This window comes from Caldimonas sp. KR1-144 (assembly GCF_049446155.1).
In the GTDB taxonomy this organism is placed as follows: domain Bacteria; phylum Pseudomonadota; class Gammaproteobacteria; order Burkholderiales; family Burkholderiaceae_C; genus Rivibacter.
This window is the reverse complement of record NZ_JBMSEE010000002.1, coordinates 383,539-436,483: the sequence shown is the minus strand read 5'-3', so window position 1 is coordinate 436,483 and position 52,945 is coordinate 383,539. Positions and strand designations below refer to the sequence as shown.

The 52,945-nt window shown below is 70.3% G+C and carries 63 protein-coding genes and 1 tRNA gene (2 of these 64 running past the window's edge); 25 read left to right on the top strand and 39 right to left on the bottom strand.

Annotated features, from left to right (window positions below):
- The 5 genes in view from hutU to ACO2TI_RS06100 are tightly spaced (at most 33 nt apart) and all read left to right on the top strand, a layout consistent with a single transcriptional unit that may run on beyond the window.
- A protein-coding gene (gene hutU, locus ACO2TI_RS06120) for a urocanate hydratase (protein WP_423282782.1) crosses the window boundary here: on the top strand, positions 1-726 show its end. The gene continues 1,008 nt to the left of window position 1, outside the view; the window shows 726 of its 1,734 coding nt (coding positions 1,009-1,734); the start codon falls outside the window, past its left edge; its stop codon occupies positions 724-726.
- A gap of 19 nt (positions 727-745) precedes the next feature.
- Positions 746-2,353, top strand: a complete 1,608-nt coding sequence (gene hutH / locus ACO2TI_RS06115) for a histidine ammonia-lyase (RefSeq protein WP_423282781.1) — start codon at positions 746-748, stop codon at positions 2,351-2,353.
- Between the two features lie 33 nt (positions 2,354-2,386).
- Entirely contained in the window at positions 2,387-3,340 is a 954-nt protein-coding gene (locus ACO2TI_RS06110) for an ABC transporter substrate-binding protein (RefSeq protein ID WP_423282780.1), read from the top strand.
- Complete coding sequence (locus ACO2TI_RS06105; protein WP_423282778.1) at positions 3,337-4,116, top strand: ABC transporter permease; 780 nt, start codon at positions 3,337-3,339, stop codon at positions 4,114-4,116. Before ACO2TI_RS06110 ends, ACO2TI_RS06105 begins: the two co-directional genes overlap by 4 nt.
- The gene (locus ACO2TI_RS06100; RefSeq protein ID WP_423282777.1) at positions 4,113-4,895 is read left to right on the top strand and encodes an ABC transporter ATP-binding protein; all 783 of its coding nucleotides are present in this window, start codon (positions 4,113-4,115) and stop codon (positions 4,893-4,895) included. The genes ACO2TI_RS06105 and ACO2TI_RS06100 overlap by 4 nt, the downstream gene beginning before the upstream one ends.
- Before the next feature lie 6 nt (positions 4,896-4,901).
- On the opposite strand, the gene ACO2TI_RS06095 is transcribed toward ACO2TI_RS06100, so the two are convergent.
- The 5 genes from ACO2TI_RS06095 to ACO2TI_RS06075 all read right to left on the bottom strand — a co-directional run bounded on the left by ACO2TI_RS06095 (position 4,902) and on the right by ACO2TI_RS06075 (position 12,432).
- Positions 4,902-5,492 (bottom strand): GNAT family N-acetyltransferase, encoded by a 591-nt coding sequence (locus tag ACO2TI_RS06095; protein ID WP_423282776.1) that lies wholly within the window; start codon positions 5,490-5,492, stop codon positions 4,902-4,904.
- Entirely contained in the window at positions 5,489-6,880 is a 1,392-nt protein-coding gene (locus ACO2TI_RS06090) for an MFS transporter (protein ID WP_423282774.1), read from the bottom strand. Before ACO2TI_RS06090 ends, ACO2TI_RS06095 begins: the two co-directional genes overlap by 4 nt.
- A 370-nt stretch (positions 6,881-7,250) precedes the next feature.
- The gene (argJ, locus tag ACO2TI_RS06085; RefSeq protein ID WP_423282773.1) at positions 7,251-8,504 is read right to left on the bottom strand and encodes a bifunctional glutamate N-acetyltransferase/amino-acid acetyltransferase ArgJ; all 1,254 of its coding nucleotides are present in this window, start codon (positions 8,502-8,504) and stop codon (positions 7,251-7,253) included.
- A 22-nt stretch (positions 8,505-8,526) separates the two neighbouring features.
- Complete coding sequence (secA, locus tag ACO2TI_RS06080; RefSeq protein ID WP_423282772.1) at positions 8,527-11,286, bottom strand: preprotein translocase subunit SecA; 2,760 nt, start codon at positions 11,284-11,286, stop codon at positions 8,527-8,529.
- A gap of 165 nt (positions 11,287-11,451) precedes the next feature.
- Positions 11,452-12,432: a M23 family metallopeptidase gene (locus ACO2TI_RS06075; protein ID WP_423282771.1), complete on the bottom strand. Its 981-nt coding sequence runs from the start codon at positions 12,430-12,432 to the stop codon at positions 11,452-11,454.
- A 71-nt stretch (positions 12,433-12,503) separates the two neighbouring features.
- Between ACO2TI_RS06075 and ACO2TI_RS06070 the strand changes: the two genes are divergently transcribed.
- Positions 12,504-12,782 (top strand): DciA family protein, encoded by a 279-nt coding sequence (locus tag ACO2TI_RS06070; RefSeq protein ID WP_423282770.1) that lies wholly within the window; start codon positions 12,504-12,506, stop codon positions 12,780-12,782.
- A gap of 63 nt (positions 12,783-12,845) precedes the next feature.
- Here the strand turns inward: ACO2TI_RS06070 and ACO2TI_RS06065 are convergent.
- The 6 genes from ACO2TI_RS06065 to petA form a co-directional block, all read right to left on the bottom strand.
- A tRNA-Thr gene (locus ACO2TI_RS06065) sits at positions 12,846-12,921 on the bottom strand.
- 34 nt (positions 12,922-12,955) lie between these two features.
- Positions 12,956-13,495 (bottom strand): ClpXP protease specificity-enhancing factor, encoded by a 540-nt coding sequence (locus ACO2TI_RS06060; protein ID WP_423282768.1) that lies wholly within the window; start codon positions 13,493-13,495, stop codon positions 12,956-12,958.
- 24 nt (positions 13,496-13,519) lie between these two features.
- A complete protein-coding gene (locus tag ACO2TI_RS06055) occupies positions 13,520-14,131 on the bottom strand; it encodes a glutathione S-transferase N-terminal domain-containing protein (RefSeq protein ID WP_130433362.1) in 612 nt (203 codons plus the stop codon).
- 104 nt (positions 14,132-14,235) lie between these two features.
- Positions 14,236-15,006 carry a cytochrome c1 gene (locus ACO2TI_RS06050; RefSeq protein ID WP_423282767.1) on the bottom strand — a complete coding sequence of 257 codons (771 nt, stop codon included), beginning with the start codon at positions 15,004-15,006 and terminating at the stop codon, positions 14,236-14,238.
- Positions 15,007-15,028: 22 nt separating this feature from the next.
- Positions 15,029-16,429: a cytochrome b gene (locus tag ACO2TI_RS06045; RefSeq protein WP_423282765.1), complete on the bottom strand. Its 1,401-nt coding sequence runs from the start codon at positions 16,427-16,429 to the stop codon at positions 15,029-15,031.
- A 22-nt stretch (positions 16,430-16,451) separates the two neighbouring features.
- Positions 16,452-17,054, bottom strand: a complete 603-nt coding sequence (gene petA, locus ACO2TI_RS06040; RefSeq protein ID WP_423282763.1) for a ubiquinol-cytochrome c reductase iron-sulfur subunit — start codon at positions 17,052-17,054, stop codon at positions 16,452-16,454.
- A 213-nt stretch (positions 17,055-17,267) separates the two neighbouring features.
- Here petA and mscL point away from each other — a divergent pair, with 213 nt between their 5' ends.
- Together mscL and ACO2TI_RS06030 are read left to right on the top strand one after the other, a co-directional pair.
- Positions 17,268-17,678, top strand: a complete 411-nt coding sequence (gene mscL / locus ACO2TI_RS06035) for a large conductance mechanosensitive channel protein MscL (protein WP_423283322.1) — start codon at positions 17,268-17,270, stop codon at positions 17,676-17,678.
- Positions 17,679-17,745: 67 nt separating this feature from the next.
- Positions 17,746-20,199, top strand: coding sequence for a DUF1631 family protein (locus ACO2TI_RS06030; RefSeq protein ID WP_423282761.1), 2,454 nt, complete (start codon positions 17,746-17,748; stop codon positions 20,197-20,199).
- Between the two features lie 9 nt (positions 20,200-20,208).
- On the opposite strand, the gene ACO2TI_RS06025 is transcribed toward ACO2TI_RS06030, so the two are convergent.
- Positions 20,209-21,183, bottom strand: a complete 975-nt coding sequence (locus tag ACO2TI_RS06025; RefSeq protein ID WP_423282758.1) for a helix-turn-helix domain-containing protein — start codon at positions 21,181-21,183, stop codon at positions 20,209-20,211.
- Positions 21,184-21,298: 115 nt separating this feature from the next.
- On the opposite strand from ACO2TI_RS06025, the gene ACO2TI_RS06020 reads away from it, so the two are divergent.
- The 6 genes from ACO2TI_RS06020 to ACO2TI_RS05995 are packed head-to-tail and all read left to right on the top strand — an operon-like array spanning position 21,299 to position 26,499.
- Positions 21,299-22,321, top strand: a complete 1,023-nt coding sequence (locus tag ACO2TI_RS06020; protein ID WP_423282756.1) for an AAA family ATPase — start codon at positions 21,299-21,301, stop codon at positions 22,319-22,321.
- Positions 22,318-23,217 (top strand): DUF58 domain-containing protein, encoded by a 900-nt coding sequence (locus ACO2TI_RS06015; RefSeq protein WP_423282753.1) that lies wholly within the window; start codon positions 22,318-22,320, stop codon positions 23,215-23,217. Before ACO2TI_RS06020 ends, ACO2TI_RS06015 begins: the two co-directional genes overlap by 4 nt.
- Positions 23,214-24,062, top strand: a complete 849-nt coding sequence (locus tag ACO2TI_RS06010; RefSeq protein WP_423282750.1) for a calcium incorporation protein MxaA — start codon at positions 23,214-23,216, stop codon at positions 24,060-24,062. The genes ACO2TI_RS06015 and ACO2TI_RS06010 overlap by 4 nt, the downstream gene beginning before the upstream one ends.
- Entirely contained in the window at positions 24,059-25,069 is a 1,011-nt protein-coding gene (locus ACO2TI_RS06005; RefSeq protein ID WP_423282748.1) for a vWA domain-containing protein, read from the top strand. The genes ACO2TI_RS06010 and ACO2TI_RS06005 overlap by 4 nt, the downstream gene beginning before the upstream one ends.
- Positions 25,070-25,075: 6 nt before the next feature.
- Positions 25,076-25,621, top strand: a complete 546-nt coding sequence (locus ACO2TI_RS06000; RefSeq protein WP_423282746.1) for an MxaK protein — start codon at positions 25,076-25,078, stop codon at positions 25,619-25,621.
- On the top strand, positions 25,618-26,499 hold the full coding sequence (locus tag ACO2TI_RS05995; RefSeq protein ID WP_423282744.1) for an MxaL protein: 882 nt from the start codon (positions 25,618-25,620) through the stop codon (positions 26,497-26,499). Before ACO2TI_RS06000 ends, ACO2TI_RS05995 begins: the two co-directional genes overlap by 4 nt.
- On the opposite strand, the gene pdxA is transcribed toward ACO2TI_RS05995, so the two are convergent.
- Complete coding sequence (gene pdxA / locus ACO2TI_RS05990; protein ID WP_423282741.1) at positions 26,496-27,506, bottom strand: 4-hydroxythreonine-4-phosphate dehydrogenase PdxA; 1,011 nt, start codon at positions 27,504-27,506, stop codon at positions 26,496-26,498. The genes ACO2TI_RS05995 and pdxA overlap by 4 nt on opposite strands.
- The gene (locus ACO2TI_RS05985; protein ID WP_423282739.1) at positions 27,503-28,276 is read right to left on the bottom strand and encodes a Nif3-like dinuclear metal center hexameric protein; all 774 of its coding nucleotides are present in this window, start codon (positions 28,274-28,276) and stop codon (positions 27,503-27,505) included. The genes pdxA and ACO2TI_RS05985 overlap by 4 nt, the downstream gene beginning before the upstream one ends.
- On the opposite strand from ACO2TI_RS05985, the gene ACO2TI_RS05980 reads away from it, so the two are divergent.
- Positions 28,275-29,432, top strand: a complete 1,158-nt coding sequence (locus ACO2TI_RS05980) for a S1C family serine protease (protein WP_423282737.1) — start codon at positions 28,275-28,277, stop codon at positions 29,430-29,432. The genes ACO2TI_RS05985 and ACO2TI_RS05980 overlap by 2 nt on opposite strands.
- A 26-nt stretch (positions 29,433-29,458) precedes the next feature.
- On the opposite strand, the gene tatC is transcribed toward ACO2TI_RS05980, so the two are convergent.
- From tatC to ACO2TI_RS05890, 18 genes are all read right to left on the bottom strand, one after another.
- A complete protein-coding gene (gene tatC / locus ACO2TI_RS05975; protein ID WP_423282734.1) occupies positions 29,459-30,241 on the bottom strand; it encodes a twin-arginine translocase subunit TatC in 783 nt (260 codons plus the stop codon).
- A gap of 49 nt (positions 30,242-30,290) precedes the next feature.
- Positions 30,291-30,779 carry a Sec-independent protein translocase protein TatB gene (gene tatB / locus ACO2TI_RS05970; protein ID WP_423282731.1) on the bottom strand — a complete coding sequence of 163 codons (489 nt, stop codon included), beginning with the start codon at positions 30,777-30,779 and terminating at the stop codon, positions 30,291-30,293.
- 31 nt (positions 30,780-30,810) lie between these two features.
- Positions 30,811-31,050, bottom strand: a complete 240-nt coding sequence (gene tatA / locus ACO2TI_RS05965) for a Sec-independent protein translocase subunit TatA (protein WP_423282729.1) — start codon at positions 31,048-31,050, stop codon at positions 30,811-30,813.
- A 122-nt stretch (positions 31,051-31,172) separates the two neighbouring features.
- Positions 31,173-31,520 (bottom strand): histidine triad nucleotide-binding protein, encoded by a 348-nt coding sequence (locus ACO2TI_RS05960; protein ID WP_423282727.1) that lies wholly within the window; start codon positions 31,518-31,520, stop codon positions 31,173-31,175.
- A gap of 16 nt (positions 31,521-31,536) precedes the next feature.
- Complete coding sequence (locus ACO2TI_RS05955) at positions 31,537-31,902, bottom strand: DUF4870 family protein (RefSeq protein WP_423282724.1); 366 nt, start codon at positions 31,900-31,902, stop codon at positions 31,537-31,539.
- Positions 31,899-32,258, bottom strand: coding sequence for a phosphoribosyl-ATP diphosphatase (locus ACO2TI_RS05950; RefSeq protein ID WP_423282722.1), 360 nt, complete (start codon positions 32,256-32,258; stop codon positions 31,899-31,901). The genes ACO2TI_RS05955 and ACO2TI_RS05950 overlap by 4 nt, the downstream gene beginning before the upstream one ends.
- On the bottom strand, positions 32,255-32,665 hold the full coding sequence (gene hisI, locus ACO2TI_RS05945) for a phosphoribosyl-AMP cyclohydrolase (protein ID WP_423282720.1): 411 nt from the start codon (positions 32,663-32,665) through the stop codon (positions 32,255-32,257). Before hisI ends, ACO2TI_RS05950 begins: the two co-directional genes overlap by 4 nt.
- Positions 32,666-32,694: 29 nt before the next feature.
- Positions 32,695-33,456, bottom strand: coding sequence for an imidazole glycerol phosphate synthase subunit HisF (gene hisF / locus ACO2TI_RS05940; RefSeq protein WP_423282718.1), 762 nt, complete (start codon positions 33,454-33,456; stop codon positions 32,695-32,697).
- A gap of 5 nt (positions 33,457-33,461) precedes the next feature.
- Positions 33,462-34,208 (bottom strand): 1-(5-phosphoribosyl)-5-[(5-phosphoribosylamino)methylideneamino]imidazole-4-carboxamide isomerase, encoded by a 747-nt coding sequence (gene hisA, locus ACO2TI_RS05935; protein WP_423282716.1) that lies wholly within the window; start codon positions 34,206-34,208, stop codon positions 33,462-33,464.
- A gap of 40 nt (positions 34,209-34,248) precedes the next feature.
- Entirely contained in the window at positions 34,249-34,917 is a 669-nt protein-coding gene (gene hisH, locus ACO2TI_RS05930) for an imidazole glycerol phosphate synthase subunit HisH (protein WP_423282713.1), read from the bottom strand.
- A 1-nt stretch (position 34,918) separates the two neighbouring features.
- Positions 34,919-35,518, bottom strand: a complete 600-nt coding sequence (hisB, locus tag ACO2TI_RS05925; RefSeq protein ID WP_423282711.1) for an imidazoleglycerol-phosphate dehydratase HisB — start codon at positions 35,516-35,518, stop codon at positions 34,919-34,921.
- Positions 35,515-36,603, bottom strand: coding sequence for a histidinol-phosphate transaminase (hisC, locus tag ACO2TI_RS05920; protein WP_423282708.1), 1,089 nt, complete (start codon positions 36,601-36,603; stop codon positions 35,515-35,517). The genes hisB and hisC overlap by 4 nt, the downstream gene beginning before the upstream one ends.
- On the bottom strand, positions 36,600-37,931 hold the full coding sequence (gene hisD / locus ACO2TI_RS05915) for a histidinol dehydrogenase (protein WP_423282705.1): 1,332 nt from the start codon (positions 37,929-37,931) through the stop codon (positions 36,600-36,602). Before hisD ends, hisC begins: the two co-directional genes overlap by 4 nt.
- Positions 37,932-37,939: 8 nt before the next feature.
- Entirely contained in the window at positions 37,940-38,593 is a 654-nt protein-coding gene (hisG, locus tag ACO2TI_RS05910; protein ID WP_423282703.1) for an ATP phosphoribosyltransferase, read from the bottom strand.
- Positions 38,590-39,882 carry a UDP-N-acetylglucosamine 1-carboxyvinyltransferase gene (gene murA, locus ACO2TI_RS05905; protein ID WP_423282701.1) on the bottom strand — a complete coding sequence of 431 codons (1,293 nt, stop codon included), beginning with the start codon at positions 39,880-39,882 and terminating at the stop codon, positions 38,590-38,592. Before murA ends, hisG begins: the two co-directional genes overlap by 4 nt.
- A 97-nt stretch (positions 39,883-39,979) precedes the next feature.
- Positions 39,980-40,252 carry a BolA family protein gene (locus ACO2TI_RS05900; RefSeq protein WP_423282699.1) on the bottom strand — a complete coding sequence of 91 codons (273 nt, stop codon included), beginning with the start codon at positions 40,250-40,252 and terminating at the stop codon, positions 39,980-39,982.
- Between the two features lie 209 nt (positions 40,253-40,461).
- Complete coding sequence (locus ACO2TI_RS05895; protein WP_423282697.1) at positions 40,462-41,223, bottom strand: ABC transporter permease; 762 nt, start codon at positions 41,221-41,223, stop codon at positions 40,462-40,464.
- A complete protein-coding gene (locus tag ACO2TI_RS05890; protein WP_423282695.1) occupies positions 41,220-42,185 on the bottom strand; it encodes an ABC transporter ATP-binding protein in 966 nt (321 codons plus the stop codon). Before ACO2TI_RS05890 ends, ACO2TI_RS05895 begins: the two co-directional genes overlap by 4 nt.
- 132 nt (positions 42,186-42,317) lie before the next feature.
- Here ACO2TI_RS05890 and ACO2TI_RS05885 point away from each other — a divergent pair, with 132 nt between their 5' ends.
- Positions 42,318-43,010, top strand: coding sequence for a TetR/AcrR family transcriptional regulator (locus ACO2TI_RS05885; protein ID WP_423282692.1), 693 nt, complete (start codon positions 42,318-42,320; stop codon positions 43,008-43,010).
- Between the two features lie 44 nt (positions 43,011-43,054).
- Positions 43,055-43,828: a hypothetical protein gene (locus ACO2TI_RS05880; RefSeq protein ID WP_423282690.1), complete on the top strand. Its 774-nt coding sequence runs from the start codon at positions 43,055-43,057 to the stop codon at positions 43,826-43,828.
- On the opposite strand, the gene ACO2TI_RS05875 is transcribed toward ACO2TI_RS05880, so the two are convergent.
- The 5 genes from ACO2TI_RS05875 to ACO2TI_RS05855 are packed head-to-tail and all read right to left on the bottom strand — an operon-like array spanning position 43,829 to position 47,774.
- Positions 43,829-44,149, bottom strand: coding sequence for a hypothetical protein (locus tag ACO2TI_RS05875; protein WP_423282688.1), 321 nt, complete (start codon positions 44,147-44,149; stop codon positions 43,829-43,831).
- Entirely contained in the window at positions 44,146-44,751 is a 606-nt protein-coding gene (locus ACO2TI_RS05870; RefSeq protein ID WP_423282685.1) for an RNA polymerase sigma factor, read from the bottom strand. Before ACO2TI_RS05870 ends, ACO2TI_RS05875 begins: the two co-directional genes overlap by 4 nt.
- A 13-nt stretch (positions 44,752-44,764) precedes the next feature.
- A complete protein-coding gene (locus ACO2TI_RS05865; protein ID WP_423282683.1) occupies positions 44,765-45,202 on the bottom strand; it encodes a DUF3106 domain-containing protein in 438 nt (145 codons plus the stop codon).
- A 47-nt stretch (positions 45,203-45,249) separates the two neighbouring features.
- Positions 45,250-46,419 (bottom strand): DUF1501 domain-containing protein, encoded by a 1,170-nt coding sequence (locus ACO2TI_RS05860; RefSeq protein ID WP_423282681.1) that lies wholly within the window; start codon positions 46,417-46,419, stop codon positions 45,250-45,252.
- 5 nt (positions 46,420-46,424) lie between these two features.
- Positions 46,425-47,774 (bottom strand): DUF1800 domain-containing protein, encoded by a 1,350-nt coding sequence (locus ACO2TI_RS05855; RefSeq protein ID WP_423282679.1) that lies wholly within the window; start codon positions 47,772-47,774, stop codon positions 46,425-46,427.
- Positions 47,775-47,948: 174 nt separating this feature from the next.
- Here ACO2TI_RS05855 and ACO2TI_RS05850 point away from each other — a divergent pair, with 174 nt between their 5' ends.
- The 8 genes from ACO2TI_RS05850 to ACO2TI_RS05815 all read left to right on the top strand — a co-directional run bounded on the left by ACO2TI_RS05850 (position 47,949) and on the right by ACO2TI_RS05815 (position 52,086).
- Positions 47,949-48,293: a hypothetical protein gene (locus ACO2TI_RS05850; RefSeq protein WP_423282676.1), complete on the top strand. Its 345-nt coding sequence runs from the start codon at positions 47,949-47,951 to the stop codon at positions 48,291-48,293.
- A 118-nt stretch (positions 48,294-48,411) separates the two neighbouring features.
- Positions 48,412-48,768, top strand: coding sequence for a YciI family protein (locus ACO2TI_RS05845; RefSeq protein WP_423282673.1), 357 nt, complete (start codon positions 48,412-48,414; stop codon positions 48,766-48,768).
- Between the two features lie 92 nt (positions 48,769-48,860).
- Positions 48,861-49,280 (top strand): YciI family protein, encoded by a 420-nt coding sequence (locus ACO2TI_RS05840; RefSeq protein ID WP_423282670.1) that lies wholly within the window; start codon positions 48,861-48,863, stop codon positions 49,278-49,280.
- A gap of 27 nt (positions 49,281-49,307) precedes the next feature.
- Positions 49,308-49,838, top strand: a complete 531-nt coding sequence (locus ACO2TI_RS05835) for an SRPBCC family protein (protein ID WP_423282668.1) — start codon at positions 49,308-49,310, stop codon at positions 49,836-49,838.
- Positions 49,839-49,870: 32 nt separating this feature from the next.
- Positions 49,871-50,278 carry a VOC family protein gene (locus tag ACO2TI_RS05830; protein ID WP_423282666.1) on the top strand — a complete coding sequence of 136 codons (408 nt, stop codon included), beginning with the start codon at positions 49,871-49,873 and terminating at the stop codon, positions 50,276-50,278.
- A gap of 79 nt (positions 50,279-50,357) precedes the next feature.
- Positions 50,358-51,626 (top strand): RNA polymerase sigma factor, encoded by a 1,269-nt coding sequence (locus ACO2TI_RS05825; protein WP_423282664.1) that lies wholly within the window; start codon positions 50,358-50,360, stop codon positions 51,624-51,626.
- A gap of 36 nt (positions 51,627-51,662) precedes the next feature.
- Positions 51,663-51,902 carry a hypothetical protein gene (locus ACO2TI_RS05820; RefSeq protein WP_423282662.1) on the top strand — a complete coding sequence of 80 codons (240 nt, stop codon included), beginning with the start codon at positions 51,663-51,665 and terminating at the stop codon, positions 51,900-51,902.
- Complete coding sequence (locus tag ACO2TI_RS05815; protein WP_423282660.1) at positions 51,895-52,086, top strand: DUF3606 domain-containing protein; 192 nt, start codon at positions 51,895-51,897, stop codon at positions 52,084-52,086. The genes ACO2TI_RS05820 and ACO2TI_RS05815 overlap by 8 nt, the downstream gene beginning before the upstream one ends.
- A gap of 129 nt (positions 52,087-52,215) precedes the next feature.
- On the opposite strand, the gene ACO2TI_RS05810 is transcribed toward ACO2TI_RS05815, so the two are convergent.
- Positions 52,216-52,764, bottom strand: a complete 549-nt coding sequence (locus tag ACO2TI_RS05810) for a DUF4142 domain-containing protein (RefSeq protein WP_423282658.1) — start codon at positions 52,762-52,764, stop codon at positions 52,216-52,218.
- A gap of 92 nt (positions 52,765-52,856) precedes the next feature.
- Positions 52,857-52,945, bottom strand: partial view of a hypothetical protein gene (locus ACO2TI_RS05805; RefSeq protein WP_423282656.1) — the 3' portion only. It continues 46 nt past the right edge of the window; only the last 89 of its 135 coding nucleotides appear in the window; its start codon lies beyond the right edge, outside the window; its stop codon occupies positions 52,857-52,859.

Below are 52,945 nucleotides of genomic sequence, written 5' to 3'. Positions count from 1 at the left end.
ATCCGCCAGGTCGCGTTCGACCAGGGCGTGAAGAACGCCTTCGACTTCCCCGGCTTCGTGCCGGCCTACATCCGCCCGCTGTTCTGCCGCGGCAAGGGGCCGTTCCGCTGGGTCGCGCTGTCGGGCGATCCGGAAGACATCCGCAGGACGGACGCGAAGATGAAGGAGTTGTTCCCGCAGGATGCCCACCTGCACCGCTGGCTCGACATGGCCGGCGAGCGCATTGCCTTCCAGGGCCTGCCGGCGCGCATCTGCTGGATCGGCCTGGGCGAGCGCCACCGCGCGGGCCTCGCGTTCAACGAAATGGTGAAGAACGGCGAGCTGAAGGCGCCGATCGTGATCGGCCGCGACCACCTCGACTCCGGTTCGGTCGCGAGCCCGAACCGCGAGACCGAATCGATGAAGGACGGCAGCGACGCCGTCTCCGACTGGCCGCTGCTCAACGCCTTGCTCAACACCGCCGGCGGCGCGACCTGGGTCTCGCTGCACCACGGCGGTGGCGTCGGCATGGGCTACTCGCAGCATGCCGGCGTGGTGATCGTGTGCGACGGCACGGACGCCGCCGCCAAGCGCATCGAACGCGTGCTCTGGAACGATCCCGCCACCGGCGTGATGCGCCATGCCGACGCCGGCTACAAGGACGCGATTGCCTGTGCCCGTGAAAACAGCCTGAACCTGCCGATGCTGAAGACCCCCTCTCCCGCGAGCGGGAGAGGGCAGGGGTGAGGGCCAAGCGATGACTTCGATGAGCAGCACCCACCCCTCACCCCAACCCTCTCCCCGGCGGGGAGAGGGAGCGGTCCTGACCCTCACGCCCGGCTCGCTCTCGCTCGAGCAACTGCTCGCCATCCATGCCGGCGGCACGCACGTCGAGCTCGATCCCGCCTGCCGCGAAGGCATCCGCGCCAGCGCCGCGCTGGTGCAGCGCGCCGCCGCCGGCGACGCCGCCGTCTACGGCGTCAACACCGGCTTCGGCAAGCTCGCCAACCAGCGCATCGGCAACGCCGAGCTCGACCTGCTGCAGCTCAACCTGATCCGCTCGCACAGCGTCGGCGTCGGCGCGCCGCTGCAGCCGCCGGTCGTGCGGCTGATGCTGGCGATGAAGGCCGCGAGCCTCGCGCGCGGCGCCTCGGGCGTGCGCGAGTCGGTGATCGACACGCTGCTCGCGGTGCTCAACGCCGGACTCGTGCCCTACGTGCCATCGCAGGGCTCGGTCGGCGCCTCGGGCGACCTGGCGCCGCTGTCGCACATGACGCTGGCGCTGCTCGGCGAGGGCGAGTTCCTGGTCGACGGCGAGCGCCGCGCGGCGGCAGCGGTTCTGCAAGAAGCCGGCATCGCGCCGCTGACGCTGGCCGCGAAGGAAGGCCTCGCGCTGATCAACGGCACGCAGACCTCGACCGCGCTGGCGTTGCACGCCTTCCTCGCGTTCGAGCCGGTGCTGGAGTCAGCGCTGGTGATCGGCGCGCTGACGGTGGACGCCGCACGCGGCAGCGACGGCCCCTTCGATCCGCGCATCCACGCGCTGCGCGGTCAGCCGGGCCAGATCGATGTCGCGCAGTACTACCGCGCGCTGCTCGCGGGCAGCGAGATCCGCCGCTCCCACCTCGAGGGCGACGACCGCGTGCAGGACCCCTACTGCCTGCGTTGCCAGCCGCAGGTCGTGGGCGCCTGCCTGGATCAGCTGCGCCACGCCGCGCTGGTGCTGCTGCGCGAAGCGAATGCGGTGACCGATAACCCGCTGGTGTTCGCCGACGGTCCCGACGGCGAAGGCAGCATGATTTCGGGCGGCAACTTCCACGCGGAGCCGGTCGCACTGGCGGCCGACGCGATGGCGGTCGCGATCGCCGAAGTCGGCGCGATCGCCGAGCGCCGCATCGCGATGCTGATCGACGCCAGCGTCTCGCGCCTGCCGCCCTTCCTCACCCCCGACGCGGGCCTCAACAGCGGCTTCATGATCGCCCACGTCACCGCCGCGTCGCTGGCGTCCGAGAACAAGTCGCTCGCGCATCCGGCCAGCGTCGACTCGCTGCCGACCTCGGCCAACCAGGAGGACCATGTCTCGATGGCCACCTTTGCGGCACGACGCTTGCAAGCGATGATCGACAACACCGCGCACATCCTCGGCATCGAGCTGCTCGCGGCCGCACAGGGCATCGAGTTCCTGCGCCCGCTGGCCAGCTCGAAGGCGCTGGAGCAGGCGCATGCGCTGCTGCGCGCGCAGTGCCCCACGGTCGACCGCGACCGCTATCTCGCGCCCGACATCGAGCGCGCGACGGCCCTGGTCACCGACGGCGCGCTGTCGCGCGTGTTCCGTGCGCTGCCGGGGCTGCCGGCGCTGTGGATTCCGGTCTGATCGTCATCAACCACCGCGAGGAGTGAACGCTCGATGAAGTCCCTCAAGTTCTCGATCGCCGCCATGGCAGCCGCGCTGCTCGTGCTGCCGGCCGCCGCACAGGAGACCAAGGTCGCGATCGGCATCTCCGGCTGGACCGGCTTCGCGCCGCTCACGCTGGCCAAGGAAGCGGGTCTGTTCAAGAAGCGCGGCCTCGACGTCACGCTGCGCAAGATCCCGCAGAAGGACCGTCATCTGGCGATCGCCTCGGGCGACATCCAGTGCGCCGCGACCACGGTCGAGACCTGGATCGTCTGGAACGCCAACGGCGTGGCCACGACGCAGATCTTCCAGCTCGACAAGAGCTACGGCGCCGACGGCATGGTGGTCAAGCCCGGCATCCAGAAGATCGCCGACCTGAAGGGCAAGACCGTGGCGGCCAGCGCGCCGGGCACCGCGCCCTACTTCACGCTGGCGTGGATGCTCAAGAAGAACGGCCTGACGCTCAAGGACGTGAAGGTCGTGAACCTCGAGCCGCAGGCCGCGGCCAATGCCTTCCTGGCCGGCAACGCCGACCTCGACGCCGGCATGACCTACGAGCCCTATCTCTCCAGCGTGCGCGCCAAGCCCGAGGCCGGCAAGATCATCGCGACCACGCTCGACTACCCGATGGTGATGGACACCTTCGGCTGCACGCCCAAGTTCCTGGCCGAGAACCCCAAGGCCGCGAAGGCGCTGGCCGACGCCTACTTCGAGGCGCTCGACCTGATCAAGGCCGAGCCGGCGAAGAGCTTCGCGACCATGGGCGCCGACGTGAAGCAGACGCCCGAGGCCTTCGAGGCGAGCCAGAAGAACCTGCGCTGGCAGGACCGCGCGGCGAACCAGAAGTTCTTCGCCGGCGAGCACGCGGCGTTCAGCAAGGAGGCCGCCGAGCTGCTGCTCGAGGCCGGCATCATCCGGCAGGTGCCCGATCTGTCGAAGCTCGCGGACACGCGCTTCATCCAGTGAAGCCGCTCACGCCGGTCAGCCCGGGCGCGCGCGTCGCGCTCGGCGCGAGCTTCTTCGTGCTCTTTGTCGCCCTGTGGGCCGCCGCCACGTTCGGCGGCCTGGTCGGCAAGACCTTTCTGGCCGATCCGCTGACCATGATGCGCTCGGGCTGGACGCTCGTCGCCGAGATGGGATTCGCGCACGACATCGGCATGACCGTGTGGCGCGTGGTCGGCGGCTTCCTGATCGCCACCGCGCTCGCGCTGCCGCTGGGCGTCGCGATGGGCGCCTACAAGCCGATCGAGGCCTTCTTCGAGCCCTTCGTCTCGTTTGCGCGCTACCTGCCGGCCTCGGCCTTCATCCCGCTCTTGATCCTGTGGGCCGGCATCGGCGAGGCGCAAAAGCTCGCAGTGATCTTCATCGGCAGCTTCTTCCAGCTCACGCTGATGATTGCGGTGGCGGTGGGCAACACGCGGCGCGATCTCGTCGAGGCCGCCTACACGCTGGGCGTGAACGACCGCGGGCTGATCCGCCGCGTGCTGATCCCCGGCGCCGCACCCGAGATCGCCGAGATCCTGCGCATGGTGCTGGGCTGGGCCTGGACCTACGTGATCGTCGCCGAGCTGATCGGCGCGTCGAGCGGCATCGGCCACATGATCACCGACAGCCAGGCGCTGCTGGCGACCGACCAGATCATCTTCGGGATCATCGTGATCGGCCTGATCGGCCTGGTCAGCGACTTCGCGTTCAAGGCGCTCAACCGCCGCCTCTTTCCCTGGGCACAGCTGGGACGATGAGCATCCTCCAGGTTCGCGGCGTCTCGCGCCGCTTCAGTTCGACCCACGGCGAGACGCTGGCGCTGCAGGCCACCGACCTCGATGTCGCCGAGAACGACTTCATCACCCTGCTCGGCCCTTCGGGCTGCGGCAAGAGCACGCTGCTGCGCATCGTCGCGGGGCTGGACCATCCGTCGTCCGGCGAGGTGCTGCTCGACGGGCGGTGCGTCGAAGGCCCGGGCGCCGACCGCGGCATGGTGTTCCAGAGCTACACGCTGTTCCCCTGGCTCACGGTGCTGGACAACGTGTGCTTCGGGCTGCGCGAGCGCGGCATGCCGCGTGCGCAGCAGGTGGAGATCGCGCAGGATTTCATCGCCAAGGTGGGCCTGAAGGGTTTCGAGCGCCACTACCCCAAGCAGCTTTCCGGCGGGATGCAGCAGCGCACCGCGCTCGCGCGGGCGCTGGCCAACCAGCCGCGCATGCTGCTGATGGACGAGCCCTTCGGCGCGCTCGACCACCAGACGCGCGAGCTGATGCAGGAGCTGCTGTTGGGCATCTGGGAGCAGCAGCGCAAGACGGTGATCTTCGTGACCCACGACATCGACGAGGCGGTCTTCCTCGGCAGCCGCGTCGTCGTGATGAGCGCGCGGCCCGGGCGCATCAAGCTCGACCGCAAGGTCGAGCTGCCGCATCCGCGCCACTACGGCATGAAGACGACGCCGGCCTTCGCCGAGCTGAAGGCGGAGCTGACGGAACAGGTACGTGCCGAGGTGCTGGCGGCGCAGCGGCAGGTGGCCTGAGTCGGCTCAGCTTGGCGCGATGCGGGCGAAGACGCGCGTGTCGCGCGGCTGGCCCTGCACGTCCAGGGCGTCGCGGCGCAACGTGCCCTCGAGTTCGAATCCGCAGCGCTCCGCGACGCGCGCACTGCGCTCGTTGCGCACGTCGCAGCGGATCTCGACGCGGCGCGCCTGGAGCGTCTCGAATGCCATGCCGGCGAGCGACTGCACGGCCTCGCTGACGAGGCCTCGGCCGAGGTGGCTGCTGCGGATCCAGTAGCCGATCTCGAAGCGCCGCAGTTGCCAGTCGATCCGATGCAGGCCGCTGCCGCCGAGCAGCCGGCCCTCGCGCCCGTCGGCGCCGCGCTTGAACAGCGCGAAGACCAGGTCGGTGCGCGCGATGAACATCGCGTGGAACTTGCGCGACTGCGCCTCGCTGACCTCCACACTCTGCGCATCGTTGGCCCACGGCAGCCAGGGCTTGAGCGTCTCGATCGAGTCGGTGATGGCCTCGTGATACGCCGCGCCGTCGCCGGCGCGCGGGCAGCGGATCACGAGCCGCTCGGTCTCGATGCGCTCGGGCACGTCGATCAACAGCGTCGATCGGGGTTCGAACCTCATGCCGCCTCCTTCAGCGCGGGCTCGGGCACGCGCACGTTCGCCTCGGCGCCGAGCAGGTCGGACTCGGCCTCCGGCACCGGGAGCTCGCGCGTGCGGCGGATCACCGGATGCCGCCATGCAAACCAGGCCAGCAACAGCGCGCTGCCGCCGGCGAAGCCCAGCGCCGCGCGCAGGCCGATGTGCTCGCCCAGCCAGCCGCCGATCAGCGCGCCGGGACCGGCAGGGATCAGGATCAGCCAGCGCATCGAGCTCGTCATGCGGCCCAGCAGCGGCGCCGGCGTCACCGCCTGGCGCAGCGCGAGGAAGTTGATGAAGATCAGCACCGCACCGGCGCTGAAGGCGAACAGCATCGCGGCAAAGGTCGCGACGCCGAAGGCATTGGCCGGCGCGAGCGCGAGCGCGCTCCAGCCGATGCCGCACACCGCGAAGCCCAGCACCAGGCAAGGCCCCGGCCCGATGCGGCTGGAGATGCGGTTGCCCAGCGTGCTGGCGATCACCGTGCCGAAGCCCATGCCCACGTAGCACAGCCCGACCTGCGACTCGTTCAGGCCCAGCGTGCGGGTCGCGAACAGGATCTGCACGACCAGCGCCGCGTGATGGCACATCTGCCACAGGCCCACCGCGACGGCGAGCGAGATCAGCAGCGGCGTGCCGGCGACGAAGCGCAGGCCCGCCTTCAGGTCTCGCCAGAAATGCGCGTCGGCACGCTCATGCACGCGCTCGTGGATCGTGATGCCGCGCAGGATGGTCACCGAGACCACCAGCAGCACCGCGTCGACAACCAGCGCGAGCGGCGCACCGACGATCTTGATCAGCGCACCGGCGACCCCCGGGCCGGCAACCTCGGCGCCCGAGGTCGCCAGCGCGTTCTTCGCATGCGCTTCGACCAGGCGTTCGCGCGCGACCACCTGGGTCAGCACGATCTGCGCCGCCGAGCCGGCCGTCACGTAGATGCAGCCCATCACGAAGGCGGCCGCATACATCCATGGCATGCCGAGCCAGCCCAGCCACCACGCGATCGGCACGGACAGCACGACGACCGCGATGCTGGCCTCGCCGGCGATGTAGACCGGCAGCTTGCGCACACGGTCCAGCCACACGCCGGCCGGCAGCGACAGCAGCACGAAGGGCACGATCTCCATCGCGGTGAGCAGGCCCATCTGCGTGGGCGTTGCGTGCAGCAGCACGGCCGCGGTGAGCGGCAGCGCGAGCATCGTCACCTGTCCGCCGAACGAGCTGATCAGGATCGAGGTCCACAGCCGGCGGTAGACGGCGTCTCGCAGCAGGTCGTTCGGCGCCAGTTGCAGCCGCTCGCGCAACGCGGCGACGAGCGTCGTCCATCGGTCGGCGCCGGCTTTCGATGGCCTTGTCGTTGTCCTGTTGGACATAAATCCTCTCCTGCAGGGATCCGGGTGGGATCCGTTCGGGCCGATAAGCCCTGATGACGATTGGCAAGCGGTGGACGCCAATGCGGCAGCCCGTCTTGCCGACCCTCGTCGGCAAGTCCGCGGTGGACGCGGGAGACCGGGAGGGGAGCGCTAGCGCGAAAGCGCCGGCTCAGCCACGACCGCTGCGATCACGGCGCACGACGCCGCGACTCGCCACGCGTGGGCGTGCGAGGGGCATCGGTCCTGGTCGAGCAGCTTGGTCATGGGAGGACTCGCAAGTGAGTGCGGCGATCCTAACAGCCGAGCCCCGCCGCCGCCAAGTGCGGCGCGGGCGAATGTTGCGTCTGTCATCGGCCGCGGCGGCGCCGCCTCAGCTGCGGTAGTCCGCGTTGATGCTGACGTAGTCGTGCGAGAGGTCGCAGGTCCACACCGTGGCGTGCGGACGGTTCGCGCCGGAGGCAGCGCCGTTGGCGCGATGCAGGTCGACCTTCACCGTGATCTCGCTTTGCTTCATCACGCGCTGCCCGTCGGCTTCCTGGTAGGCCGGGTGGCGACCGCCCTTGGTGGCGACGTGAACGTCGTCGAGCCACAGGTCGATCAGCGACTGGTCGAGGTCGTCGATGCCGGCATAGCCCACCGCCGCGAGGATGCGCCCGAGGTTCGGGTCGCTGGCGAAGAAGGCCGTCTTGACCAGCGGCGAGTGCGCGATCGCGTAGGCGACCCGGCGGCACTCTTCCTTGTTGCGCCCGCCGTCGACGCGGATCGTGATGAACTTGGTCGCGCCTTCGCCGTCTCGCACGATGGCCTGCGCGAGCTGCTGGGCCACCGCGATCACCGCGTCGCGCAGGATCACGCCATCGGGCGAGTCGAGCTGGGTGATTTCGGCATGCTGCGCCTGGCGCGTGGCAATGACGACGAAGCTGTCGTTGGTGGAGGTGTCGCCGTCGATCGTGATGCGGTTGAACGAGCGGTCGGCCGCCTCGCGCGCCAGCTCGCCGAGCAGGCGCGGCGCGAGCTTCGCGTCGGTGGCGACGAAGCCGAGCATCGTGGCCATGTTGGGCCGGATCATGCCGGCGCCCTTGGCGATGCCGCTGATGGTGACCACCTGGCCGCCGATGGTGACCTGCCTGGACACGGCCTTGGGCAGCGTGTCGGTGGTCATGATGGCCTCGGCCGCGAGCGCCCAGTTGGCCGGCTTCAGGTCGGCCAGCGCGGCCGGCAGCGCGGCCTCGATGCGATCGTTCGGCAGCGTTTCCATGATGACGCCGGTCGAGAACGGCAGCACCTGCTCGGGCGCGATCTCGAGGTGGCGCGCCAGCGCGATGCAGGTCGAGCGTGCGCGCACCAGGCCGTCTTCGCCGGTGCCGGCGTTGGCGTTGCCGGTGTTGATCACCAGCGCGCGAATGCCGGCGCCGGCCGCGAGGTGCTCGCGGCAGACCTGCACCGGCGCCGCGCAGAAGCGGTTTTGCGTGAACACGCCCGAGACCGCCGAGCCCTCGACCAGCGTCACGACGGTCAGATCGCGCCGGTTGGCCTTGCGCACGCCGGCCATCGCGATGCCGAGCTCGACGCCGGGCACGGGCAGCAGGTCGGAAGGATTCGGGGCGACGAGATTGACCGGCATGTCCAGGCTCCGCGAAATCGGCTCAGGCCAGCTTGCCGTGGCAGAGCTTGTACTTCTTGCCGCTGCCACAGGGGCAGGGATCGTTGCGACCCACGCGCGGCACCGCGTCGGCCATCGCCTGGGCGACCCGCGTGGCGGCGTCGGTCTCGGCGGACACCGAACCATCCTCGTTGGGATGCGTGTAGGTGACGTTGGCGATGTGCTCGGCCTTCTCCTCGATGGCCTCGGCCGCCATGGCCACCTCTTCCTGGGTCTGCACGCGCACTGTCATCAGCACGCGCGTGACCTGCATCTTCACGGTGTCCAGCAGCTGCGAGAAGAGCTCGAAAGCCTCGCGCTTGTATTCCTGCTTCGGGTTCTTCTGCGCATAGCCGCGCAAGTGGATGCCCTGGCGCAGGTAGTCCAGCGAGGCGAGGTGCTCGCGCCACTGCACGTCGATGGTCTGCAGCAGGATCATGCGCTCGAAGCTCTCGAACTGCTCGTGGCCGACGCTCTCGACCTTGGCCGCGTAGCTGCGGTCGGCTGCCGCGACGACCTGCTCGACGATGTCTTCGTCGCTCACCGCGTCGCTCTTCTCGACCTGCGCCTTGAGCGCCACGTCGAGCTGCCATTCGTCGCGCAGCGTTTTCTCGAGGTTGCCGAGGTCCCACTGCTCCTCGACGCTCTCCTCGGGCACGAAGGTGCGCACCACGTCGGTCATCGCGCCGCGACGCAGGTGGCGGATCGACTCGCCGATGGCCTTGGCCTCGAGGATCTCGTTGCGCTGTGCGTAGATGACCTTGCGCTGGTCGTTGCTGACGTCGTCGTACTCGAGCAGCTGCTTGCGGATGTCGAAGTTGCGCGCCTCGACCTTGCGCTGCGCGCTCTCGATGCTGCGCGTCACGATGCCGGCCTCGATCGCCTCGCCGTCGGGCATCTTGAGGCGGTCCATGATGGCCTTGACGCGGTCGCCCGCGAAGATGCGCATCAGCGGGTCTTCCAGCGACAGGTAGAAGCGCGACGAGCCCGGGTCGCCCTGGCGGCCCGAGCGGCCGCGCAGCTGGTTGTCGATGCGCCGGCTCTCGTGGCGCTCGGTGGCGATGATGCGCAGGCCGCCGACGGCCTTGACCTGCTCGTTCAGGCCGGCCCACTCGCCCTGCAGCTTGGCGATGCGCGCCGCCTTGTCGGCCGGATCGATGCTTTCGTCGGCCTCGATGAACTGGACCTGCTTCTCGACGTTGCCGCCGAGCACGATGTCGGTGCCGCGGCCGGCCATGTTGGTGGCGATCGTGATCACGCCCGGGCGGCCCGCCTGCGCGATGATCTCGGCCTCCTTGGCGTGCTGCTTGGCGTTGAGCACCTGGTGCGGCAGTTTCGCCTGCTCGAGCAGCTTGGCGATCAGCTCCGAGTTCTCGATCGAGGTCGTGCCCACCAGCACCGGCTGGCCGCGCTCGTGGCAGGCGCGGATGTCGGCCACCACCGCCTCGTACTTCTCGCGCGAGGTCTTGTAGACGAGGTCGAGTTCGTCCTTGCGGATGGTCGGCTTGTTGGGCGGGATCACCACGGTCTCGAGGCCGTAGATCTCCTGGAATTCGTAGGCCTCGGTGTCGGCCGTGCCGGTCATGCCGGCGAGCTTGCCGTACATGCGGAAGTAGTTCTGGAAGGTGATCGAGGCCAGCGTCTGGTTCTCGGCCTGGATCTGCACGCCTTCCTTGGCCTCGGTGGCCTGGTGCAGGCCGTCGCTCCAGCGGCGGCCCGTCATCAGGCGGCCGGTGAACTCGTCGACGATGATCACCTCGCCGTTTTGCACTACATAGTGCTGGTCGCGGTGGTAGAGGTGGTGTGCGCGCAGCGCGGCGTAGAGGTGGTGGACCAGCGTGATGTTGGCCGCGTCGTAGAGCGACGCGCCCTCGGCCAGCAGACCGGCGCGCGAGAGCAGCGCCTCGGCGTTCTCGTGGCCGGCCTCGGTGAGGAAGACCTGGTGGCTCTTCTCGTCGGCGGTGAAGTCGCCCGGCTCGATCACGCCTTCGCCGGTGCGCGGATCGGCCTCGCCGATCTGGCGCTTGAGGTGCGGCACGACCGCGTTGATCTTCAGATAGAGCTCGGTCTGGTCTTCGGCCTGGCCGCTGATGATCAGCGGCGTGCGCGCCTCGTCGATGAGGATGGAGTCCACTTCGTCGACGATCGCGTAGGCGAGCGGTCGCTGCACGCGGTCCTGCACCTCGTAGACCATGTTGTCGCGCAGGTAGTCGAAGCCGAACTCGTTGTTGGTGCCGTAGGTGATGTCGGCGGCGTAGGCGGCCTGCTTCTCCTCGCGCCCCATACCGGGCACGTTGACGCCCACCGTCATGCCGAGGAAGCCGTACAGGCGGCCCATCCACTCGGCGTCGCGGCGCGCGAGGTAGTCGTTGACCGTCACGACGTGCACGCCCTTGCCGGCGAGCGCGTTCAGGTAGACCGGCAGCGTGGCCATCAGGGTCTTGCCCTCGCCGGTGCGCATCTCGGCGATCTTGCCCTGATGCAGCGTGATCCCGCCGATCAGCTGCACATCGAAGTGGCGCATCTTCAGCGAGCGCTTGCCGGCCTCGCGCACCGCGGCGAAGGCCTCGGGCAGCAGCGCGTCGAGCGTCTCGCCCTGGGCCAGCCGGCCCTTGAATTCCTGGGTCTTGCCGCGCAGCGCTTCGTCGGACAGCGCCTCGAACTGTTGCTCGAGCGCGTTGACGCGCGCGACGATGCCGCGGTACTGCTTGAGCAGGCGGTCGTTGCGGCTACCGAAGATCGAGGTGAGAAGCTTGGGCAACATGCGGGGGTGCCGGTGAGGCGCGAAAGCCCGCGGCCGCGAGGCCGCCAGGGACGCATTCGTGTCGGTGGGAAGCAGCCGCGCGCCAAGGGGCGCGCGAGGCCGATCAAAGCCCCGCAGTCTATCGCAGCGCCCGAGCCGGCACGGCCCGCGGGGCCTGGCCCGCCGTCAGCGCCGCGTGCGCAGGCCGGCCGTGTTGCGCGCCTCGCTGCCCTGGGCCAGGAACTTGGCCGGATCCTGCGGCACGCCCTCGACCAGCACCTCGAAGTGCAGGTGCGGGCCGGTCGAGCGGCCGGTGTTGCCCACTTCGGCGATGGGCTGTCCGCGGCGCACGAGGTCGCCGGACTTCACGGCGAGTTTGGAGGCATGCGCATAGCGCGTGACCAAGCCGTTGCCGTGGTCGAGTTCGACCATGAGGCCGTAGGCCGGATGGCGCTCGGCGGTCACGACCATGCCACCCGCGGCGGCCATGATCGGCGTGCCCGGATCGGCCGGGAAGTCCAGGCCGGTGTGCAGCGCCGAGTGGCCGGTGAAAGGGTCGGCGCGAAAACCGAAACCGGAGCCGATGGGCCCGTCGACCGGCGCGATGCTCGGGACGGTGAGCGCGCGCAAGCGGCTTTCGAGCAGGCGCGACTCGATCAGCGTCCACAGATCGCCTTGCCGGTCGGCCTGGCGATCCAGCGCTGCCAGTGCCTGGTCGATCGCCTCGACCGACGGCGAGGCGACCGGAATATAGGGGCCACCGCGGCCGCCCGTTGCCACCGTCGGCGCGGAGGCCGCCGGCGCCGGGGCATCGAGGCCGCGCAAGTCCTCGGGCTTGAGCCCCGCCATGCCCGCGGTGCGCTCGCCGACGGCCTCGAGCTTGACCAGCTTGGCCTGCATCTCGCCGACGCGGCGCGCCATCGCGTCGAGGTTCTCGCGCAGGAAGCGGTCGCGCTGGGCGATCTCGTCGCGAACGACCAGGCGCACGATCTGGCTCACGACCGGCCAGCCTTCGCGCGCCGCCTTGAGGAAGACGAAGTGGTAGACGGCGCCCGAAACCGCCATCAGCAGCAGCGCCAGCGCCAGCAGCAGCGCCGCCAGCTGCCACGCGGCCAGCTGCACGATGCGCGGGCGGGCGCTATGGCCGTGGGTCACAATGAGTTGCATCAGCCGCCGTCCTTTCGTGACTTCATCCCATGCCCGCGCCGCAGCGTCCCGCCGTACCCGACCCGCTCACGATGAGCGAGGCGATGCGGCGCAGTGCGCCCCTTGCGCACCTCAGAGCGATGCTCGAGGCCTCGCGCGAGTGCATGGAGGCCGTTCGGCCGCTCCTGCCGCCGGCCCTGGCGGCGCAGATGCGCCCGGGGCCGATCGACGAAAGCGGCGCCTTCGTGATCCTGGTGTCCAGCCCCGCCGTCGCGGCCAAGCTGCGACAGTTGCAGCCGCGGCTCGAAAAAGCCCTGGCCGAGCGGGGCCGCCAGTCTGGCGCGATACGGGTGCGGGTTCAAGCCGGGTGAGCCCGGCGAGTGCAACCGGCGGTGACGCCCGGGTCAGCGGGCCGCTGAAGCGCGTGTGGGTGCTGGTGCCGGCTATCCGAATCGAACGGATGACCTACTGTTTACAAGACAGTTGCTCTACCGACTGAGCTAAGCCGGCCCGGGATCGGTGATTGTAGGTGCCGCCTCGCGTTCTACTTGACGCGCTTGAGCGAGGGCCGGCCACCGCTCGGTGCGGGCGGCTCCGGCTCCTCATCGGGCGGCGGCGGCGCCGAAACGTCGGCGGGCGGTTTGGCCAGGCGAAGACCCGCTGCGCGGCCAGCGCCCGAGGCGGCCGGCCCGCTCGCCTCGGCCACTGACTGCATGCCGGCGGGCGGCGTCCCCACCGGCGCGGGGAAGGCCATGCCCTGGCCGTTCTCGCGCGCGTAGATCGCAATGACGTGGTCGACCGGCACGACGATCTCGCGCGCGACGCCGCCGAAGCGGGCCTTGAATGAGATCGTCTCGTTGCCCAGCTGCAGGCCGCTCGTGGCCTCGAAGCTGGCGTTGAGCACGATCTCGTTGTTCTTCACGTATTCGGCCGGCACCTGCACGCCGGCATCGACGTAGACCGCCAGGTAGGGCGTGAAGCCGTTGTCGGTGCACCAGTCGTGCAGTGCCCGGATCAGGTACGGACGCGTGGACGTGCCCTGCCCCTCGGGCGCGGCGGGCGGCGGCGTGGCGCTGCTGCTCATGGACCGATGCGACCGACGCTGCGCTTACTTGCGCATCACCTTCTCGGACGGCGTCAGCGCCTCGATGTAGGCCGGGCGCGAGAAGATGCGCTCGGCGTACTTCAGCAGCGGCAGCGCGTTCTTCGACAGGTCGATGCCGTAGTAGTCGAGGCGCCACAGCAGCGGCGCGATCGCGACGTCGAGCATCGAGAAGTCGTCGCCGAGCATGTACTTGTTCTTCAGGAAGATCGGCGCGAGCTGCGTGAGGCGGTCGCGGATCTGGCTGCGCGCCTTCTCGAGCAGCTTGTCCGTGGCCTTGATGCCGCGGCCCTCGAGCACGTTGACGTGCGCGAACAGCTCCTTCTCGAAGTTGAACAGGAACAGGCGCACGCGGGCGCGGGCCACCGGATCGCCCGGCATCAGCTGCGGGTGCGGAAAGCGCTCGTCGATGTACTCGTTGATGATGTGCGACTCGTACAGGATGAGGTCGCGTTCGACGAGGATGGGCACCTCGTTGTACGGGTTCATCAGCGCAATGTCTTCGGGCTTCGCGAACAGGTCGACGTCGCGGATTTCGAAGTCCATGCCCTTCTCGAACAGCACGAAACGGCAGCGGTGCGAGTAGGGGTCGGTGGTTCCGGAGTAAAGCACCATCATGGCGGCGGCTCCCGTGATTTCTATCGATCTACAAAACACAAACGGAGCGGGTGCCTGGCAGCCCGCTCCGCGTCACGCCGGATTCGGGGTCCGGCGCGCTTCGGTCACTTGATGTCTTTCCAGTACGCGGCGTTCAGGCGCCAGGCGATCACCGTGAAGAAGGCCAGCGCGATCAGCACCCACACGCCCACGCGCACGCGGTGGTTCTGCGACGGCTCGCTCATCCAGGTGAGATACGCCACCAGGTCCGAGACGGCTTCGTCGTAGGCCTGCGGCGTGAGCTTGCCCGGTGCGATCTGCTCGAAGCCGTCGAACTTGTGGAGCTTCTTCTCCGGGTTGTGCGGATCGGCCACCTCGACGTACTTGGCGACGCGCTGGCCCTGCAGCTCCCACAGCGCGTGCGGCATGCCGACGTTCGGGAACACGAGATTGTCCCAGCCGGTGGCCTTGGTTTCGTCGCGGTAGTAGGAACGCAGGTAGGTGTAGAGGTAGTCGGCACCCGAGCCCTTGCCCTGCGCGGCGCGCGAACGCGCGATCACGGTCAGGTCGGGCGGGTTGGCGCCGAACCATTCCTTGGCCTGCTTGGGATCGAGGCTGACCTTCATCGTCTCGCCGACCTTGTCGGTCGCGAACATCAGGTTGCCCTTGATCTGCTCTTCCGTCAGGCCGATGTCGGCGAGCCGGTTGTAGCGCATGAAGCCCGCGGCGTGGCAGTTCAGGCAGTAGTTGACGAACAGCTTCGCGCCGTTCTGCAGTGCGGCCATGTCGGTCAGCTTCCTGGTCGGGAAGCGGTCCCACTCGATGCCGCCTTCGGAGGCGCGGGCGGTGCCGGCCAGCGCGAGCAGGGCCAGCAGGGCTGCGATGAGTTTCTTCATTGTGTTGCTCCTGCGGCTGGGCTCAATGCGCGGCGAAGGTCACGCGGTCCGGCACGGGCTTGAACTCGCCCAGGCGCGTCCACCACGGCATCAGCAGGAAGAAGCCGAAGTACACGATCGTGCCGACCTGCGACACCAGTTCGCCGGTGGGCGACGGCGGCTGGATACCCAGGTAGCCGAGCACCAGGAAGAACAGGACGAACACCGCGTACACGTACTTGTGCCAGCTCGGGCGGTAGCGGATCGACTTGACCGGGCTGCGGTCCAGCCAGGGCAGGAAGAACAGGATGATCACGGCGCCGCCCATCACGACCACGCCCCAGAACTTGGCCTCGAAGGTCTTGAGCAGCGCGATCGCGACCACGGTGCCCACGGCCACGATGAGCTTGCCCTTGCCCGACAGGCCGCCGCGCAGGATCGCGAGCACCGCGCCGATCGCGGCGATCACCGCGAGCACGTTGACCATCACGTCGGTCGTCGCACGCAGCATCGAGTAGAACGGCGTGAAGTACCACACCGGTGCGATGTGCGCCGGCGTCTTCAGCGGGTCGGCCGGGATGAAGTTGTTGTACTCGAGGAAGTAGCCGCCGAGCTCGGGCGCGAAGAAGATGATCGCGGTGAAGACCATCAGGAACACGCTCACGCCCAGGATGTCGTGGATCGTGTAGTACGGATGCATCGGCACGCCGTCGAGCGGGCGGCCCTGCGCGTCCTTCTTGGCCTTGATCTCGATGCCGTCCGGGTTGTTGGAGCCCACCTCGTGCAGCGCGATCAGGTGTGCGACCACCAGGCCCAGCAGGACCAGCGGCACGGCGATCACGTGGAAGCTGAAGAAGCGATTGAGTGTGGCGTCCGAGACGACGAAATCGCCGCGGATCAGGATCGCGAGGTCCGGACCGACGAAGGGCACGGCGGCGAACAGGTTCACGATCACCTGAGCACCCCAGTACGACATCTGGCCCCACGGCAGCAGGTAGCCCATGAAGGCTTCCGCCATCAGGCACAGGAAGATCGCGCAGCCGAAGATCCACACCAGCTCGCGCGGCTTGCGGTACGAGCCGTACAGCAGGCCGCGGAACATGTGCAGGTAGACGACGATGAAGAAGGCCGACGCGCCGGTCGAGTGCATGTAGCGGATCAGCCAGCCCCAGGGCACGTCGCGCATGATGTACTCGACCGAAGCGAAAGCGAGGCTCGCGTCGGGCTTGTAGTTCATCACCAGGAAGATGCCGGTGACGATCTGGATCACCAGCACCAGCAGCGCCAGCGAGCCGAAGAAGTACCAGAAGTTGAAGTTCTTCGGCGCGTAGTACTCGCTCATGTGCTCTTTCCAGAGCGCGGTGAGCGGAAAGCGGTTGTCGACCCAGCCCAGCAGCTTCTGGCCGAGCGGCGCGTTCGCAGGGACTTCCTTGAATTCAGCCATGATGGTCCTCGTACTCCTGCGCTCAGGCCGACTTGGCTTCGCCGATCAGCAGCTTGCTGTCCGACAGATAGGTGTACGGCGGGACCTCGAGGTTGTCCGGCGCCGGCTTGTTCTTGTAGACGCGACCCGCCATGTCGAAGGTCGAGCCGTGGCAGGGGCACAGGAAGCCGCCCGCCCAGTCGTCCGGCAGCGAGGGCTGCGGACCCGGCACGAACTTGTCGCTCGGCGAGCAGCCCAGGTGCGAGCAGATGCCCACGACGACCAGGATCTCGGGCTTGATCGAGCGGTACTCGTTGCGGGTGGACTCCATCGGCGTCACTTCCGCGGCCTTGCGCTCGGACTTCGGGTCTGCGACCAGGGCGTCGGTCTTCTTCAGCGACTCGAGCATCTCGGGCGTGCGGCGCACGATCCACACCGGCTTGCCGCGCCATTCGACCGTGATCTTCTCGCCCGGCTTCAGGCCGCTGATGTCGACCTCCACCGGGGCTCCGGCCGCGCGCGCGCGCTCCGAGGGCTGGAAGGTGGCAACGAAGGGCACCGCGGTGGCCACGCCGCCGGCAACGCCGGCGCAGGTGGACGCGATCAGCCACGTGCGCTTGCCTTGGTCGACTTGCTGCTCGCTCATGGAGATCCTCAGAGTCTGGACGGGTTCGAAAAGCAACCTGCGATTCTAAGGCACCCAAAGCGGCCCCGGCTTTCACGTCGCGCAGGGCGCGCACGGGCACGCACCGCGCTTGACTTGGCAACTTGCTCGGGAATACTCGGCCGACGGGCCGATCAAGCGCCCGCGCGGCCCCGCGCCCCGACAACGCACACAGGAGAAGCCACCGTGGGAGTCATGACCGAGTTCAAGGAGTTCGCCGTCAAGGGCAACGTCATCGACCTGGCGGTCGGCGTCATCATCGGCGGCGCGTTCGGCAAGATCGTCGATTCGATGGTCGCCGACGTGATCATGCCCCTGGTCAGCAAGATCTTCGGCGGCCTCGACTTCTCGAACTACTATGTCGCGCTCGCGGGGCAGGCCGCCGGCCTGCCGCTCGCCGAGGCCAAGAAGGCCGGCGCCGTGTTCGCCTATGGCAACTTCATCACGGTTGCGCTGAATTTCGTGATCCTGGCGTTCATCATCTTCATGATGGTCAAGCAGATCAATCGCCTCAAGCGCAGCGAGCCCGAAGCCGCACCGGCGCCGACCGCCGAACCCGAAGATGTCGTCTTGCTGCGCGAGATCCGCGACGCCCTGAAGAAGTAAGCTCGGCGGAAGCGCCGCCCGCGATCCTTGCAGCAGGCGGCGCCGGTGCCCACCGCCTGTCGATTCCGTGAACTCGCTGATCGCCCATCACACGCTGCAGGCGGCCGTCCAGCAGATCGAAGCCACCGTGGTGGCGGCTGCGCAGCGGCTGCTCGACCACCTGGCGCAACCGAGCGCCGCCTTGCTCGCGCAGGCGCCGCGCGCGGTGATCTCGCGCGCGCAGTTCGACCTGCGTCTTCAGCTGGGCGCCTTCAGCCAGCAGTTCGGCCTGACGTTGCGCGAGTCGGTCGGCCAGGAGTCGCTGCCGACGCGCACCAGCACGCGCTCGCTGGCCAGCACTACATTCGAGTCGCTGTCGCTGGTCGACGACCACGCCGAGGACGAGCGCGTTTCGGCGCACCGGCTGTCGACCGACATCGAGCACGACTGCGAATGGGAGCTTCGCGAGCTCGACAGCCTCGTCGGCAGCCTGCTCGGCCTCGGTCGCCCCGACCATGAGCGCAACCCGCTGCGGCCCGAAGCGATCGGCCGCGCGCTGTTTCGGGCCACCGAGACCGTCACCGATGACCCCATCGAGCGCAAGCTGCTCGCGCGCGAACTCGGCCGCGCGCTCGCGCCCGTCATGCGCGACTGCTACCGCGCCATCATTGCCGACCTGAAGACGCGCGGCGTGCAGGCCGCCGGCCTGGCGGTCAAGACGGTCCAGGGGCCCGGCAACGAGCTGCCGCGCGAGATGCTGCGCGAAGCCTCGGGCTACCAGACCTCGGGCTATGCGGTTTCGGCGCGCGACACGCAGCAGGCCTTGCATGCGCTGCAATCGATCTTCGGCATCGTGTCGGTGCCGGCGGCGCTCGGCAGCGCGCTCGGTGCCGGCCTGGGCGGCGGCGCGGCCGGCTCGGCGAGCGCCCCCGGCGCGCTGCGCGGCCATGGCGGCGGCACCGAGGCCCACTTCAATGACATGATCCGCCGCTTGGCGGTGATCGGCAGCGCCGCGATGGAAGCCGGCGCGGCGCGCGGCGCGGCCACTGGCTCGGGCGGCGCAACGCCGAGCAGCGCCGGAGCCTTCGGCCAGGCCAGCGCTGCGGGATCGCTGGGTGCGATCAACATGATCCGCGCCCACCGCGACGAGCTGATGCGCGCCTCGACCGGCGCGCTCGACAACCTCGTCATCGACATCGTCGCGACAATGTTCGATCAGGTGCTGTCGGACAACAAGGTGCCGCCGCAAATGGCGCGCCAGATCGCGCGGCTGCAGATGCCGGTGCTGCGTGCAGCGCTCAAGGACGTCGGCTTCTTCAGCTCGCGCAAGCACCCGGTGCGGCGCTTCATCAACCGCATCGCGACGCTGGCCGCGGCCTACGAGGACTTCGACGAAGGCCAGGGCAAGGAATTCCTCGAGCGCGTTCGCGAGCTGGTGCAGGAGATCATCGAGGGCGAGTTCGACCAGATGGACTTGTATGAGTCCAAGCTGCACGCCCTCGAAGCCCTGGTCGGCAAGCACACGGCCAGGGACGCCGGCCCGCACGCCGCCGCGGCGGCGGTGCTCGACGACAAGGAGACCCAGCTGCGCATCCAGCAGCGCTACATGCGCGAGCTGAAGCAGCGCTTGCAGCCGGTGGCCGCGCCCGACTTCGTGCGCGACTTCCTCGCGCAGGTCTGGAGCCAGGTGCTGGTGATGGCCACGGGCCCACGCGGCACGCAGGCGCTGGCCGACCGCATGGCGCGCGTGCCCAGCGAGCTCGTGCTGAGCGTGCAGCCCAAGGGCGAGCCGGCGCGGCGCAAGGCCTTCCTGCTCGCGCTGCCGCAGCTGATGAAGGACCTCAACGAGGGCTTCGCGCTGATCGGCTGGCCCGAAGCCGCGCGCAAGGACTTCTTTGCCAAGCTGCTGCCGGCACACGCCGAGTCGCTCAAGCTCGCACCGCCCACCGAAGAGGCGATGGAGTCGCTGCAGCTGCAGCTCAATGACGTCGCCTCGGTGCCGATCCCCACGCCGCTGGACCTGGCCCCGGCGTCCGCGCCGAGCGAGCTGCCGGCGCCCGAGGAGCACGCGGCGCCGCTGCAGTTCACGCCGGAGGAGGCGCAGCAGATCGGCCTGGTCGAGGAAAGCGCGATCGACTGGGACGGCACGGTCGACATCGACCTCAGCGAACCCGGCGGGCCCGACAGCGCCGAAGTCGACATCCTGCTCGAGGAGACCGCCGCCGCCGAGGGCCTGCCGCCGACGCGCGGCATCGGCCTGCTCGAGCATGTGCAGCCGGGCGTCGCCTACCGCATGCACCTGGACGGCAAGTGGCAGCGCGTGCGGCTGTCCTGGGTGAGCCCGGGGCGCGCCTTCTTCGTCTTCACGCACGGCAAGGCCAACCAGAAGACCGTGTCGATGACCGCGCGCATGCTCGCGCGCATGTGCGAGACCGAGCGCTTCCGCGCCTACGAACAGGCCGAGCTGATCGAGCGCGCCACAGCGCGTGCGCGTCGCCAGCTCGCGCAGCTCGCGCGCCCGGCCGGCTCGTCGACGCACTGATCCGCGGCGTCAGGGCCGCGCCGCGTCGCGCCGGCACGCGCTCGGCGTCACGCCGAAGCGCGCCCGAAAGCTGCGGCTGAAGTGCGCGGCATCGCTGAAGCCGAGCTCGAACGCGATCTCGGTGATGCTGCGCCCGGCCTGCCGCGCATCGCGCAACAGCTCGCGCGCACACTGCAGCCGCTCTTGCCACAGCCAGCGCATCGGCGAGCTGCCCTCGCCGCGAAACAGCAGGTGCAGGTACGACGGCGACAGCGCCAGCAGCTTGGCCATGTCCTCGACGCCCAGATGCGGTTCGTGAAGATGCGGCCGCAGCAGCGCCTTCACGCGCTGCAGCCGCCGCGCCGCGTCCGGCGCGATGTCGTCGTCGGGCCGGCGCAGCCCGGCACTGAGCAGGGCCAGCACCGCGTCGCCGAGATCGAGCGCTTCGGCGCCGCGCGGCGCGGGCGCGGCGCCGATCGCCGACAGCGTCTGGCACAGGCCGAGCGCGGCGACGCTTGCCGGGTCGACCGGCGTGGCGACCCGCTCGGCCGCATGCGGCGCGCGTCGGTCGAAAGCCTGCGCGGGTATGCGCAGCACGGCCTGGCGGTAGTCGCAGGCCATGTGCAGCTCGTACGAGCGCCGCGTGTCGACCATCGCCAGGCTGCCGGGCTGCAGTTCGGCAATGCGCCCGTCCTGCTCGACCGTGGAGGTCCCCGTCAGCTGCACGCAGACGATGTAGAAGTCCTCGCGCGCAGTCGACGCCTGCCGCTGCGAATGCAGCACACGCTTGACGCCGTGACCGCTGGAATCGAAGTGCGTCAGCGCCAACGCGCCGAGGTCGTGATGGCGCATCGACGCGACGAACTGCTCGGGCTCGCGCACGCAAAACGAGCTTTCGACGAAGCGGTCCGAGACCGCGCGCGTCCAGCCCTCGACGCGCCGGTCCGGCGCCAGCGGGCCCGTGCTATAGCCGCCGATCGGCGCGAAGAAGTGATCGTCCGACATCCTGGAGCCAGCCTTTCCGGTCCGGGTTCGAGGGCACGGCGACTGTAGTCACAGGCAGGCGCCGCTGCACGGCGTGGCAAGACGCATGCCGCCGCCGCTGCAAGACTGCCTGCCCATGCACGAGCCCCAAGCCGCCCTCGCCGACTGGCACGCCCGCGCACTGGCGCTGGAGCAATCTGTCACGGCCGTGGTGATCGGCCAGCCCGAACTGATCCGCCTGCTGCTGGTGGCGCTGTTCGCGCGCGGCCACGTGCTGCTCGAAGGCGATGTCGGCGTCGGCAAGACCACCGTGCTGCGCGCGCTGGCGCGCGCGGTCGGCGGCGAGTTCGAGCGCGTCGAGGGCACGGTGGACCTGATGCCCGGCGACCTCGTCTATCACACCTTCGTCGACGCCGAGGGGCGCCCGCGCATCGAGCCCGGCCCGCTGCTGCGCCGCGGCGAAGCCTTGACGACCTTCTTCTTCAACGAGATCAATCGCGCGCGGCCGCAGGTGCAGTCACTGCTGCTGCGCGCGATGGCCGAGCGCACCGTGTCGGCCTTCGGGCGCGACTGGCTGTTCCCGCAGATGACGGTGTTCGCCGACCGCAACCGCGTCGAGCGCGAAGAGACCTTCGAGCTGGCCAGCGCCGCGCGCGACCGCTTCATGTTCGAGCTGACGATGCGTCGTCCGGCCGACCGCGCCGTGCGCCGCGCCCTGCTCGCCGACGCGCGCTTCCACGATATCGACGCGCTGATCGATGCGGTGCCCTCGGCGCAGCTCGACTGGCGCAGGCTCGGCGAGATCGGCGCCCTGATCCAGCGGCACATCCACCTCAGCGAGGCGATCGAGGACTACGCGCTGGCGCTTTGGGAGGCGACCGAGGCACCGCAGCGCCTGGGCATCGCGCTGCCGGGCGTCGACATGGATCGCCTCGTGCTGGCCGGTGCCAGCCCGCGCGGCATGAGCGCGCTGCTACGCGCGGCGCGCGTGGTCGCCTGGCTGCGCGGGCGCGGCCATGTCGAGCCGGACGACGTGCGCGAGGTGCTGCAGCCGGTGCTCGCGCATCGCATCTTCTTCGCGCCGGCCTACGAGCTGCGGCGTGCCGAGCTGGCGGGGCCGCTGATCGATCGCATCGCTGCCGCGGTGGCCGCGCCGTGAACGCGAGCGCGGATCCCGACGAGTTCTTCTACCGATGGCCGCAGCGCTTCGCCGGCCATCGGCCCGGCGCGCATCACGGCATCGCGCTGGGCAGCGGCCAGCAAGCCGTCGCGCACCGGCGCCTGTTCGACCACCCCGATCCGCGCCGGCTCGACCTGCGCGCCAGCCTGCGCGCGCCGCACGGCGACTGGCTGGTGCGCGTCGCGCGGCCGCACGTGGCGAGCGCGCTGGTGGCGATCGTCGACGTCTCGCCGTCGATGCACTTCGGCGCGCGGCGGCACAAGATCGAGGTCGCGGCGCAGTTTGTGCGCGCCATGGGCTGGAGCGCCTTTCGCAACGGCGACGCGGCCGGGCTGATGGCCTTCGACCATGAAGAGCGCGAGGAGCTTCACTGCCCGCCTCGCCATGGCCGCGGTGTCTCGTGGGCGCTGGCGCAAGCGCTTGCGGGCGCGCGGGCGCGGCGTGCGCCCGGGCATGCGGGCGGCCGATCGCCCGCGCGCGGCCTGATCGACTGCGCGCGCCGCCTCGCCGGGCGGCAGGCGCTGGTGTTCATCGTCTCCGACTTCCACGGCCTGGACGCGACGGCGCTGCGCTCGGTGCTGGACACACTGGACGCCGCCGTCGTCGTGCCGATGCTGGCCTGGGACAGCGCCGAAACCCATCCGCCCGAACGCGACGGCCTGCTGCTGCTGGCTGACAGCGAAAGCCCGCGGCGCGCCCAGGTGTGGATGAACGCGAAGCTGCGCGCTTCATGGCGCGCGGCGGTGGCCGCGCGCCGCGCCGAGCTGGACGGCGCGCTGGCCGAGCGCGCCTGCCCGGTGTTCGAGCTGTGCGCCGCGCCGGGCGGCTTCGACGCGCAGGCGCTGACGCGCTACTTCTACGAGGGCCAGGCATGAGCGGGCGCCGGAGCGGCCGCACGCTCGCGGCCCTGCTGTGGCTGCCGTTCGCGGCGAGCGCGGCGCCGCAGGTCGAGCAGCCGCGCGGCTACGGCCACGTGATCGGCGACGTGCTCGAGCAGCGCGTGCGCCTCGATGACAGGCAAGCACCGACGCTGCCGCCGCAGGAACCGGCGCCGCAGCGCATCACGCGCTGGCTCGAGCGGCATCCGGCGCGCATCGAACGCGCGGCCGATGGACGCGCCTGGCTGGTGGTGCGCTACCAGGTCGTCAATGCGCCGCGGCGCCAGACGGCGGCCGAACTGCCCGCCTGGGAGCTCGCGCCCGGCGCGACAGTTCCCGCGGCCACGCTGACACTCTCTCCGCTGCTGCGCGACGAGGGCGCCGAGCCGAGCCAGGCCGCGCGCCAACCCGAACGCGTTCCGCCGCCGCCCGATGTCATCCAGCCGCGCCGGCAGACGATGCTTGCGTCCGGCGCCGCCGGCGCGATCGCGCTGGCCTGGCTGCTGTGGCGGCTGGTGCGCCAGCGCCGCGATGCGCGCCGCCCGCTGGAGCGCGCCTGGCGCCATCTGCGGTCGTTGCGCGACGCCGCCCGACCGCGCGACTGGCAGGTGCTGCACCACGCGCTCAACGCCACGGCCGGATGGACCGTTCAGGCCAGCGACATCGGCCGGCTGATTCACCAGCGCCCTTGGCTCGCGCCGTTGCGCGACGAGCTCGAGACCTTCTTCGCGGCCTCGAGCGCGCGCTTCTTCCAGCGCCCGGACTGGGCGAGCGCCGTGCAGGCCGACCTGTGTCGCCTCGCGCAACGGCTTCGCGACGCCGAACGGCGAGCCAGCCGATGAGCAGCGCCGGCGTCTCGTTCGACCAGCCGGCGCTGCTCGCGCTGCTTGCGCTGGCGCTGCTGCCGCTGCGGCGCGCGTCGGTCCAGGCGCTGGCCTTTCCGCAGCTGGCCTGGCTGCCGCCCGATCGGCGCGGGCGCTGGGTCGAGCGCGCGATGCGCTGGCTGGCCGCCGCGGCGATGGCCGCGATCGTGCTGGGCCTGGCCGGTCCGCACCGCGAGCGAAGCAGCGTGGCGCGCGTCGCGCGCGGCGCCGAGGTCGCGATCGTGCTCGACCGCAGCGCGAGCATGGACGCGGTGATCCGGCGCCCGGGCCAGCAAAGCGGCGGCGAGCTGTCGGCCGGGCAGACCAAGGGCCAGGCCGTGCGCGAGGCGCTCGAGCGCTGGGTGCGCACGCGCCCGGACGACCGCTACTCGGTCACCTTGTTCAGCACCGCGCCGCTGCCGGTGCTGCCGTTCACCGGGGACACCGAGGCCGTGCTGGCGGCCCTGCGCGCCGCCGGCGTGGGGCGCGGCCTGACCGACACGCGCATGGGTCCGGCCCTGCTGCGCACGCTTCAGGCTTTCGAGGAGCGGCCGTATGCCGGCGCTCGCGTGCTGCTGCTGGTCTCCGACGGCGGCGCCGAGCTCGACGAGGCCACGCGCGAGCGGCTGCGCACCGGCTTCGCGGCCCAGCACGTCGCCTTGCACTTCCTGTACATCCGCGGCGGGCCTTCGAGTCCCGACCTCGGCGTGCCGCCGTCCGCGCAGCCGATGCCCGGCGAAGCGCCGGAGCTCGCGCTGCACCGCTTCTTCGGCAGCCTGAGCAGCCCCTACTTCGTCTACCAGGCCGACGCGCCCGAGTCGATCGATGCGGCCATCGCCGAGATTGCGCGACAGCAGGACCAGCCGTTGACCGTGCAAGAGCGCGTGCCGCGCGTCGACTGGCATGCGCACTGCTTCGCGCTGGCGCTGGCTTGCTGCGCGGCGCTGGCGCTGCTGGTCGGGCGCCAGATCCGCGACTGGGACTGAAACACGATGCGCCGACGCCTGGCCCACGCGCTGTTCGCCGCCGCACTGCTGGCGGCCATCGCCCCGGCGCTGTGGCATGCCGCCCGCTGGCAGCGGGCGCTGGCCGTCAGCGGCGCGATGGCGGCCGCCTCCGCCGAGGCACCGCCGGCCGATGCCGATGCGCGCGTGCAGTTCGCGCATGCCCAGGCGCTGCGCCGCGCCGGCGATGCCGACGCGGCCCTGGCGCTCTACGATGGCCTGGCCGCGCGCCAGGCAGGCAGCGAACTTGGCGAAGCGGCGCTCTACAACGCCGGCCACACGCTCATGGTGCAGGCGCAAGAAGCCATGGCGCGAGGCGACACCACCCGCGCGCTGCCGCTCGCCGAACTGGCCAAGCAGCGCTTTCGCGCGCTGCTGCGCGAGCGCCCCGAGGCCTGGGACGCGCGCTACAACCTCGAGCGCGCGCTGCAGCTCGTGCCCGAGGAAGACGAGCCCGCCGGCGACGCGGCGCGCGGCAACGTCGAGAAGCGCCAGGTCCGGCTCGGCGGCATGTCGGCGCAAGACCTGCCATGAGTCTTTGGCACCGGCTGCGCGGCGAGCCGCTGCTGGCGGCAGCACTCGCCTTGCTGCTGCTGGCCTGCAGCCTGCCGCCGCTGCCGATGCCGCGGCGCATCGGCAGCTATCTCGTCGCCTTCGATATCACGCAAAGCATGGAGGCGAGCGACACGGCGCTCGACGCGGCGCCGGCCTCGCGGCTGGTCTTTGCGAAGGCAGCCCTGGAGGCGGCGCTGCTGCATCTGCCGTGCGGATCGCGCGTCGGCCTGGCGGTCTTCACCGACTACCGCGTGCTGCCGGTGCTGGCGCCGCTGGAGGTCTGCGCCCACTATGACGCGCTGCGCTCCGCGCTCGACGCGATCGACGGGCGCATGCGCTGGGCCAACGCGAGCAACATCGGCAAGGGCATCTACTGGGCTCAGCGTGGCGCTCAGACGCTGGAGCCCGACCTGCTGCCGGTGTTCGTCACCGATGGGCAGGAAGCGCCGCCGCTGCGCGACGGCGAGAGCGGCGCGCCCCCGACGCCTGACGGCGCACCGCTGCTGCTGGTGGGCGTCGGCGGCGACCAGCCGGTGCCGATCCCGCGCATCGATGCCGAGGGCCGGCCCATCGGCTTCTGGCGCGCCGAAGACGTCGTGCAGCGCAGCGGCATCGGCGCGCTGGGCAGCCGCGAGGAGCTCACGCGCCTGGACGACGGCCACCTTCGCAGCTTCACCCGCCGCAGTGGCACCGCCTACGTGCGGCTGCGGTCGCTGCAGGATTTGGGCGCCGCGCTGCTCGAGGCGCGCGGCGCCACGCTGGCGTGGGTGCCCACCGACGTGCGTGCGCTGCCGGCGGCGCTGGCGCTGGCGATGCTCGTCGCGCGCGCCTTGCGCCGCACGCGCGGCCGCGGCTAGCGCGAGGACAGCCGGCGCGCCATGCGCGCCGCGGCAATCAGGCTCGACGGGTCGGCGCGGCCGCTGCCGGCGATGTCGAACGCGGTGCCGTGGTCGGGGCTGGTGCGCACGAAGGGCAGGCCCAGCGTGACGTTCACGCCCTGCTCGACGCCGAGGTACTTCACCGGGATCAGGCCCTGGTCGTGGTACATCGCGACCACCGCGTCGAAGGCACCGCGGCGCGCGCGCATGAACACCGTGTCGGGCGGATGCGGCCCGCTCGCGTCGATGCCCTCGGCACGCGCGTCGGCGATCGCCGGCGCAATGGCGTGCAGCTCCTCGTCGCCGAACAGGCCGCCCTCGCCGGCATGCGGATTGAGCCCGGCCACCGCGATGCGCGGCGCGGCGATGCCGAAGTCGCGCAGCGCCCGGTGCGCGATGCGCAGCGTCTCGAGCACCGCCTCGCGCGTGACCGCCGCGATCGCATTGCGCAGCGAGACATGGATGCTCACCAGCACGGTCTTCAGCTCGTCGTTGGCGAGCATCATGCGCACCGGCCCGGCGGCGCTCTCGGCCTGCAGCAGCTCGGTGTGGCCGGGATAGGGCTCGCCGGCGGCGGCCAGCGCCTCCTTGTGGATCGGCGCGGTGACCAGCGCGGCGGCGTGGCCTTCGCGAACCTGCGCCACCGCGGCGCGGATGCACAGCGCTGCGGCCGCGCCGGCGCGCGCGTCGACACGGCCGAGCGGCAGCTCGGACAGGCCCGCGGGCAGCCCCGGCGGGCACCAGACCGGCACGCAGCGCGGCGGCACGTGCGCCGCGTCCGAAGGCGATTCAATCAGCGCGACCGGCAGGTCGATGCCGCCCTCGGTCGGCGCAACCAGCCGCGCGGCGCGCCGCATCACCGCCGCGTCGCCGACCACGTAGCCGGCGCCCGGCAGCGCGCTGCGCGCGAACGCGCGCGCCAGGATCTCCGGCCCGACGCCGCAGGCGTCGCCCATCGTCAGCGCGAGCGGCAAGTCCGCGCTCATGCCGGGTTGTCGATCTCGATGAACTGGTGCTCGATGCCGAAGCACTGCGCGACGTGCGCCCCGAGCGCCGGCGCGCCGTAGCGCTCGGTCACGTGGTGGCCGCAGGCGTAGTAGGCCACGCCGGTCTCGCGCGCCAGGTGCGCCTGAGGCTCCGAGATCTCGCCGGTGATGTAGGCATCGGCGCCCGCATGGATGGCGGCTTCGAACATGCCCTGCGCGCCACCGGTGCACCACGCGACGCGCTGGATCGAGCGGCCGTCGCCTTCGACCACCAGCGGCGCGCGGCCGAGCTTGAACTGCAGCAGCGCCGACAGCGCGGCCGACGTCATCACCGCCGGCGGGCGGCCGAGCCAGCCGAGGTCCTGGTCGCCGAAGCGGCCGTCGGCCGTGAGCCTGAGGCGCGCGCCGAGCTGCGCGTTGTTGCCGAGCTCGGGGTGCGCGTCCAGTGGCAGGTGGTAGGCGAACAGGCTGATGCCGTGCTCGATCAGCAGCGCGACGCGCGCCTTCAGCCAGCCGGTCAGACGGCCGTCGTGGCCGCGCCAGAACAGGCCGTGGTGGACCAGCAGCGCGTCGGCACCGGCCTTGCCCGCGGCCTCGATCAGCGCGCGACTCGCGGTCACGCCGCTGACGAGCTTGCGAACCTCGGGTTTGCCCTCAACTTGCAGGCCGTTCGGCCCATAATCCTTGAACCGATCGACCTCCAGCAGGCCGCGCAGGTAGGCGTCGATGTCGTCACGGGTCGTCACTCGGTCATCTCCCTCGCTGTCCATGCGCAAGACTTGGCTCATTTTCTCGCAAGCGGTCACGGTTGCCCTGGCCGTGCTGTTCGTGGTCGCCACGCTCAAGCCTGAATGGCTGGCGCGCGGGCCCATCGCGTCGGTCGCGCCGCTGCCGACCGTCCGCAATGAAATCGTCCCGGCGGTGCTGCCGCCGGGCACCGCGGCCCAGGCCAGCTACGCGCTGGCCGCCCGCCGAGCGGCGCCGGCCGTCGTGAGCATCATCACCAGCAAGGCACCGCCGCGCGCGCCGCAGGCCAACGACCCGTGGTTCCGTTTCTTCTTCGGCGACCGCGAGCCGCAGGCGCAGACCGGGGTGGGCTCCGGCGTCATCGTCAGCCCCGAGGGCTACGTGCTGACGAACAACCACGTGGTCGACGGCGTCGACGGCATCGAGCTGATGCTCGCCGATGGCCGCCGCACGCGCGCCCAGGTCGTCGGCACCGACCCCGACACCGATCTGGCCGTGCTCAAGGTCGACCTGGAACGTCTGCCGGCCGTCGGCTTCGGCGACTCCGAACAGCTCCAGGTCGGCGACGTGGTGCTGGCCATCGGCAACCCGTTCGGCGTTGGCCAGACCGTGACCTCGGGCATCGTCTCGGCGCTGGGGCGCAACCACCTGGGCATCAACACGTTCGAGAACTTCATCCAGACCGACGCGGCCATCAATCCCGGCAACTCGGGCGGCGCGCTGGTCGACGCCAACGGCCGGCTGATGGGCATCAATACCGCGATCTACTCGCGCTCGGGCGGCAATCTCGGCATCGGCTTCGCCATTCCCGTCTCGACCGCGCGCCAGGTCATGGACAGCCTGATCCGCGACGGCGTCGTCACGCGCGGCTGGATCGGCGTCGAGCCGCGCGACCTGACACCCGAGATCGCCGAGAGCTTCGGCCTGCCGGTGCGTGAAGGCGTGCTGATCACTGGCGTACTGCAGGGCGGCCCGGCAAGCGACGGCGGCCTGCGCCCCGGCGATGTGGTGGTGCGCGTGGGCGACCGGCAGGTCGGCAACACGGTGCAGCTGCTCGATGCGGTGGCCGCGCTCAAGCCGCGGTCGCAAGCGGTGCTGAAGGTGCAACGCGGCGCCCAGCAACTCGACGTGACGGTGCGCGTGGCGCAGCGCCCGCCGTCACGGCGCGACGACCAGTAGCGCGTCAGCGCCGGCGCCGCACGCGTTCAGCGCTCCTCGGCGGCCGCGTCGGGCGTCTTGGTGTGCTTGATGAACAGCTTGGCCGACCAGATGCCCACCTCGTAGAGGATGCACATCGGGATCGCGAGCGCAAGCTGCGAGATCACGTCGGGCGGCGTGACGATCGCTGCGACGATGAACGCGACGACGATGAAATAGCCGCGCCAGCTCTTGAGCTGCTCGGTCGTCACGACGCCCATACGCGCCAGCACGACGATCGCCACCGGCACCTCGAAGGCCGCGCCGAAGGCGACGAACATCGTCAGCACGAAGCCGAGATAGGCCTCGATGTCCGGCGCCGCGGTGATGCTCTTGGGCGCAAATCCCTGGATGAACGCGAACACCTTGCCGAACACGAAGAAATAGCAGAACGCCACGCCGATCAGGAACAGGACCGTGCTGGCGATCACCAGCGGCAGCACCAGCTTCTTCTCGTGGCTGTAGAGGCCCGGCGCGACAAAGGCCCACACCTGGTACAGCACCACCGGCAGCGCCAGCAGGAAGGCGGCCATCAGCGTGATCTTGAGTGGCACCAGGAAGGGCGAGATCACGTTCGTAGCGATCAGCGTCGTGCCGGCCGGCAGGTGGGCCACCAGCGGCGCGGCCAGCATGTCGTAGAGCGCAGCGGGCCCCGGCCACAGCGCCAGCGCGCCGAAGCACACCAGGATGGCGATGACCGAGCGCACGAGGCGGTCGCGCAGCTCGATCAGGTGGGTGACGAAGGGCTGCTCGGTACCTTCGAGCTCGTCGCGGGGTTCTGGAGAACTCACGGAGTTGGGGCTTCAGCGCGTAGGCGCGACGGGCTCGAGGACGGCACGCTCAACGCGTGCGGGGCGGGCGAAAGCGCGCGACGCGCGCGGCACCCGACTGCGCATGCGCGCGCACGCCGTGGCGCTGCTTGTACCACTGCGGCACTGCTGCGCGCTTGACGCGCCAGTTCTTCTTGAGCGGCTTGTAGTCGCGCGGCGGCTCCGCCAGCGGCGCCGACAGCGCGTCGCCGGCGCCGTAACTGCCGGAACCGTTGGCCTCGCCCCAGCTCTGGTTCAGCTCGCTCGTCGTCTGGTGGATCTCGTTCGAGACATTGCGCTCGACGTCGCGCGCCGCGTCCTCGAACTGCGTCTTCATCTTCTTGAGCTCTTCGAGCTCGATCGAGCGGTTGACCTCGGCCTTGACGTCGGCGACATAGCGCTGCGCCTTGCCGATCATGTGGCCGACGGTGCGCGCCACCCTCGGCAGCCGCTCGGGGCCGATGACGATCAGCGCAACCGCGCCGATCAGCGCGAGCTTGTCGAAGCCGAAGTCGATCATGCGTTGCGGCGGGTGGCCCCGCCCCCAATGATCAGGACTTGGTCTTGGCCTCGACGTCGACCGTGTTCGCGTCGGACGTCTTGTTGGCGCTCACCTGCTGCGAGGTGGGCGCCGGCGTTTCGGCCGAAGCCGAGCCGTCGCGCATGCCGTCCTTGAAGCCCTTCACCGCGCCGCCGAGGTCGCTGCCGATGTTCTTGAGCTTCTTGGTGCCGAACACCAGCACGACGATCAACAGCACGATGAGCCAGTGCCAGATGCTGAACGAACCCATGGAAATCTCCTGACGTGGCCCCGAAGCTGCGCCCCGGTGCCGGAACCTTAAATTCTAGGCGAGCAACCATGTCGGACCCGTGTCGGGCCGAATGGTTCGGCCATCGCCGGCCGTTCGGCCGCTCAGCCTTTCAGCCAGGGTCGCGGCCCGCCCATGACGTGCAGGTGCAGGTGCATGACCTCCTGCATGCCGTCGCGGCCGGTGTTGATCACATGGCGAAAGCCGTTGGTCACGCCCAGCTCGCGCATCAGCTTGGGACTCAGCGCCATCATCCGCCCCAGCAGGCCGGCGTGCTCGGGCTGCACCTCGACCATCGAGGGGATGTGCAGCTTGGGCACGATCAGGATGTGCACCGGCGCCCAGGGGTGGATGTCGTGGAAGACGACGATCTCGTCGTCCTCGTGGACCTTCTTGGCCGGGATCTGCCCGGCGACGATCTTGCAGAAGATGCAGTTCGGGTCGGCGTTCATGGCTGTTGCTGGCGGTTCACTGGATCACCATCGGCTTGTCTTCGTTGAAGTTCAGGAAGCCCTTCACGATGCGGTAGATCACCCAGATGCCGTCGGCGATCAGCACCAGCGCGCCCAGGCCCAGCATCCAGATCGTCGCCATGCCGACGACGAACCACACCAGGCTCCACCAGAAGGTGCGGATCTGCCAGGTGAAGTGGCTTTCGTAGATCGTGCCGACCGTGTCGTCGCGCTTCACGTAGTTGATGATGATCGCGACGATCGCCGTCACGCCGACGAAGGCGCTGACGGCGTAGAGGATGTAGGTGATCAGCGTGAGCTGCTTGATCTGGCCCAGCTTGACCGCATCGACCGAGGCACCGGGATTCACGACATCGCTCATGGCGACCCTCCTTCGCGTTGGTTGAGCTTTCGCAGCGCGAACTCCTCGAGTCCGCTCAGGCCTTCGCGCCGCTCCAGCTCGGCCAGCACCTCGGCAGGCGAGATGCCGTGCTGCGCCAGCGCGATCAGGCTGTGGAACCACAGGTCGGCGGTCTCGTAGACGATCTTCTGGCGGTCGGCGTCCTTGGCCGCCATCACCAGCTCGGTCGCCTCTTCGCCGATCTTCTTGAGGATCGCGTCGTCGCCCTTGGAGAACAGGCGTGCGACGTAGCTCTTGTCCGGATCGCCGCCGGCCGCGGGTTTGCGCGATTCGATCACCGCCGCGAGGCGGGCCAGGGTGTCGTTGGAAGCAGTCACTTGTAGATGCGCTGCGGATCCTGCAGCACCGGTTCCACGGCACGCCACGTGCCGCCTTCGAGCTTTTGGAAGAAGCAGCTGTGGCGACCGGTATGGCAGGCAATGCCCGGCTCGTGGCCGAGCTGCGTGACCTTATAGAGCACCACGTCGTTGTCGCAGTCGAGCCGGATCTCGTGGATCTGCTGGAAGTGACCGCTCTCCTCGCCCTTGTGCCACAGGCGCTGGCGCGAGCGGCTCCAGTAGACGGCCTGGCCGGTCTCGGCGCTGCGCGCCAGCGCCTCGCGGTTGGCCCAGGCGAACATCAGCAGGTCGTTGCTGCCGACTTCCTGGGCGATGACCGGCACGAGGCCATCGCGGTCCCAGCGGATGTCGTCGAGCCAGGAAGTGCTGCTGGTGCTGCTGCTCATGAAGCCCAGTGTAGTGGCCGGGCCCGCCCTCACTGGCGCACGGGGATGCCGCGCGAGGCCATCAGCGCCTTGGCCTCGCCGACCGTGTGCTGGCCGTAGTGGAAGATGCTCGCGGCCAGCACCGCGTCGGCACCGCCTTTCGTGATGCCGTCGGCCAGGTCGTCGAGCGAGCCGACGCCGCCGGAGGCGATCACCGGCACCGGCACCGCGTCGGCCACCGCGCGCGTGAGCGCGAGGTCGAAGCCGCTCTTCGTGCCGTCGCGGTCCATGCTGGTCAGCAAGATCTCGCCGGCGCCCTGCTCGGCCATGCGCCGGGCCCACTGCACCGCGTCGAGCCCGGTGTTCTTGCGCCCGCCATGCGTGTAGACGTCCCAGCCGCTGCCGTCGGCGCGCGCCTTGGCGTCGATCGCGACGACGATGCACTGCGCGCCGTACTTGTCGGACGCGTCGCGGATCACCTGCGGGTCGGCCACCGCGGCGGAGTTGAAGCTCACCTTGTCGGCGCCGGCGTTCAGCAGCCGGCGCACGTCGGCCACCGTGCGCACGCCGCCGCCCACCGTGAGCGGTATGAAGACCTGCGACGCCACCGCCTCGATGATCGGCAGGATCAGGTCGCGGCCGTCCGAGGTGGCGGTGATGTCCAGGAAGGTCAGTTCGTCGGCGCCTTGCTCGTTGTAGCGCGCGGCGATCTCGACCGGATCGCCGGCGTCGCGCAGCTCGACGAAGTTGACGCCCTTGACGACGCGACCGCCGGTGACGTCGAGGCAGGGAATGATCCGCTTGGCCAGCACCGTGATCAGCCTTCGCCGTTGAGCTCGTCGGCGCGCTTTTGCGCCGCGGCGAAATCGAGGTCGCCGGTGTAGATCGCGCGGCCGCAGATCACGCCTTCGATACCCTCGCCTTCGACGGCGCACAGCGCCTCGATGTCCTTCAGGTTCGACAGCCCGCCCGAGGCGATCACCGGAATCGACAGCGCCTGCGCGAGCTTGACCGTGGCATCGATGTTGATGCCGCTCAACATGCCGTCGCGGCCGATGTCGGTGTAGATCACGCCCTCGACGCCGTAGTCCTCGAACTTCTTGGCCAGGTCGACCACCTCGTGACCGGTCAGCTTGCTCCAGCCGTCGGTGGCGACCTTGCCGTCCTTGGCGTCCAGGCCCACGATGATGTGGCCGCCGAACGCGGTGCAGGCGTCGCGCAGGAAGCCGGGATTCTTGACCGCGGCGGTGCCGATGATCACGTAGGACAGGCCGTCGTCGAGGTAGCGCTCGATGGTGTCGAGGTCGCGGATGCCGCCACCGAGCTGCACCGGGATCTCGTCGCCGACCGCGTCGATGATGGCCTTGATCGCGCCTTCGTTGACCGGCTTGCCGGCGAAGGCGCCGTTGAGGTCGACCAGGTGCAGGCGGCGCGCGCCGGCTTCGAGCCAACGTCTGGCCATCGCGGCGGGGTCTTCGCTGAAGGTGGTGGCCTCGTTCATGTCGCCTTGCTTCAGGCGGACGCAGCGGCCGTCTTTCAGGTCGATGGCAGGGATCAGCAGCATGGCTGTGGTCGGTGGGGGGCGGGGACGCGAATGCGTGCGCTCAGGGACGCCAGTTCAGGAAATTGCGGTACAGGGCGAGGCCGTGCGCAGCACTTTTTTCGGGGTGGAACTGGGTGGCAAAAATGTTATCCCGCGCCACCGCGCTGGTAAAGCGCGTGCCGTACACGGTTTCGCCCGCGCTGTGCCGGATGTCCGCCGGCTGGGCGTAGAAGCTGTGCACGAAATAGAAGAAGCTGCCGTCCGGCACGCCGGACCAAACCGGATGGACGGCGCCGTCGTGCGCCTGCTGGAACACCTGGTTCCACCCCATCTGGGGCACCTTGAAGCGGCTGCCGTCGGGCTGCAGCTGACCTTCGAGCCGGAAGCGCCGCACCACGCCGGGGATCAGGCCGAGGCCCGGCGTGTCCTGCTCCTCGCTGTGGTCGAGCAGCATCTGCATGCCCACGCACACACCCATCAGCGGCTTGTCTGAAGCCGCCTCGAGCACGGCGCCGAGCAGCTCGCCGCCGTGGGCCTCGCGCAGCTCGCGCATGCAGTCGCGCATCGCGCCCTGGCCCGGCAGCACCACGCGCTCAGCAGCGCGCACCACGGCCGGGTCGGCGGTAACGACGACGTCGACACCCTGGCCGTGCGCGGCATGGATCACCGCCTGCGACACCGAACGCAGGTTGCCCATGCCGTAGTCGACGACGGCGACGGTGCGCCCCATGTCAGAGACTTCCCTTGGTGGAGGGGATCACGCCGGCCTGGCGCGGATCCAGCTCCAAGGCGGCGCGCAGCGCGCGCGCGAAAGCCTTGAAGATGGTCTCGCACTGGTGGTGCGCGTTGCTGCCCTTCAGGTTGTCGATGTGCAGCGTCACCTGGGCGTGGTTCGCGAAGCCCTGGAAGAACTCGAACGCGAGCTGGGTGTCGAAGCCGCCGATCATCCCGGCCTTGAACGCCACGTCCATGTGCAGGCCGGGGCGACCGGAGAAGTCGATCACCACGCGCGACAGCGCCTCGTCGAGCGGCACGTAGGCGTGGCCGTAGCGGCGGATGCCGGCCTTGTCGCCAACCGCCTTGGCGACCGCCTGGCCGAGCGTGATGCCGACGTCTTCCACGGTGTGGTGGCCGTCGATGTGCAGGTCGCCCTTGGCGTCGATCTCCAGGTCGACCAGGCCGTGGCGCGCGATCTGGTCGAGCATGTGGTCGAAAAAGCCGATGCCGGTGGCGAGCTTGGCGCTGCCGGTGCCGTCGAGGTTGACGCGCACGCGGATCTGCGTTTCCTTGGTGTCGCGCTGGACTTCGGCGATGCGTTGTTCGGTACTCATAGACTGGCCTTCAGGGCGTCGATCATCAGGGTGTTCTCTTCGGGCGTCCCCACGGTCAGGCGCAGGCAGTTCGCCAGCAGCGGGTGCAGGCCGGCGATGTGCTTGACCAGTACGCCGCGTTCCTTCATGCCGGCAAACGCCCGCGCCGAATCGGGCACGCGCACGAGGATCATGTTGGCCTCGCTCGGGAACGGCGTCACGCCCGGCATCGCGCGCAAGGCAGCCTGCAGCCGCTCGCGCTCGGCGCGCAGGATCTGCGCCTGGCGCGCGAACTCGCCGGCATGCTCGATCGCGAACAGCGTGGCCTCGGCGTTGAGCACGCTGATGTTGTAGGGCGGGCGCACCTTGTCGATCTCGTCGACGAGCGCCGCCGCGCCGGCCATGTAGCCCAGGCGCACGCCGGCCAGGCCGAACTTGCTCAAGGTGCGCATCACCAGCACATGCTCGTGATCTGCCATGCGCTGCATCCAACTGCGCGACGAGAACGGCTGGTAGGCCTCGTCGAACACGACGAAGCCCGTGCCCTGCGCGCCGACGGCCGCGACGATCTTCTCGACGATGGCCTCGTCGAAGAGGTTGGCGGTCGGGTTGTTCGGGTAGGCGATGTAGGTGATGGCCGGGCGGTGGCGCTCGATCGCCGCCAGCATCGCCGCCTCGTCGAGCTCGAAGTCCGCGGTCAGCGGTACGCCGACGAAGCCCAGGCCCTGCAGCCTGGCCGACATCTCGTACATCACGAAGCCCGGCAGCGGCGCGAGGATGGTGTTGCCGGGCCGGTCGCAGGCCATTGCCAGCAGCGAGATCAGCTCGTCGGAGCCGTTGCCCAGCATCAGCTTGCAGCCGGCGGGCAGCTCCACGTAGCTCGACAGCGCGCCGATCACGTCGGCGACGCAGGTCGTCGGGTAGCGGTTGATCGCGACGCGGCCGAGCCGCTCGCCGAGTTCGCGCTGCAGCTCGGGCGGCAGGCGAAACGGGTTTTCCATCGCGTCGAGCTTCACGAAGCCGGCGCTGGGCTGGATCGCATAGCCGTGCATCGACTGCACGTCCTGGCGCACGGTGGCCGTGATGCGCTGATTCAAGGCGCTCATCGCGAGCCTCCGTTGTCGTTCTTCAGGCGCAGCTCGGCGGCGCGCGCATGCGCCTGCAGGCCCTCGCCATAGGCCAGCTCGGCGGCGATCGGCCCCAGCACCTGCGCGCCGGCTTCGCTGACCTCGATCAGGCTGGTGCGCTTCTGGAAGTCGTAGACGCCCAGCGGCGACGAGAAGCGCGCGGTGCCCGAGGTCGGCAGCACGTGGTTGGGCCCGGCGCAGTAGTCACCCAGGCTTTCGCTGGTGAAGGCGCCGAGGAAGATCGCACCGGCGTGCTTCAACAGCGGTTCCCAGCGCGAAGGCTCGGACGAGCTGATCTCCAGGTGCTCGGGCGCGATGCGGTTGCTGATCGCGCAGGCCTCGTCCATCGAACGCGTGAGGATCAGCGCGCCACGGCCTTCGAGCGAGGCGCGGATCACGTCGCGGCGCGGCATCGCGGGCAGCAGGCGGTCGATCGCCTCCTGCACCTTGGCGATGTAGGCCGCATCCGGGCTGAGCAGGATGCTTTGCGCCAGCTCGTCGTGCTCGGCCTGGCTGAAGAGGTCCATCGCGACCCAGTCGGGCGGCGTGCTGCCGTCGGCCAGCACCAGGATCTCGCTGGGCCCGGCGATCATGTCGATGCCGACCTGTCCGAACACGCGCCGCTTGGCGCTGGCCACGTAGGCATTGCCCGGGCCGGTGATCTTGTCGACGCGCGGGATCGTCGCCGTGCCGTAGGCCAGCGCCGCGACCGCCTGCGCGCCGCCGACGGTGAACGCGCGGTGCACGCCGGCCACGTAGGCCGCGGCAAGCACGAGCGGGTTCCTTTCGCCGCGCGGCGTCGGCACCACCATCACGATCTCGCCGACGCCGGCCACTTGCGCGGGGATCGCGTTCATCAGCACCGACGACGGATACGCCGCCTTGCCGCCCGGCACGTAGATGCCCACGCGGTCCAGCGGCGTGACCTTCTGGCCGAGCAGCGTGCCGTCGTCGTCGCGGTAGCTCCAGCTGCGCCCGCAGGCCTCGAGCTGGCGCTCGTGGTAGCTGCGCACGCGCGCCGCGGCCGATTCCAGCGCGGCCCGCTGGGCCGGCGTGATGGCCTCGAGCGCCGCGCGCAGCTCGTCGCGCGTGAGTTCGAGCGCCGCGACCGACGTTGCCTGGAGATGGTCGAAGCGCTGCGTGTACTCGAGCACGGCGGCGTCGCCGCGCACGCGCACGTCGGCGAGGATCTCGGCCACGCGCTGCTCGATCGCGTCGTCCGTCTCCGCCGACCAGTGCAGCACGCGGTGAAACTCGGCTTCGAAGTCGGCTTGCGTGGTGTCGAGGTGGCGGATGGCGACGCTCATGTTCTTTCTCAGTCCTGGGGCAAGGCCCGTTCGAAGGCGTCGATCAACGCCCGGATCGGCTCGCGCTTGAGCTTCAGCGCGGCCGGGTTGACGACCAGGCGCGACGAGATCGGCATGATCTGCTCGACCTCGACCAGCTGGTTCGCGCGCAGCGTGCTGCCGGTGGAGACCAGGTCGACGATGGCATCGGCCAGGCCGGTCAGCGGCGCGAGTTCCATCGAGCCGTAGAGCTTGATGAGATCGACGTGCACGCCCTTGTCGGCGAAGTGGTTGCGCGCAACGCTCACGTACTTGGTCGCGACGCGAATGCGCGAGCCCTGGCGCACGGCCGACGCGTAGTCGAAGTCGGCGCGCGTGGCCACGCTCATGCGGCACTTGGCGATGCGCAGGTCCAGCGGCTGGTACAGGCCCGCGCCGCCCCACTCGCTGCCGTGCTCGAGCAGCACGTCCAGGCCCGCGACGCCGAGGTCGGCGCCGCCGAACTGCACGTAGGTCGGCACGTCGGTCGCGCGCACCAGCACCACGCGCACCTCGGGCCGGTTGGTCGCGAGGATCAGCTTGCGCGAGGTCTCGGGATCCTCGGTCACCGTGATGCCGGCCGCGGCCAGCAGCGGCATCGTCTCGTCGAAGATGCGGCCCTTGGAAAGCGCCAGGGTGATCACGGCTTCACCCTTTCGATGTCGGCGCCGAGGCCGCGCAGCTTGGCTTCCATGCGGTCGTAGCCGCGATCGAGGTGGTAGATGCGGTCGACGCGCGTCTCGCCCTCGGCCACGAGGCCGGCGATCACCAGGCTGGCCGAGGCGCGCAGGTCGGTAGCCATCACGGTCGCGCCCGACAGGCGCTCGACGCCGGTGACCATCGCGGTGCGGCCGTCGACTTCGATCCTGGCGCCCAGGCGCAGCAGCTCGTTGACGTGCATGAAGCGGTTCTCGAAGATCGTCTCGGCGATCTGCGCGCTGCCGTCGGCGATGCAGTTGACGGCCATGAACTGCGCCTGCATGTCGGTCGGGAAGGCCGGGTACTCGCTGGTGCGAAAGCTCACCGCGCGCGGACGGCCCGAGGCCTGCACCCGGATCCAGTCGCTGCCGGCGGTGATGCTCACGCCGGCCTCGCGCAGCTTCTCGATCGCCGCGTCCAGGTGATCGGCGCGCGCACCGCGCAGCGTCACGTCGCCGCCGGCGGCCGCGACCGCGCACAGGAAGGTGCCGGCCTCGATGCGGTCGGGCACGATGCGGTGCGCCGCCTTCGGCGCGTGCAGGCGGTCGACGCCCTGGATGTGGATGCGGCTCGTGCCGTGGCCTTCGATCCGGGCACCCATCGAGATCAGCAGCTCGGCCAGGTCGGGGATCTCGGGCTCCTGCGCGGCGTTCTCGAGCACCGTCTCGCCCTGCGCCAGCGTCGCGGCCATCAGCAGGTTCTCGGTGCCGGTCACGGTAACCATGTCGGTCGTGATGCGCGCACCCCGCAGGCCGCCTGAAGACTTGGGCGCCTTGGCCAGGATGTAGCCGTGCTCGACGCTGATCTGCGCACCCATGGCCTGCAGGCCCTTGATGTGTTGGTCGACCGGGCGCGAGCCGATCGCGCAGCCGCCGGGCAGCGAGACCGTGGCCTCGCCGAAGCGCGCCAGCAGCGGCCCCAGCACCAGGATGGCCGCGCGCATGGTCTTGACCAGCTCGTACGGCGCCTCGGGCGAGGTGACGCTGGAGGCGTCGATGCGCACCGTGTTGCCGGTGGGTCCGTCGCGCTCGCCGACCCAGTCGGCCGCAGCGCCCATGTTGCGCAGCAGCTTGAGCGTGGTGGCCACGTCCTGCAGGCGCGGCACGTTGTCGAGCGTGACGGGCTGGTCGGTCAGCAGCGCCGCGCACAGTTCGGGCAGCGCGGCATTCTTGGCGCCGGCGATCGCGACTTCGCCTTGGAGGGTGCGGCCGCCGCGGATGAGGAGTTGGTCCATGCAGGTCTCACCGCGGACCACGGACCCCGACCCAATCAAGCCGCCACGCGAAGGGCGCGGCGCGCCTCACCGGGCCACGTCCACGCCGCGGCCGGGTTCAGTGATGGTGATGGGTGGCCGAAGCTGCCGGAGCGGCAGCGTATTCGGCCGGCGTGAGCGTCTTCATCGACAGCGCGTGGATTTGTTCGCGCATTCTATCGCCCAGCGCCCGGTAGACCCGCTGGTGGCGGGCAATGCGCGACAGGCCTTCGAATTCCGCGCTGACGATGGTGGCGAAGAAGTGCCGCCCGTCGCCTTCGACGGCGAGCTGCTCGCAGGCAAGGCCCTGCGCGATGTAGCGCTCGACGTCGGCGGGTGTGGGGTCGGACATGGTGGCGAGATTCTAGGTGGGGTTGGATTTTCTCTTCGCGAGCCACTTGGTTGGGCTGATCGCAAGGGAGCGGGCAGGCCGGCGTGGGCGCTTCGGTTCGGCGGCCTGCCCACTCCCTTGCTCAAGCACCGCTGTTCTCCTTCAAAGAGGAACGGCATGACCCTGAACAGGCCGCGCGCAGCCTGTCCCCGCCCAACTCGCGAAGAACCTCAGTGCCGCAGCTTGTAGCCGGTCGCCAGCAGCCGCAGCGCCAACCCCGCGACCAGCACGAAGCTGAGGCCCACGATGCCCAGGCTGATCCACGGCGACACGTCGCTCACGCCGAAGAAGCCGGCCCTGAACCCGTCGATCATGTAGAAAAAGGGGTTCAGGTGGCTCACCGCCTGCCAGAAGCTCGGCAGCGAATGCACCGAATAGAAAACGCCGGCGAGGAAGGTCATCGGCATGATCAGGAAGTTCTGGAACGCCGCCATCTGGTCGAACTTCTCGGCCCACAGACCGGCGATCAGCCCCAGCGAACCCAGCATGCCCGCGCCCAGCAGCGCGAAGGCCAGCACCCACAGCGGATTGGCCAGGTGCAGCGGCGCGAACCAGACGGTGACGACGAACACCCCCAGGCCGACCACCAGGCCGCGCACGACCGAGGCGCCCACGTAGGCGACGAACCAGGCCCAGTGCGACAACGGCGTCACCAGCAGGAACACCAGGTTGCCGGTGATCTTGCTCTGGATCAGCGAGGAGCTGCTGTTCGCGAACGCGTTCTGCAGCACGCTCATCATCACCAGGCCCGGGATCAGGAAGCTGGTGTAGCCCACGCCGGGGTAGACCTGCACATGTTCCTCGAGCACGTGGCCGAAGATCAGCAGGTAGAGCACCGCGGTGAGCACCGGTGCGGCCACGGTCTGGAAGGCCACTTTCCAGAAGCGCAGGATCTCCTTGCGGAACAGGGTCTGGGCGCCGTCGAACGTCACGATGCAACTCCCGAACGCTCGCCCTGCATAATTTCCAGGAACACGTCTTCCAGGTCGCTGCGCCCGATCTCCAGGTCCTCGACCCGCACCCGCGCCTCGCGAAGCCGCGTGAGCATCGCCCAGACCTCGCCGGCGTCGTGCGCCGAGAGCTGCACGATGCGCCCGGTCACGCGCGCCTGGCACGCGATGTCCTGCGGCAGCGCGTCGTCGGTCTTGAAGCGCACTTCCTGGTGCGAGGTATCGGCCAGCAGCGCCTCGGTGCGGTCGAGCGCGACGATGCGGCCTTGCTTGAGCATCGCGATGCGTCCGCACAGCGCCTCGGCCTCTTCCAGGTAGTGCGTGGTCAGCAGCACCGTGTGGCCTTGCTTGTTGAGCCGCGAGATGAAGGCCCACAGCGTCTGGCGCAGTTCGACGTCGACGCCGGCGGTCGGCTCGTCGAGCACGATCACCGGCGGACGATGCACCAGCGCCTGCGCGACCAGCACCCGCCGCTTCATGCCGCCCGAGAGCTGGCGCATGTTGGCGTTGGCCTTGTCGGCCAGTCCCAGCTCGCGCAGCAGCTCGTCGATCCAGTCGTCGTTGCCGCGCACGCCGAAGTAGCCGCTCTGGATGCGCAGCGTCTCGCGCACCGAGAAGAACGGGTCGAACACCAGCTCCTGCGGCACGATGCCCAGGCAGCGCCGCGCGGCCGCGTAGTCGTCGACCACGTCGTGGCCCATCACCGTGACACGCCCGCCGCTGGCGCGCGAGAGGCCGGCGAGGATGCTGATCAGCGTCGTCTTGCCGGCGCCGTTGGGGCCGAGCAGGCCGAAGAACTCGCCCGGCGCGATGTCGAAGCTCACGCCCTGCAGCGCGCGCACCTCGTCGCCGCTGCCGCGGCGGTAGGTCTTGGCGACGGCCTCGAAGCGGACCGCCGGGAGGCCGGCGGGCGGCGGCGCGACGATGGGTCGGTTGTCGTTCATGGCGTGCAGGCGAAGCGGCGGATTGTAGGAAGCAGCCCACGGCAGTGCCGACGTGGGGTCGGCGCGGCTTGGGACAAGGCGCCGGATGGTGCAAGATCGCCCAGCCGCCACACCCCGCCGCCGTCGCCCGACATGACCTCGCGCCCTCCGAAGAAAGCGCCGCGCCGCACCGCCGAACGCATCCTCGAGGTCACGCTGGACCTGTTCAACCGCTTCGGCGAACCCAACGTCAGCACCACGCTGATCTCGGCCGAGCTGAACATCAGCCCCGGCAACCTCTACTACCACTACCCGGCCAAGGACGAGCTGATCAACAGCCTGTTCGACCGCTACGAGCAAAAGCTCAACGAGCTGCTGCGCGCGGCGGACAACGTGGCCAACGTGGAGGACGCCTGGCTGTTCTTCCACATGTTCTTCGAGCTGATCTGGCAGTACCGCTTCCTCTACCGCGACCTCAACGACCTGCTCAGCAAGAACCGGCGGCTGGAGACGCACTTCCAGTTCGTGCTCAAGCACAAGCAGGAGGCGGTCAAGGCCGTGCTCGACGGCCTCGCGCGCCACCAGGCCTTCGGGGCGCGCGGCCTCGACGCGCGCGAGGCCGACGCCGTCTCGACCGCGATGGTGGTGGTGCTGACCTACTGGCTCAGCTACGAATACGTGCGCGACCCGCGCAAGGCCCTGGAGCCCGAGAGCGCCGGTGCCGCCTTGCTGCGCGGCGCCTACCACCTGCTCAGCCTCTTGATGCCCTATCTCGAGCCGGCACAGCGCGAACACCTGTTCTCGCTGGTCGGCAGCTACCGCGCACCGCCCAAGCCGGCAAGCTGAATGCCTAAGCGGCCGAACGAAGAACACACGACAGGAGACAAGCGATGGCCAAGTGGACCGCCTTTCCCTACGACAGCGACGACTACCGCTACGACGCCGCCGCGCTGAAGAAGCACTGGGCCCGGCTGCACGCCGGCGACGCCGAGCCTTGCCCCGCGGAAGCCGCCGTGCTGCAGGCCTGGACGCTGTTCCACGCCGGCGAATTCAAGGCCGCGGCCGATGCGGGCCTGAAGGCAGGCGGCGCGGGCATCACGGTCGCGAACAAGGCGCAGGCGATCTACGCCAACTACCTGGAAAAGAGCGAGAAGGCCAAGCTCGACCTGCTGCTCGAGGTGGCGCAGCGCGCCGAGGCGCAGGCCGCGGCCGAGCCGAAGAACGCCAACGCCCACTACCTGATGGCCTATGCGCTGGGCCGCTACAGCCAGGGCATCAGTGTCGCCAAGGCGCTGGCGCAAGGCCTGGGCGGCAAGGTCAAGGGCGCGCTGGAAACCGCCATCAAGCTCGCGCCCAAGCATGCCGACGCGCACATCGCGCTGGGCGCCTTCCATGCCGAGGTGATCGACAAGGTCGGCAAGCTGCTCGGCAAGACCCAGGGCGCCGACGCGGCGACCGGCCTCAAGATGTTCCAGACCGCGCTCAAGCTCAACCCGACCAGCGCGATCGCGATGGTCGAGTACGCCAACGGCCTGGTGATGCTCGAAGGCGAGAAGAAGCTGAAGGAGGCGACCAAGCTCTACGAGCAGGCCGCCGCCTGCACGCCGATGGACGCGATGGAGCGGCTGGACGTGGAGATGGCGAAAGCCGAGCTGGAAGACTGATCAAAGCTCGCCGGCCACCATCTGCGACAACACATCTGGCTGCATCAGCTCCTCCAGCGCCGGGTCCGGTCGCTGCAGCCACAGCGCAACCGCCAGCGCGCAGCCCAGAGCCAGGCCGCCCGCGCCGATCCACCAGCGCGGCGATGCCGACCAGCGCAGCGCATGCCCGCCGTTCGACTGCGCCGAGCCCGCGCCGTGCGAGGCGCGCCAATGGGCCATCACGCGCGACTGCAGCGCCTCGATCGAGGCTGCGTCGGCCTCGGCGGGCGATGCGCGCAGCGCGCAGCGCAGTTCATCGTCGTCTCGCTCGGGACTCATCATGTCGCTTCCCCTTCCAGGCGGGATCGCAGCGCCAGCTTGGCGCGGTACAGAAGTTGGTGCGCGGCGTTGGGGTCGAGCTCCAGCGCCCGCGCGATGTCGGCCACCGAGGCATCGGCATAGGCCCACATCGCGACCGCCATGCGCTGGCGGGCCGGGAGCCTGGCCAGCGCCTCGCCGATGCGGTGGCGCGATGCGCGATGTTCTTGCTGCGGCGCCTCGTCATGCTGCCGCGCGTCGTGCAGCTCGACCAGCGCCTCGGGCTCCATGCCCTGCTCGCGGCGCTGCCCCAGCAGGCTCTTGCAGCGGTTGATCACGATGGTGTTGAAGTAGGTCGACAGCCTCGCGCCGCGCGTGTCGCTCGGCGCGCTGCGCCACAGCCGGGCAAAGGCGTCCTGCACCGCGTCCTCGGCGTCCTCTCGCCGCCCGAGCATCTGCAGCGCCAGCCCCAGCGCCTGCGGTGTGAGCGCGCGCACGAGGCGCGTCGCGCTGGCCTCGCGCCCGTCGCAGGCCTCGCGCCACAGCTGCCAGTCGTCGCCGGCCTCGGGCCGCGACGCGCCGAGCCACTGCGTCAGGCGCGACACCGCGAGCGTCCCTGGAGGCATCGAACTCGCCCTTTCATCGCGCCGGCAGCTTCTCGCGCAGCGCGGCGCGTTCCTCGGGGCTGAGCTTGTCGAGCATCTCGCGGCGCTGCTGCAGCAGCTGACGGCGCTCCTCGGGCGTCATCGCCTTGAGCCGATCGCGGCGCTCGCGCGCGATGCGCTCGCGCTCCTCGGGCGGCATCTGCTGCCAGCGCTCGCGCACCTGGCCGGCCAGCGCGCGCCGCTGATCGGGCGACAGGCTTTCGAGCCGCTCGCGCATCTCGCGCCGGAACGCCTGGCGCTCCTGGGGCGTGGCGCGGCGCAACTGCTCGCGGATCTCGGCGCGGCGCGCCTCCTGCTCGGCAGGCGACAGGCGCGCCCAGGCCTCGGGGTCCGGCACGGCCACGGGCGCGGCCAGCGCCTGCGCCGCACCGGCCAGCAGCGCCAGCGCGGCGCACAGGTGTCGAACGGACATCGGCTTCATCATCGATCTCGCAAGGCTCGCGGCAACGCTCGGGCGCGTCAAGCCGCGCCGCGCCACAGGTCGGGCAGCGCGGCCGGCGCGCCGGGCAGCAGCTCGCGCTCGATCTGCGCGCGCGAGACGCCGAGGTGGCGCTGCAGGGCCGGGGCAATCAGCGCGCGCAAGTCGGTGGTCGGCCGCAGGTCGCGGCCCTCGAAGAGCTGCGCGCGCGCGAGGCCCGGCCAGTCACTGCGCACGCGCCCGCCCGCGACCACGCCGCCGGCGAGAAAGGCCACGCCGGCCGTGCCGTGATCGGTGCCGAGGCTGCCGTTCATCGCGGCGGTGCGGCCGAACTCGGTCATCACGAGCACGCTGGTGTCCGACCAGCGCGCGCCGAGCGACTCGCGCAGCGCGGCCAGGCCCTGGTCGAGCCCGCCGAGCAGGCGCGCCAGACGTGGCGCCTGCTGCGTGTGGGTGTCCCAGCCGCTGCTTTCGAGCCAGGCGACGCGCGGGCCGTCGGGTGCCGAGAGGAAGCGCCCGGCCTGGCGCGCCAGCGCCGCGAAGCCGGCGCCGCCCGCGGCGGCCATGTCGTCGCCGCGATGCTGGGCCATCGCCTGCTCGAACATCGGGCCGAGCTGCGCATCGCTCTCATAGAGCCGGCCCACGCGCGCGAGCAGGTCCGCGTCGGCGCTCGCGTTCGCGCTCGGCGCCCAGCTGCTTGCACCGGGCGCGCCGCGCAACGCGAGCGGCAGCGCCTGTTCGAGCGCGACGCCGCGCCCGCCGGTGGCGGCGAGGGCACGGCCGAGCCATCCGGTCGAGAGCTCGAAAGGCCGCGCACCGCCGCTTTCGAGCTGCTGCTGCGCGTCGAAGTGCGAGCGCTCGCGGTACGGGCTCGCAACCGCATGCACCACCAGCAGCGAGCCCTCGCCCCACCAGCGATGCAATTGCGCCAGCGCAGGGTGCAGCGAGAACATGCCGTCCAGGCGCCGCGGCGGGCCGAATCGTTCGAGCTCGGCCTCGGCCTGCGGACGCAGCGCGCGCCACGCCGGATCCCCGGTGGCCGGCACGGCCGCGAGCCCGTCGAGCGCGCCGCGCAGCATCACGACGACGAGCGCGCAGCGATCGGGCCCGGCGGCGGGCGCGGCCAAGGCGAGCCGCGCGCCGGCCGCAGCCAGCGGCGCGGCGACGAGGCCGCGCAGGATCTGTCGGCGAGACGGCAGCGAGTTGGCCATGCGTGTCACCTGCGTTGGAATTCGGGGCTGGCCAGCAGCAGCGCCAGCGCCTGGCGGCCGCTCTCGGCGCGTTCGATCTGCGTGGCGGTGCCGGCGCCGAGGTCGGCGCCGAAGCTCAGGCTGGCGAGCTGGCGCGCGTCGGCAAAGGCCGCGTGCTCGTCCGCGAAGGCCGAGGCCCACTGCACGCGCTTCCACAGCGCGTCGGGCGCGAGCCAGTCCTCGCTGCGGTCGGGCCAGCCCTGCGGCGAGGGCGCGCGGCCCGGCGGCTGGCCCATCTGAACCAGCGCCGTCTGCGCCCGCTCGGGCCGCAGGATCGGCAGCTTCATCAGCCGGTGCGCCGACAACAGCAATTCCTCCGGCCGCTTGAACTTGGGCGGTCCCTCGGCGCGCCACGCGAGCTCGTGCGTGAACAGCGTCTCGGCGAGCGCGCGCAGGTCGCCGTCGCTGTCGCGAAACCTCGCGGCCAGTGCGTCGACGAGGGCCGCGGGCGGATCGTCGGCGACGAAGTGGCGCGCGAGCTTGGTGGCCAGGTGGCGCGCGGTCGACGGATGGCGCGACAGATCGTCGAACAGCGCCTCCACCGCCTCGGGGCCTTCGCGATAGCGCCGCCCCAGCACGCGCTTGTCGGCCGGCTCGTGGATCGCGCGGCGGAACTCGGCCGTCATCGGCCCCTCGCGATCGACCGTCCGGCCCGTCAGCAGCTTGGCGAGCTCGGTCACGTCGGCCTGCGTGTAGCCGCCGTCCACGCCCAGCGTGTGCAGCTCGAGCAGCTCGCGCGCGAGGTTCTCGTTGAGGCCGCGCTCGCGGCGCCGGCCGGCGCGCGAGCCGGGACCGACCGATTGCGCGTTGTCCAGATAGAGCAGCATCGCCGGATGCAGCGTCGCCGCGCGCAGCAGGTCGCGAAAGCGCCCGAAGGCGTGCGGGCGGATCGCCTCGCGCTCGTGCGGTGCCACCAGCGCGAGCGTCGCGCCCTTGGTCGCGGCGACGCAGAAGTGATTGCTCCAGAACAGCGTCCAGCGCTCGGCCACCGGCGTCGGCGTCGCGATCACGTGCTGCCAGCGGCGCTGCAAGGCCGCGAGGTTGGCGCGGCGCAGGCGCAGCCGGTCCGGGTCGCGCGGGGTCGCGTCGTCGGCCGGTGCCGAGGCCGCCATCGACGGCGCGGGCGCGGCGAGCGCCCGGCGCAGCACGGCGCGCGTCATCTCGCCGGCCTCGGCGCTGCCGGCCAGCCCGGCGCCGTCGAGCGGCGCCGGCTCGCGCAGTTGCGCCAGCACCCAGCCGCGCGGATCGCCGCGCAGGGCGGCGAGGCTGGTCTCGGCAAAGCCGAAGCGGTGGGCGGCGAGGGTGGCGGCTTGCATGGCGTGCGAGGGACTTCTGCCGCTTCAACCGCGGAGGCGGCGGCTTCTTACGCCCGCCCCAGCGATTTGCTCGGAATTGCGCCGCCGCGCGTAAGCCTGCGCCGCGGCGGCGGGTTCAAGCGGCAACCGGTTGCGCGCGGCGCGCCGGCCGACAAGCCACCACAGGAGCCGACGATGTCCCACTGGACCCACTTCATGTTCGCCACCGCGCTGGTCGCCGCCGCGGCCGCAGCGCAAGCCCAGTCCGCGCCCGCCAGCCAGGCCGCCGAGCAGCGCTTCGACCACCGCCAGGACCGGCAGGAGCAGCGCATCGAGCAAGGCGTCTCGTCCGGCGCGCTGACCCAGCCCGAGGCCCGCCGCCTCGGCCGCGAACAGGCCCGGCTCGCGCGCGCCGAAGCGCATGCCGAGGCCGACGGCACCGTGACGCGCCGCGAGGCGGTGAAGCTCGAGCAGCGTCAGGACCACGCGAGCCGCCACATCGCGCACGCCAAGCACGACCGGCAGACGCGCAAGCCCTGAGCCGCGAGGCGCCACGGCCAAAGCAGTTCCCGTCGCAGGGCCGCTTCACACCGATGCCGCCAGGCATGGTATGAAGCGCCCCTTCGTCCATGAAGCGCCCACGAGGCGCGAACTGCCGATGCCACACCTTCTCCTGATCGTCGAGCCGATCGGCCAGCGCGCCGAACGCAGCGAAGCCGAGGGCCGCGCCGCTTACGGCGCGATGCTGGACTTCACCGAGTCCCTCAAGCAGCGCGGCGTGCTGATGGCCAGCAACTCGCTGCAGTCGACCGCCAACGCCGTGCGGCTGCAGGTGCGCGACGGCCGCAAGCGCCTGTTCGACGGGCCGTTCGCCGAGGCCAAGGAAATGGTCGGCGGCTTCTTCCTGCTCGACGTCGAGACGCGCGAGCAAGCGCTCGCCATCGCCGAGGAATGCCCGGCAGCGGCCTGGTGCACCGTCGAGGTTCGCGAAGTGGGGCCCTGTTACGTGCGCTGAAGCGCCGCGTGTCGATTCCGGCTCCGGCCGTTCGTCGTGGGTTCGAAGGCAGCGAAAAGCACTGCCTCGTTCCACGACCGAAGGAGCCCGACATGCGATTCATGATCATCGTGCGCGGCAATGCCGACACCGAGGCCGGCAAGTTGCCGGAAGAAGCCCTGCTGGCCGCCATGACCAGCTACCACGAGGAGCTCGCCCGTGCCGGCGTGCTGCTCGACGCCAACGGCCTGCAGCCCACGTCCAAGGGCTTTCGCATCCAGTACCGCGGCGGCCGCCGCCGAGTGATCGACGGCCCGTTCACCGAGAGCAAGGAACTGGTGGCCGGCTACACGCTGATCGAGGTGCGCTCCCGGGAGGAGGCCATGGAATGGGCGCGCCGCTTCCCGGCGCCCTTCGGCGAACAGGCCGACGGCGAGATCGAGGTGCGAGCGCTGTACGAGTTGGACGATCTCGGCCCGAGCGAGTCGATCGAGCGCTTTCGCCAGCTCGAGACCGGGCGCGGCGCGCGCTGAACCCTCATCAAGAACAAGGAGAACACCATGCTCAAGTTCATTGCCCTCGCCGTGGTCGCGGCGCTCGCCGCGGTGCTGATCGCCGCCGCCACCCGCCCCGACACCTTCGTCGTGCAGCGCAAGACGCACATCGCCGCCGCGCCCGACAAGGTGTTCGCGCAGATCAACGACCTGCAGCGCTTCAACGCCTGGAACCCGTTCAACAAGAAGGATCCGGCGGTGCAGGGCCGCTACAGCGGCCCCGCCGCCGGCCCCGGCGCGACCTACGAGTTCGCGGGCAACAAGGACGTCGGCCGCGGACGGCTGGCGATCGCGCAGTCCACGCCGTCATCGAGCGTGCAGATGAAGCTCGACATGCTCGATCCTTTCGAGGCGCACAACGACGTGCACTTCACCTTGGCGCCGGCCGCCGGCGGCACCGAGGTCACCTGGGCGATGCAGGGCCCGCTGCCCTACGTGGCCAAGATCGCGCACCTGTTCTTCGACATGGACCGCATGGTCGGGCGCGACTTCGAGGCCGGCCTGGCGGATCTCAAGGCCCAGGCCGAGCGCAGCTGACCGACGCCTCTTCAAAACGGGAGACATCCAAGATGCACAAGCAGATCTTCGTCAACCTCGCGGTCAAGGACCTGCCGCGCAGCAAGGCCTTCTTCGAGGCGCTGGGCTTCGGCTTCGACGCGAAGTTCACCAACGACCAGGGCGCCTGCATGAAGCTGGGCGAGAACATCTACGCGATGCTGCTCGTCGAGCCCTTCTTCCAGGGCTTCACCAAGAAGCCGATCAGCGACGCGCGCAAGCAGACCGAGGTGCTGCTGTGCCTGTCGTGCGAGAGCCGCGCCGAGGTCGACGCGCTGGTGCGCAAGGCGCTGGCCGCCGGCGGCACGGCCCCGATGCCGGCGCAGGACCACGGCTTCATGTACGGTCACGGCTTCGAGGATCTCGATGGCCATCAATGGGAGCTGATGCACATGGATCCGAACGCGGTTCCGCAGGAATGACGCCCCCCACGCTCACTTCGTTCGCTGTCCCCCGAGGGGGCGCGAACCCCGCTTGGGGCGGCCCGGCGCGGGGTTCGGCATGACGACAGACGTGCACCACGCGATCGACGCCGTCTGGCGCATCGAATCGGCCAAGATCGTCGCCGTGGTCGCGCGCATGGTGCGCGACGTCGGCCTGGCCGAGGAGATCGCGCAGGACGCGCTGGTCGCCGCGCTCGAACGCTGGCCCGAGGACGGCGTGCCCGACAAGCCGGCCGCGTGGCTGATGACCACCGCCAAGCACCGCGCGCTCGACCGCATCCGCCGCGACGGCATGCAGTCGGAAAAGCACGACGAGATCGTGCAGGACATGGCCGCGCTCGGCACCGACCACACGCCCGACTTCGTCGACGCGCTGGCCGAAGCCAGCGAGGACGAGATCGGCGACGACCTGCTGCGCCTGGTCTTCACCGCCTGCCACCCGGTGCTGTCGGTCGACGCGCGCATCGCGCTCACGCTGCGCCTGCTCGGCGGCCTGACGACCGACGAGATCGCGCGCGCCTTCCTGGCCAGCGAGCCGGCGATCGCGCAGCGCATCGTGCGGGCCAAGCGCAGCCTCACCGCGGCCAAGGTGCGGTTCGAGGTGCCGCGCGGGCCGGAGCTCGCCGCGCGCCTGGCCGACGTGCTCGAGGTGATCTACCTGATCTTCAACGAGGGCTACTCGGCCACCGCCGGAGACGACTGGATGCGCCCGGCGCTGTGCGACGAGGCGCTGCGCCTGGGCCGCGTGCTGGCCGGCCTGGCGCCCGAGGAACCCGAGGTGCACGGACTGGTGTCGCTGATGGAGATCCAGGCCTCGCGCACCGCGGCACGCACCGACGCGCAGGGGCAGCCGGTGCTGCTGCTCGACCAGGACCGCTCGCGCTGGGACCCACTGCTGATCCGCCGCGGCCTGGCGGCGCTGGCGCGCGCGGTCGCGCTGGGCGGCGCGCACGGCCCTTACGCGCTGCAGGCGGCGATCGCGGCCTGCCATGCGCGCGCGCACCGCGCCGAGGACACCGACTGGGCGCAGATCGCCTCGCTGTACGAATCGCTCGCCCGCGTCGCGCCCTCGCCGGTGGTCGAGCTCAACCGCGCGGTCGCGGTCGGCATGGCGCACGGTCCGGCGGCCGGCTTGGCGCTGGTGGACGCGATCGCCAACGACGCGACGCTGGCGCAGTACCACTGGCTGCCGAGCGTGCGCGGCGACCTGCTCGCCAAGCTGGGGCGGGCAAGCGAAGCGCGCGTCGAGTTCGAGCGCGCGGCCGCGCTCACGCGCAACCAGCGCGAGCGCGCGCTGCTGCTGGCGCGGGCGGCGGCATCGGCCTGACGCGGGTCCCGGGCATGGCGGTTGCCCAAGTTCGCCATGGACCGGGAACTGTGGGCCGACCGATTCGCCAACGCCATGCTGCGGCATGGCGCGCTGCTGGATCCTCGGGCGCTGCGGGCCTGCGGTCGGGAGCTGTGGGCGACGGCCTGCTGCTCGCCGGAACGCGCGGCACTCGACGAGATCGAGAGCCTTGCTGCTGGGGATCGCGAGACCTTCGTCGATCTGCTCGTGCGCGTTTGGCCGGGCACTGCCAATGCGGGGCCGACCCATGGCTGACGACACGAAGGGCCGCGCGCCCGAGGACCGCAGCCGCGTCGACCTGAACGACGCGCGCAACCTGCGCTACTGGTGCGAGGAGTTCGCTTGCACGCCGGACGAGCTGCGCGCCGCGGTCAAGGCCGTGGGCGTGATGGTGCCCGACCTGCGCGTGCACCTGAGCAAAGGGCGCGAGGCGATCTGAAGGACGACCGCCCTCACCCAGCGTCGGTGGCAGGGCGACCAACGCATAAGGCCCTGCCCGAGGGACCGCAGAACTTAAGGCTCCTGTCATGGGACGGCATCGCGCGCGCGCTCGCGCTGCCGCGACGCCTCACGGCCGTGCGGCGGCGGCGCTCGTGCGCTTGGCCACCGAGGACTGCAGCGCCTTGCCCATCTTCAGGTGCTGCTCGACCGCAGCGCGCGTCTGCTCGGCGTAGTCCTTGACGTGCGGGTCCTTGGCCTGCGCTCCCGTGTTCATCAGCGCGAGCATCTCCTCGTGCGCCTTCACGCCGAAGCGCTCCGCGTAGCGGCGGTCGAACTCCGCGCCTTCGGTGGCGGCCAGCGCCTCGATCTCGGCGGTCTGCGCCTTGGTCGGCACCTGCGGCAGCGTCACCGCCTTGGAGGCTGCCAGGCGTTCGAGCGCCTCGGCGTTCTTGGCGTGCTCCGCGAGCATCTGCGTGGCGAAGTCCTTCACCTCGCGCGTCGTCGCGCGGCTTTGCGCGAGCTGGCTGGCCTGGACCTCGGCATGGCCGCCGGCGGCCGCCTTGCGCAGGAAGTCGGCCTCCGGATAAGGCAGGTCCTGCCCCAGCACCGGCACAGCGACGCACAACGCGGCCACGGCAAGGCTGGCCATTGCGGCGATGGATTGCAAGGGTTTCATCTGGATCTCCTGTCTTGCGGCGCGTTTCGCGTCGTCGACAAGAGAAGAGGCAAACCGCGGACCCAAGCGCGGCGGCGGGCGCGGACGCTGCTTCAGCGGCGCAGCATGGCAGCACGGCCGCGCGCCCGCCAGCGCGCGCGTGTGAGGGCGAAAGCCTCGTACACGCCCCACAGCACGGCCG

Coding starts and splice junctions, on each gene's coding strand:
- hutH (WP_423282781.1), top strand. CDS start 746: ATGAGCAGCACCCACCCCTCACCCCAACCCTCTCCCCGGCGGGGAGAG.
- ACO2TI_RS06110 (WP_423282780.1), top strand. CDS start 2,387: ATGAAGTCCCTCAAGTTCTCGATCGCCGCCATGGCAGCCGCGCTGCTC.
- ACO2TI_RS06100 (WP_423282777.1), top strand. CDS start 4,113: ATGAGCATCCTCCAGGTTCGCGGCGTCTCGCGCCGCTTCAGTTCGACC.
- ACO2TI_RS06095 (WP_423282776.1), bottom strand. CDS start 5,492: ATGAGGTTCGAACCCCGATCGACGCTGTTGATCGACGTGCCCGAGCGC.
- ACO2TI_RS06090 (WP_423282774.1), bottom strand. CDS start 6,880: ATGTCCAACAGGACAACGACAAGGCCATCGAAAGCCGGCGCCGACCGA.
- argJ (WP_423282773.1), bottom strand. CDS start 8,504: ATGCCGGTCAATCTCGTCGCCCCGAATCCTTCCGACCTGCTGCCCGTG.
- secA (WP_423282772.1), bottom strand. CDS start 11,286: ATGTTGCCCAAGCTTCTCACCTCGATCTTCGGTAGCCGCAACGACCGC.
- ACO2TI_RS06075 (WP_423282771.1), bottom strand. CDS start 12,432: ATGCAACTCATTGTGACCCACGGCCATAGCGCCCGCCCGCGCATCGTG.
- ACO2TI_RS06070 (WP_423282770.1), top strand. CDS start 12,504: ATGAGCGAGGCGATGCGGCGCAGTGCGCCCCTTGCGCACCTCAGAGCG.
- ACO2TI_RS06060 (WP_423282768.1), bottom strand. CDS start 13,495: ATGAGCAGCAGCGCCACGCCGCCGCCCGCCGCGCCCGAGGGGCAGGGC.
- ACO2TI_RS06055 (WP_130433362.1), bottom strand. CDS start 14,131: ATGATGGTGCTTTACTCCGGAACCACCGACCCCTACTCGCACCGCTGC.
- ACO2TI_RS06050 (WP_423282767.1), bottom strand. CDS start 15,006: ATGAAGAAACTCATCGCAGCCCTGCTGGCCCTGCTCGCGCTGGCCGGC.
- ACO2TI_RS06045 (WP_423282765.1), bottom strand. CDS start 16,429: ATGGCTGAATTCAAGGAAGTCCCTGCGAACGCGCCGCTCGGCCAGAAG.
- petA (WP_423282763.1), bottom strand. CDS start 17,054: ATGAGCGAGCAGCAAGTCGACCAAGGCAAGCGCACGTGGCTGATCGCG.
- mscL (WP_423283322.1), top strand. CDS start 17,268: ATGACCGAGTTCAAGGAGTTCGCCGTCAAGGGCAACGTCATCGACCTG.
- ACO2TI_RS06025 (WP_423282758.1), bottom strand. CDS start 21,183: ATGTCGGACGATCACTTCTTCGCGCCGATCGGCGGCTATAGCACGGGC.
- ACO2TI_RS06020 (WP_423282756.1), top strand. CDS start 21,299: ATGCACGAGCCCCAAGCCGCCCTCGCCGACTGGCACGCCCGCGCACTG.
- ACO2TI_RS06010 (WP_423282750.1), top strand. CDS start 23,214: ATGAGCGGGCGCCGGAGCGGCCGCACGCTCGCGGCCCTGCTGTGGCTG.
- ACO2TI_RS06005 (WP_423282748.1), top strand. CDS start 24,059: ATGAGCAGCGCCGGCGTCTCGTTCGACCAGCCGGCGCTGCTCGCGCTG.
- ACO2TI_RS06000 (WP_423282746.1), top strand. CDS start 25,076: ATGCGCCGACGCCTGGCCCACGCGCTGTTCGCCGCCGCACTGCTGGCG.
- ACO2TI_RS05995 (WP_423282744.1), top strand. CDS start 25,618: ATGAGTCTTTGGCACCGGCTGCGCGGCGAGCCGCTGCTGGCGGCAGCA.
- pdxA (WP_423282741.1), bottom strand. CDS start 27,506: ATGAGCGCGGACTTGCCGCTCGCGCTGACGATGGGCGACGCCTGCGGC.
- ACO2TI_RS05980 (WP_423282737.1), top strand. CDS start 28,275: ATGCGCAAGACTTGGCTCATTTTCTCGCAAGCGGTCACGGTTGCCCTG.
- ACO2TI_RS05985 (WP_423282739.1), bottom strand. CDS start 28,276: ATGGACAGCGAGGGAGATGACCGAGTGACGACCCGTGACGACATCGAC.
- tatB (WP_423282731.1), bottom strand. CDS start 30,779: ATGATCGACTTCGGCTTCGACAAGCTCGCGCTGATCGGCGCGGTTGCG.
- tatA (WP_423282729.1), bottom strand. CDS start 31,050: ATGGGTTCGTTCAGCATCTGGCACTGGCTCATCGTGCTGTTGATCGTC.
- ACO2TI_RS05960 (WP_423282727.1), bottom strand. CDS start 31,520: ATGAACGCCGACCCGAACTGCATCTTCTGCAAGATCGTCGCCGGGCAG.
- ACO2TI_RS05955 (WP_423282724.1), bottom strand. CDS start 31,902: ATGAGCGATGTCGTGAATCCCGGTGCCTCGGTCGATGCGGTCAAGCTG.
- hisI (WP_423282720.1), bottom strand. CDS start 32,665: ATGAGCAGCAGCACCAGCAGCACTTCCTGGCTCGACGACATCCGCTGG.
- hisA (WP_423282716.1), bottom strand. CDS start 34,208: ATGCTGCTGATCCCTGCCATCGACCTGAAAGACGGCCGCTGCGTCCGC.
- hisH (WP_423282713.1), bottom strand. CDS start 34,917: ATGGGGCGCACCGTCGCCGTCGTCGACTACGGCATGGGCAACCTGCGT.
- hisB (WP_423282711.1), bottom strand. CDS start 35,518: ATGAGTACCGAACAACGCATCGCCGAAGTCCAGCGCGACACCAAGGAA.
- hisC (WP_423282708.1), bottom strand. CDS start 36,603: ATGAGCGCCTTGAATCAGCGCATCACGGCCACCGTGCGCCAGGACGTG.
- hisD (WP_423282705.1), bottom strand. CDS start 37,931: ATGAGCGTCGCCATCCGCCACCTCGACACCACGCAAGCCGACTTCGAA.
- murA (WP_423282701.1), bottom strand. CDS start 39,882: ATGGACCAACTCCTCATCCGCGGCGGCCGCACCCTCCAAGGCGAAGTC.
- ACO2TI_RS05900 (WP_423282699.1), bottom strand. CDS start 40,252: ATGTCCGACCCCACACCCGCCGACGTCGAGCGCTACATCGCGCAGGGC.
- ACO2TI_RS05890 (WP_423282695.1), bottom strand. CDS start 42,185: ATGAACGACAACCGACCCATCGTCGCGCCGCCGCCCGCCGGCCTCCCG.
- ACO2TI_RS05885 (WP_423282692.1), top strand. CDS start 42,318: ATGACCTCGCGCCCTCCGAAGAAAGCGCCGCGCCGCACCGCCGAACGC.
- ACO2TI_RS05880 (WP_423282690.1), top strand. CDS start 43,055: ATGGCCAAGTGGACCGCCTTTCCCTACGACAGCGACGACTACCGCTAC.
- ACO2TI_RS05875 (WP_423282688.1), bottom strand. CDS start 44,149: ATGATGAGTCCCGAGCGAGACGACGATGAACTGCGCTGCGCGCTGCGC.
- ACO2TI_RS05870 (WP_423282685.1), bottom strand. CDS start 44,751: ATGCCTCCAGGGACGCTCGCGGTGTCGCGCCTGACGCAGTGGCTCGGC.
- ACO2TI_RS05865 (WP_423282683.1), bottom strand. CDS start 45,202: ATGTCCGTTCGACACCTGTGCGCCGCGCTGGCGCTGCTGGCCGGTGCG.
- ACO2TI_RS05860 (WP_423282681.1), bottom strand. CDS start 46,419: ATGGCCAACTCGCTGCCGTCTCGCCGACAGATCCTGCGCGGCCTCGTC.
- ACO2TI_RS05855 (WP_423282679.1), bottom strand. CDS start 47,774: ATGCAAGCCGCCACCCTCGCCGCCCACCGCTTCGGCTTTGCCGAGACC.
- ACO2TI_RS05850 (WP_423282676.1), top strand. CDS start 47,949: ATGTCCCACTGGACCCACTTCATGTTCGCCACCGCGCTGGTCGCCGCC.
- ACO2TI_RS05845 (WP_423282673.1), top strand. CDS start 48,412: ATGCCACACCTTCTCCTGATCGTCGAGCCGATCGGCCAGCGCGCCGAA.
- ACO2TI_RS05840 (WP_423282670.1), top strand. CDS start 48,861: ATGCGATTCATGATCATCGTGCGCGGCAATGCCGACACCGAGGCCGGC.
- ACO2TI_RS05835 (WP_423282668.1), top strand. CDS start 49,308: ATGCTCAAGTTCATTGCCCTCGCCGTGGTCGCGGCGCTCGCCGCGGTG.
- ACO2TI_RS05830 (WP_423282666.1), top strand. CDS start 49,871: ATGCACAAGCAGATCTTCGTCAACCTCGCGGTCAAGGACCTGCCGCGC.
- ACO2TI_RS05825 (WP_423282664.1), top strand. CDS start 50,358: ATGACGACAGACGTGCACCACGCGATCGACGCCGTCTGGCGCATCGAA.
- ACO2TI_RS05820 (WP_423282662.1), top strand. CDS start 51,663: ATGGACCGGGAACTGTGGGCCGACCGATTCGCCAACGCCATGCTGCGG.
- ACO2TI_RS05815 (WP_423282660.1), top strand. CDS start 51,895: ATGGCTGACGACACGAAGGGCCGCGCGCCCGAGGACCGCAGCCGCGTC.
- ACO2TI_RS05810 (WP_423282658.1), bottom strand. CDS start 52,764: ATGAAACCCTTGCAATCCATCGCCGCAATGGCCAGCCTTGCCGTGGCC.